We start from the raw sequence: 51,314 nt of genomic DNA, 5'->3' as shown, positions 1-51,314 counted from the left end.
AAGCGAACCCGGTGAACTGAAACATCTCAGTAACCGGAGGAAAGGACATCAACCGAGACTCCCGTAGTAGTGGCGAGCGAACCGGGACCAGGCCAGTGCTCTTGTGAAATAAAGGCGAACAAGCTGGAAAGCTTGGCCATAGCGGGTGACAGCCCCGTAGCCGTCAAACAGCAAGAGACTCGAGTAGGGCGGGACACGTGAAATCCTGTCTGAACATGGGGGGACCACCCTCCAAGCCTAAGTACTCCTCTACGACCGATAGTGAACAAGTACCGTGAGGGAAAGGTGAAAAGCACCCCGACAAGGGGAGTGAAACAGATCCTGAAATCGGAAGCCTACAAGCAGTCGGAGCCCCCAAGCGGGGTGACGGCGTACCTTTTGTATAATGGGTCAGCGACTTCATGTGTCGAGCAAGCTTAAGCCGTTAGGTGTAGGCGCAGCGAAAGCGAGTCTGAATAGGGCGCTAAGTTCGACGTATGACGACCCGAAACCAGGTGATCTATCCATGAGCAGGTTGAAGGTTAGGTAACACTAACTGGAGGACCGAACCGGTGAATGTTGAAAAATTCTCGGATGACTTGTGGATAGGGGTGAAAGGCCAATCAAACCTGGACATAGCTGGTTCTCCGCGAAATCTATTTAGGTAGAGCGTCCGACGAATACCCTGGGGGGTAGAGCACTGGATGGTTGCGGGCTGCGCGAGCGGTACCAATACTAACCAAACTCCGAATACCCAGGAGTACTATCGGGCAGACACACGGCGGGTGCTAACGTCCGTCGTGAAAAGGGAAACAACCCTAACCATCATCTAAGGCCCCCAAGTCATGGCTAAGTGGGAAACGATGTGGGATTGCTTTGACAATCAGGAGGTTGGCTTAGAAGCAGCCATCCTTTAAAGAAAGCGTAACAGCTCACTGATCAAGCGATCCTGCGCGGAAAATGTAACGGGGCTAAAGCCATGCGCCGAAGATATGGGTTTGCAGTTTACTGCAAGCGGTAGCGGAGCGTTCCGTAAGCCTGTGAAGGTCAACCGTGAGGTTGGCTGGAGGTATCGGAAGTGAGAATGCTGACATGAGTAACGATAAACAGTGTGAGAAACACTGTCGCCGAAAGACCAAGGGTTCCTGCGTAAAGCTAATCTGCGCAGGGTTAGTCGGCCCCTAAGGCGAGGCTGAAAAGCGTAGTCGATGGGAAGCAGGTAAATATTCCTGCACCAGCTGGAAGTGACGGATGGCATAACTTGTAAGGGCTTATTGGATTGTCCTTGCAGGGGCGTTGTCCCTGGAAATAACTCCAGCAGAGACCGTACCCGAAACCGACACAGGTGGTCAGGTAGAGCATACCAAGGCGCTTGAGAGAACTGTGCTGAAGGAACTCGGCAAATTGCACGCGTAACTTCGGAATAAGCGTGACTCACCCTGCGCAAGCAGGAATGAGTGGCACAAGCCAGGGGGTAGCGACTGTTTAGCAAAAACACAGGGCTCTGCGAAGCAGCAATGCGACGTATAGGGTCTGACGCCTGCCCGGTGCCTGAAGGTTAAAGGGAGGAGTGAAAGCTCCGAACTGAAGCCCAGGTAAACGGCGGCCGTAACTATAACGGTCCTAAGGTAGCGAAATTCCTTGTCGGGTAAGTTCCGACCTGCACGAATGGCGTAACGACTTCCCCACTGTCTCCAGCACAGGCTCAGTGAAATTGAATTCCCCGTGAAGATGCGGGGTTCCCGCGGTCAGACGGAAAGACCCTATGAACCTTTACTATAGCTTCGCCTTGGCGTTAGCGACCGTATGTGTAGGATAGGTGGGAGGCTATGAAACCGGGGCGCCAGCTCTGGTGGAGCCATCCTTGAAATACCACCCTTACTGTCGTTGACGTCTAACCGAGGGCCGTTATCCGGTCCCGGGACATGGCGTGGTGGGTAGTTTGACTGGGGCGGTCGCCTCCCAAAGTGTAACGGAGGCGCGCGATGGTGAGCTCAGAGCGGTCGGAAATCGCTCGTCGAGTGCAATGGCATAAGCTCGCCTGACTGCGAGACTGACAAGTCGAGCAGAGACGAAAGTCGGCCATAGTGATCCGGTGGTCCCGCGTGGAAGGGCCATCGCTCAACGGATAAAAGGTACTCTAGGGATAACAGGCTGATTTTGCCCAAGAGTCCATATCGACGGCAAAGTTTGGCACCTCGATGTCGGCTCATCACATCCTGGGGCTGGAGCAGGTCCCAAGGGTATGGCTGTTCGCCATTTAAAGTGGTACGTGAGCTGGGTTCAGAACGTCGTGAGACAGTTTGGTCCCTATCTGCCGTGGGTGTTCGAAGCTTGAGAGGATCTGTCCCTAGTACGAGAGGACCGGGATGGACATACCTCTGGTGGACCTGTCATGGCGCCAGCCGTGCAGCAGGGTAGCTAAGTATGGAATAGATAACCGCTGAAAGCATCTAAGCGGGAAACTAACCTCAAAACAAGGCTTCGCTGAGGATCGTGGAAGACTACCACGTTGATAGGCCAGGTGTGGAAGTGCGGCGACGCATGAAGCTTACTGGTACTAATAATCCGATCGGCTTGATCGTTTCTCAGCAAAACTCATTCGGTTCTACTTGCCGATAATAAAACGCGACGATGTCTTCTTCTTCTTATGTGTCTGGTTGACCCCGTGGCTATGTCGGAGGTTCCACACCCGATCCCATTCCGAACTCGGTCGTTAAGCCCTCCAGAGCCAATGGTACTTCGTCTCAAGGCGCGGGAGAGTAGGTCGCCGCGGGGTCTACCAGATACATAAGAACTCGAACCCATTCTTCCTTCGCACACCGCCTTGCCGCGGGATGGAGCAGCCCGGTAGCTCGTCAGGCTCATAACCTGAAGGTCGCAGGTTCAAATCCTGCTCCCGCACCCACTACAATAGTACAATCGTCGTCCTGGCCTACCAGGGCGGCGATTTGTCCTTTGACGGTCAGCCCATACTGGCCCCGCTCCGGCAGGGGCGTGACCACGACCGTCTCGATCAGCCGGCGCACCAGGTCTCGAGCTTCGGCCGCCGACTCGCTGTCGCTGCGGTGAAGCGCCTGGGCGAGGTCGCCCACGACGCGGCGATAGTGTTCGGCGATCCCCGGATGCAGGGCCACGGGCGAGGGGGCTTCCTCAGCAGCCAGTTCCGCCTCCAGCGCTGTACGCTGGGCCTCGAGCGCGGCCAGTTTGTCCTTGATCGCCGCGCCGCTCAGGGCGCCGTCGGCCACCTGGTCGATCAGTCGCTCCGACCGGCGGATGGCTTCGGCCAGATCGCCTTCCAGCTTGCCGCGCCGGCTTCGGACCTCCCGATTGCGCTTTTGCATTTCCAGGCGCGCTTCCTCCATGGCGGAGGCGACGATGTCCGGCGCCAGCAGGCGATCCCGAAGGGCCGCCAGGACCCGGTCGGCGATGTCGGCGCCTTTGACGCCGCGCCCGTTGTCGCAGGCCGCTGCACCGCGCTCGCGTCGCCAGGAGCAGACGAAGCGTTGCTCTGAGCCGCTGCGGATCATCGGACCGCCGCAACAGCCGCAGGTCAGCTTGCCGCTGAGCAGATGTCTCGGGCGCACCGACGCCAGCGCCGATGTCTTCTGCGGACCCAGCCGGTTCTCTTCATAGCGGGCGCGGACCCTGAGCCACAGCTCCTCAGGAACGATCCGCAGATCGGGCACCTCCTGGCGGACAATGCTGGCCGGGTCGCCTTTACGCGCATTGCGCGCGCCGGTGCTGCGATCCTTCAGCCAAGTCTGCCGTCCGAACACCAGAACGCCGCGATAGAGCTCGTTGTGGATGACGCCGTTCCCGCGATCGGCGTTGCCGTTGATGGTGGAGGCGTTCCAGGCCTTGCCTCGAGGGCTGGGGACGCCCCGCGCGTTCAGGTTCGCCGCTATGGCGCGCGGGGATGCGCCCGCGGCGTACTTACGAAAGATCTCCACAACGACCTCGGCCTCGGTTGGGGCGATATCGCGAAGACCCCGGATCGGTTCGCCGGCAGCGTCGAACTCGCGGCGGATGGCGTAACCGTAGACCCGTCCGCCGGTGTGGCGGCCATCGCGTACCACGCCTTCCAGGCCGCGCCGGGTCTTTCGGCGGATCTCCTGGAGGAAGAGGGCATTCATCGTGCCCTTGAGGCCGACGTGCAGTTCATCGACGGCTCCCTCCGAGATCGTGTGGATGGCGACGCCGTGGAAGCGCAGGTCTTCAAAGATAGCGGCGATGTCGGCCTGAGACCGCGACAGCCGGTCCAGGGCTTCGCAGATCACCACGTTGAACGCGCCGCCCATGGCGGCGCGTTCCATGGCCAGAAAGCCGGGGCGGTTGGCGATCGATGCGCCGGATATGCCGGCGTCCTCGAAGGCGCCGACAATCTCGATGCCCTGACGGGCGGCGAAGGCGCGGCAGGCGAAGAACTGATCCTCGATCGAGGTCTGCTTCTGCAGGTCGCTGGAGAAGCGGGCGTAAAGGGCCGCCCGCATCAGGGGCCGGGTTGCGGTTGAAGGGGCGGCGTTGGCCATTACGCGGCCTCGAGCTCGGGTGCGGACGGGCTGGTCTCATCGCCCTGGTGTTCGGTCATAGCCTTGCGCTGCATCGCCTTGAGCCGAGGGATGTCCGAAGCTCCGCTTTCGCAGACCTGCATCCCGTCGACGCGGTCGTCCGCCAGCGTGATGACTGAGACGTCAAGGACGCGCAGGGCTTCGAAGATGTCGAGGATGTCCGCCTGGGATCGAGACAGGCGATCCAGTCCCTCGCAGATGACGACGTCGAACACGCCGATTTTGGCGGCCTGCATCAGGTCAAGGAAACCAGGACGATCGACGCTGGAAACGCCGGATGCTCCTGCATCTTCGAAGGCGGCGACGACGTCGATGCCTTCGCGCTCGGCGAAGGTGCGGCACGCCATGAACGGGTCATGGATCCCGGCGGATTGTTGGGGAACGCTGGCGCTGCGGGTGTAGAGGGCGGCACGCATGAGAGGTCTGGCTCCGGTAGGAAAAAAAGAACAAGGGCAGGGTCGCTGATCGGGCGCCGCACGCGCTAGGGCGACGGCGCAGATCAGCGAAAAGGCGGCCAGCCACGATGGCTCGGGCTGAGGGTGACAGGGCGGCGTCCAGGCGATGGCCTGAACGTGGGGAAAGGGAGCGCCCCGCCGACTGCCGACGAGGCTTCGCCTGCACAGCGAGGCGTCAAGGGTCAGGTTCCGGCAGCGCCGAGGGCGCGCAGGTCTGAGAGCCCAGCGCCACGCGCATCAAGGCGCGGGCGAGCTCGGCCAGGAGGCCTTCTGCTAGGGCAATCCGCACCTCCGGCCGCGCGGAGGCGCCCAGAGCAAGTGTCTGGGCTTGCACGAAGATGACGGCAGCCGCACGCATCGATGCCTGAGCATCGTGTGTGCCTGTGCCTGACGGATCCGGCGAGCCGGTCGCAGGGCTAGATCCCGTCGTCATTGCGGGAGCTGGGGTCTGCTCCTGCACGAGGCGGGTAGAGGTGGTCGAAGCTCCAGACGGAGCGGTCTTATCAATATTCATGTTCCTGCATCCTTTGGGTAATTGGGATGCAGGGATCGGTCTGACAGCGCGTCTAGGCTGGTCGCAGATCGGTAAACCGGGCGTTAACGCCGCTGTAGGTGAAAACACTCCTTGGGGATCGACGGATCCACACGATGCGCCGCAGGCCGGGGCGGCGACGGATTGCGCCCTGACATTGCGTTGTTCGTGCTCGATATTGGGGGCGCGCATCAGCCGACCTTCCCCTGGGAAGGGGGCGAGCAGGTTTGCAGGTCGATCACCACACGCGCCAGGGCGCGGGCGAGTTCGGCCAGCAGGCTTTCGGCCAAGGCTGCGCGCACCTCCGGCGGCGCGGAGGCGCCCAGAGCGATCGTCTGGACCTGGTCAAAGATGACGGCGGCGGGCGGTGCCTGACGGATCCGGCGAGCCGGTCGCAGGGCTTGATACCGCCAGCGTTGCAGGGGCTGGGGTCTGCTCCTGCGCGAGGCGGGTAGGGGTGGTCGAAGCTCCAGACGGAGCAGTCTTATCAATACTCATTTTCCTGCATCCTTTGGGTAAGGGGATGCAGGGATCGGTCTTACTGCCCGCCTAGGCTGGTCGCGGCTGGGTTAATGAGTGGTTGGTGCTGTTTTACGTGGAAACCCTCGTCAGGCGCCGAAAAAATCACGCGGCGCACAACCCAGGCCGCGGGCCAGGGCGAAGATGGCTTTCACGCCGACATTGCGCTCACCGCGTTCGATGCCGCCGATGTAGTTCCGGTGCAGGCCTGAGCGGTGGGCCAGTTCTTCCTGGCTGAGGTCGCGCGCCAGCCGCAGCTGCCGGACAGCCTGGCCGAAGGCGAGAAGGTCAGGATCACTTTCCACCCCCTCGACTTGCGGCCGAGCTTTGCTCTCATCTACACACTATCAGTGTGATTTTGAGTTCCGAGGCAAAGACCATGACGAATACGGCCGGCAATCTGTTGGACAGCGTGATCGGTGAGGATACCCATCTGGCTGATGCCGACCTGCAGACGTTGCTGCAACTCGCCTCTCTGGACGCCATGCGCCGGGCTGTAGCGCTGGGTCTGGGTGTCGAAGGCGCCCAGGTCCTGCAGGTGCTCCTCATGCTCTGGCAGCAGCGTCCGGTCAGCCGACGGTCTCAGGCGCCCTACATCGTCGCGACCCTGGATGCTCATCTCGAAGACCTGACAGGTCTCGATACGGTGCGCGTTCATGAGGGGCTGCGTCAGCTCATCGGCTTCGTCAGGGTGGACGATCTGAATCTCTACCTGAGCGGGGATGTCGAGCTGAGTCTCGAGCCGCTTCTCAGTGGAGGCGATGGCGACCTCGGTGCGCGTTTGGACAGGTTTTGGCGTGTGTCCCACGTCCGTCGTCGGTTGGAGGCCATGGTGGAAGCCGACGAGGCGATCGACACCTATCTCTCACAGGCTGAAGCAAGGGTTCCGCTGGCTGGACGCGAATGGTTGGCCATGCTGCAGGCGCGATGGCGCAGGTTCGAAGAGAACCGGCGCTTTAAGGCGCCGTTCAATGCCCATGAGGTTGTCGATCATCTGTCGGCGTTCGAACTCGAGGTCGCCGAACTGGAGGCGATCCATGACGGCCTGACTGGACTGCTGGGTCGAACGTGCGAATATCCGGTCCTGTTCGCCGAACGTCACCCGGTCTCGACCGGGTCTCGTCTTCAGGCAATGCGTGCTCGTCCACACGTCACGATGCGGCCTGTGATCAAGGGGCGTGATAGGTTGGTGGTCATCAAGTGACGGCCACACGTCTCGAGACCGCGAGCGGTGTCGTCTGGATGCTGCTCTCGATAGGCATGGAGGTTCTGCATGGCTGACCTGGGTATTCGCGAGTTTGATCCCGCCGAGGTGCTCACGAGCGCTGAGCGCATCGTCGCCTACATTCAGGTCGTCGCCGATGACACGGACAATGACGCTGGAGAAATCATTCGGGCGTTTCGCGTCGCGGTGCGAGCGCGCGGGGCGTCGATCGTCGCGGCCGACGCTGGCCTGTCCGAGCTGGCCCTTCACGAGGCCCTGGCGGATGGCGCCGATCCGTCGTTCGCAACTGTTCTGAACATCGCCCGTGCGGTCGGTGTGCGGGTGAGTTTCCAGTCCACGAACTGAGCATTCCGGAGATGATCATGATCCCATCGAGCCTGCTGGAGACCAGAGAGTTCGACGTCGCGAACTACATCGAGACGCCAGCCGATGTCGCGGCCTATCTCAAGCTCGCTGTGGCGGAGGGGGAGGGGCCTGAGGAATTGGCAAGCACCTTGGGCGACATCCTCCGATCGAAGGGCGGCCAGCGCCTCCCTCTGGAGGCCTTCGTCGGCCTCCTGCATGGGGCCGGTTTGGAGATGCGCGTAAGCCCGGTCTGAATGGTCGTCGACGCCCAAGATTCCATCTCGGGGCGAGGGCCGAATTTCTGCGCCGAAACGCAGGATGGGGCTCTGTGGAAGGGCGTCTCGCCAGGGGCGTCAGGCTTGGTTTATGCCCTCATGGCCTAGAGGTTCGTGCTGCCTTTCGGCAGGTCCGTGACCCCGTGGATTTTCGCAGCGATCGCCCTGAAGGGGACGCGTTCAGAAACCTCCCGCGGGAGGTGCACACATTACGCACACCTGCGGTTCGTGTAATGGTCTGAAATTATTGGATAAATTAATTACGAATGGGTAGGCACGTCGACGGTGTCACAGGGGGCGAAATCGCCGTTTATGCCATGGAACCAGCATCTTAGGGTGTGCACGTCGACGTGCACACCTCCCGAGTCCCGGATTTGTATGGCGACGAAACTGCCCAGGATCGCCGGCTATGTTCAGCCGAAGACAAAAGCTCGACTTCGCGAGATGTCGCGCACAACCGGCAGGCCGATTGGGCAGATTCTCGACGTGGCTATCGAGAACCTATCTGTCGATCGAAAAGACTGGGTAGCCCAGCAGGCCGGCTACCAGACCATGCTGACTGTGGCGCTCCTTACGGCGCTGGCCAGAAAGCAGTTGGGCAATGATCAGTTCGCGCAGGTCCGTGACCTTGCAGCCCAGGCCGCTCTTCACGTGTTCGGCCCTCTCGGGGAGCGGCCGTTCGATATCCCAGTCGGTCTTCCTGATGATGAGAGACTGGCGACCATATCCATGGCCTTCCTGGCCGATGATGATCGGTGAGCGAGCGCGTCATTGGCGGGGTCTCGAGCGAGGATCCCCCACTGCACCGACCGACGGATCAAGTCATGGACCTGTGTTGAGCTGAAGTTAGGGCCCGTGAACTCGTCGGGCGATAAAGGCGCAGGGATCTCTGAGGCAGCTGGAAGGAAAGCCGGGCGCCAATGGGCCCGTCCAAGCGACGCTTATGGATGCTGTGACACGTCTATCCCAGAGCGAGGACCCAGAAGGTCTTTATCGGCGTGGTTGGCCCCCGAAGGGGCGGGGGACATAGCCCAACGGCCGAAACCGTATTCAACCTATGAAGCGACACGGGCGGCGGTTCAAGAGGAGACGTGCTCCGCGAGGTGATCAAGGAAGCGACCAGATGTTGGAAAGCCGCTTTTGACTCTAAGGCGACCTTGGGGAAGGCCGTTATTGGCGAGGGATAAACGCGCGAACACGGGCCCGGAAGATGTCCGAAATAGCCCGCCATCCGTGCCGCGCATGTCGAGTAGTTATGCAACCGTTGGTAAGTGACCAATTGCTGCTAAGGTCGCCGTGTCTAGGGGAGGCGATTCTGATCCGACCGCTTACACGCACCACGGCGGGGACACCGTACTATCGGCCAGAGGCGGTAGAGGCCGAGATTAGGGCCCTGCTGTCGCTCGACATAGATGAGCGCATGGCGCGGCTGTGCCCGACCGCGCCCTCGCACGCGACGCCTGTGAGTCCCGAAGTTCTTGTCTACTTTATGCGCGAAGAGCGGCGCGCCAACCATGAGAGCCGCTTCAACCGTCTCTACACGGCGGTGATGAAGCACTATCTGTCGTTCTTCCGATCCCCTGACCGCCAAGGCGAAGGGGTGATCCGCACGGACGGGGCTCTGGAAGACCTCCGGCGGCACGCCGTCGATCGTTTTGTCGAGAAAATCCACAAGGACCGCGCCGAGGGCGATGACCGGCTCGATATTTACGAAATCCGGTTCGGGCTCGCGGCCGCCAAGGACAGGTCTTCGGCTCGCAAGGCCGTGTACCGTCTGGTGGACCGCGAGGAGGCTCTTAACCCTCTCGAGGATGGCCGAGAGGCGTCCGCGGAGGTCGAGGCGGCCGCCGCGCGGCTGTCTGAACTGAGTGATGCGACCAAAAATGACGTATCGGATGACCTGAAACGGGTTCTGGTGGCGATTGACACTCTGCCTGAAAAATATCGCAGAGTAGCGACCATGACGTTGAACAACATTCCTATCGAGGCGAAGGACGCCAACACGCCGTCGATCAGCGGCCTTTTAGGCTGCACGCCGAAGACCGCGCGGGCGCGACGAGACCGAGCCGTCGAACTCATTCAACTCGCCTTGGGTCTCGGAGACTCGACATGACCCGACCCGCACTTAGCGAAGACCAGGTCATCGAGGCCTTCCTGCTCGAGGACGCCACGGACAGCCGGACACTATCCCTCTATCTGGAACGCTATCCGGACCACGCCGAGGCCCTGCTCGATCTCGCCCACGACATTGCGTTCACCGAGGTTAGCCGACACGCACTGCCGTCGTCGGACGAAGACGACCTCATCGCTATGGGCTGGGCCACGATCCAGTCGGCCGAGCGCACGGCGGTGACGGCGGCCGACTGGACGGGCGCCATGATGGGCAAAGTCCAGGCCGCAGTGGGCGCGCCCATGCCCGTCGTCATGAATCTGCGTGACCGACGGTTCAAAAGGGACTCCCTGCCGCCCCATCTGCTCGACGTCCTTTCGCAATGTCTGGAGCGCACGAAGGAGGCGGTGGCCGAGTACCTTGAGCAGCCGGCCGGTCTGGCCAAGGCGGCCGCGTACAAGGCTAGTCAGGCGCCGCAGGTCGCCGCCGAAAAACTCGATTACGCCGACTTTCTGCGCGATCTGGGCCTGCCGGAGGAAGAACGGCGTCGCCTGCTCGACGGGCCAGCCTAGATGGATGCGATCGAGCTCGCCCGCCAGAAGGCGGCGAGCGTTCACCAACAGGGCGTCGAGAAGGGGGACGATCCGACTGCGCCCTACGCCTTCGTCGTGGCGCAGGCGGAAAGGCACGGCCTCACCGTGTGCCCCGTGCCGGACTCGATGCTGGACGGCGCCCTCGCCCGTCTGGATGCGGACGCCAGCTGCATCATTCACACCCGTTCAGGGTCCGAGTTCGAGCAGGCCATCTACGTGGCGCACGAACTCGGCCACGCCCTCCTCGGCGACGCCGCGCCGGCCGGCGCCTGCGAGATCGACCCCTTCCGTCCGGCCGAGGCCGCCCCGGTCGGCGAGGAGCGCGTGATCGACTACGGCCGGCGTCAGCGACGCGAGGTCCAGATGGACTTGTTCGCGCGGGAGCTCATCCTGCCTCGGCCGGTCGTCCGCAGGCTGCACATCGACGAGGGCAGGACCGCCACAGAGATCGCCGGGATGTTCGCGGCGCCCTTCGCGGTGGCGGCTCAGCAGCTCCTCGACGCCCTCCTGTTGCCGCCGATCCAACCCGAGCCCGAAGGGCCGGCCCGCTCGCCGGCGAAGCCCGATGCGTCCCAGATCGCCGCGGCCGGGCATCGGGGCGGCCCGGCCCTGGTGGAGGCCGGACCCGGGACCGGTAAGACGCAGACCCTCGTGAAGCGGATCGTGGACCTGCTGAACGAGGGGGCGGATCCCAGAGGGTTTCTGGTCCTGACCTTCTCGAACAAGGCCGCGGGCGAGCTCGCGGACCGGATCGCCGCCCGGGACCCCGAGGCTGCGGCGGCCATGTGGATCGGAACCTTCCACGCCTTCGGACGAGATCTGGTTCAACGGCATTTCGGAAGGCTGGGTTTCGACCGGGAGCCCCGGTTGATGGATCGCGTCGAGGCCATCGAACTGCTTGAGCCGGAATCCGCCCGACTGGGCCTGCGGCACTATAAGGACATCCGCAATCCCGCCTCCAAGCTCTCCGACATCCTAGCCGCGATCTCGCGGGCGCAGGACGAACTCGTCGACCCGGCCGAGTATCTCGCCCTCGCCCAGGCGATGGAAGGCGCCGCCGGCGAGGACGCCACGGCGCGAATCGCCGCCGAGAAGGCCGTCGAGGTCGCCCGGGTCTATGCGCGCTATCAGCAGATCAAGCGCGACAGACGGGCGATCGATTTCGGCGACCTCATCACCTTGCCCGTGGCGCTGTTGCGCGAGGACCCCGAGGCTGAGATCGGACTGCGGGCGCTCTATCGCCACATCCTCGTTGACGAATATCAGGACGTGAACCACGCGAGCGTCGAACTGCTGAAGCGGCTCAATCCGACGGGGCGCAATCTGTGGGTCGTCGGCGACGTGCGCCAGTCGATCTACCGTTTCCGCGGAGCCTCGCCGTTCAACGTCGACCGCTTCGGGTCAGCCGACTTCGGCGCGGGGACGCGCCTGCCCTTGGCGGTGAACTATCGGTCGAGCGAGGAGATCGTTCAGGCCTTCTCGACCTTCGCGACGGGCATGTCGGCCGGCGCAGGACGGCCGGCGGCTCTGAAGGCTGAGCGCGGTCCCTCGGGTCATCCGGTGGAGCATCGCCGGTTTCTGGACAATGACGGTGAGGCCGCGGCCTTGGCGGATGCGATCGGCGAACTGAAGGCGGCGGGCTTCGCGTTGCGGGATCAGGCCATCCTGTGCTCGGGAAACGACCGCCTCGCCCGCCTCGGATCCGAGCTGGAGCGGCGCGGAGTTCCGGTCCTCTACCTCGGAAGCCTGTTTGAACGACCCGAAATCCAGGATCTGCTGTCTTGGCTGACCCTGCTCACCGATCCGCGGGCCATGGGTCTGGTCCGGGAGACGCCGCTGTCCGCCGGCTTGTCGCTGGCGGACGTCCAAGCCGCCATGACGGCCCTGCGAACCCGGAACCGGGATCCATTGGATTGGACGGACGCCCTGGCGGTGGTGTCGCCCGAGGGGCGCGCCGCGCTGGAGCGTCTTCGCGCGGCTCTGAACGGGTTCAGCGCCGAGGACCATCCTTGGACGGTCCTGGCGTCTGTGCTGCTTGACCGCACCCGTGTGGTCGCCGACATCGCGTCATCGGTCGCGCCCGAAGCGAAGGCGCGGGGCGTGGCGATCTGGCAGTTCCTGAACTTCGTCCGCGTCCAGCCGGGCGGCGGGGCTCGAGGTCCAGTGCGGCGTCTGCTGGACCGCATTCGGCGGCTCGTGGCTTTGGCGGACGATCGGGATCTGCGGCAACTGCCTGCGGCGGCCCAGGTCATCGACGCCGTGCGGCTGATGACGATGCACGGCAGCAAGGGGCTGGAGTTTTCCGTCGTCCACCTGCCGGGCCTGAACCACGAGGCGCTGCCCCGATCGTTCCGCACCAAGCCCTGCCCGCCGCCTGACGGCCTGATCGGGCGCCTCGACACGCCGGCCGGTCCCTTGCTCCGGTCCGCCCACGACGACGAACAGGAATGTCTCTTCTATGTGGCCCTGTCCCGGGCCCGTGACCGCCTTTTCATCTACTCGGCCCGCCAGAACAAGGCGTCGGCGGGTCGGAAGGCGGCCGAGCGCGCGGTGTCGGCCTTCGTGGGCCGGGCGACCCGGAGTCCTGAGCGCTGGCTCACGGATCCGGCCGCGCCAGATCGGCGGCCGGAAGACCTGCCCGTCGCCGTCGTCTCCAGCGAGCGGCCCGCCTTCGCCTTGCACGAGCTTGCGCTTTACGAAAAATGCCCTCGCCAGTTCCTCTACAGCGTCCTTCTGGCGATCGGTGGAAACGGCGGGACGCGACCGGCCTTCCTGACCATGCACGATGTGGTCCGGGACGTGCTCTCCAACGTGATCCGGGATGGCGGTCCGGGCCGGGCCGACAGGCTTCTGGACGCCGCGCTGGAGGCCAGCGGTCTCGCCGGGGACGACTACGGGTCCGACTTCCGGCAGATCGCGGCCGAACTGGTCGAGGCCTTCGTCGAGAGCCGCCAGGGTCGCTCCGGTCGGTCTGGCGAACGTCTGGTCGCGGCGCTCGACCGGGCCGACATCCATGTCCAGCCCGACGAGGTCCTGGACGGTGCTGGGGGTCCGGTATTCCGCCGGGTGCGGACGGGGCATTATTCAAAAACCAGCGCGACCGCGAAGGCGGAAGCCGTCTTCCCCTTGGTGATCGACGCCGTGTCGCCGGGCGCGGCGATGGAAGTCGTCTATCTGGGCGATGGCCGCGTCGAGACGGTGAGCGGCCTTGCGCCCAAGGACGTCGGCAAGCGCCGCGACGCGATCAACGCTTTCGTGGCGGACATCCTGGACGGCCGTTTTCCGACCAGAGAATCCGCCTTCACCTGCCCGAACTGCCCCGCATTCTTCGTTTGCGGCCCGATCGCCGCGGGGGCGCTGAAAATCTGACGACGGAATTACCCGTTCCCCCAATTGGCGGCGGTTTGAACTTCAGAGCCGGGCACTTTCGCCCTCGGCCATGGAGTAAAAGACCAGTGACCTCCCCCAACGACAGCCGGCCCGCCGGCGCCCATGTGATCCAGTTCGCCGACGGCGACCTGAACTTCCGCCCGATCAGCCTGTCGGACCCCGTCCCGACCGGCCGCCAGATCCTCAACACCGCCGTCGGGCGCACGGCGGAATCCTACAGCCTGTTTGTGATCCTGTCGGACGGCGAGTTCGAGGATATCCGGCTGGACGAGACCATCGACGTCCGCCCGCGCGGCGAGGAGCGGTTCATCGGCTTCGAAACCGACCGGGACTACAAGTTCGTCATCGAGTCCAGCGAGATGCGCTGGGGCAAGCCGCTCATCAGCGGCCGCATCCTGTACGGCCTCGCCGAAGCCGATCCCGAGACGACGGACCTGTACCTGCAGGCCCGCGGCGCCGAGAACCGCCGCATTCGGCCCAACGACGTCGTCAAGCTGGACGAACCCGGCATCGAGCGCTTTTTCCTGGCGCCCCGCGAGACGCCCGGCTTCGGCATCGTGGTCCTGTACAATGGCGCGCCCGCTCCGCAGCGGGTGCGTCCCGAAGTGACGCTGCAGGCGGTGCTGGAGCGCGCCCTGGCCGATTTCGGCCACCCGGCCGGCGGCCCGGTTCTGTTCAGCGAGGGCGGGGCTGAGCTGGGGCTCGGTCAGACGGTCGCCCAGGCCGGTCTGTCCGACGGCGCGCGTCTGATCCTGCGTCCCCGCGTCGTCCAAGGGGGCTGAGATGAAGCTGCAGATTCCGTCGGCGGTCCTCGCGCAGACGTTCCACCACCTCCGGTCCTGCGGCGGCGGCCGCCGGGAATGCCAGGCATTGTGGGTGGGCCCTTGGGCCCACCCCTCGCTCGTCAGCGAGGTCCGGCATCCCCGCCACACCGCCAGCGCGGTCGGCTTCCAGGTCGATCACGACTGGCTGACCGACTTCTGGCTGGACCTGGCTGACAGCGGCTCCGGCGTGCGCGTGCAGGTCCACACCCATCCGGGCACCGCCTACCATTCGGCGACGGACGACGCTTTCCCGCTGATCCACACGCCGGGCTTCCTGAGCCTGGTCATCCCGCAGTTCGCCCAAGGGCCGGCGGATTTCACCGATGCCTTTCTCGCTCGGATCGAGCCTGACGGCCGTTTCCACGAGGTGAGGATCGCCGACATTCTGGAGATCGTCTGATGCTGGCCCAGGCTCTTAGCCGCACCACCCTGTTGATGCGCGCCGAACTTCGGGACGATGTCCCGGAGTCCGCTCTGGTCGACGCCTTGTCGGATTTGTCGGTGGTCATCTCGGCCGACGCCCGTCTGGTAGGGACGGCGCCGGGACGCACGGCGGTGGTCACGGCCGCCCTGCTGATGGCCCGGTCCGGCCACCGGGTCTGGATCGACTGCCCGGATGCGGCGATGCCGGAGCCCCAGCCGCCCCTGGCAGGAGATCGACTCCACGACGCCCTTCGTGACGTGGGAGTGGACCTCCTGCCGGACCGCACGATCGAGATCGGCATCCCTCCGGCGACGGCCGATCTCGTCGTCGCCTTCGGCGACCGGGGGCCCGCGGCGGCGGGGCGTGTTCTTTACATCGGCGCGTCTGACTGGTCCGCCAGCCTGTCCACGGCTGCGCCGCAGGCGTGGACGGCCACCGATCAGCCGTTCGGCGCGATGGCAGCGGGGGCCCTGGCCGCCAGCGAGGCCTTCAAGGTCTCGATGCGCCGCCTGTCGACATTCGCGCGGAGCCCTCAGGCCTACGACCGGATGTTCGGCCCGGCGACGGACGTCGTTCTCGACCTCGCGCCCGGCGGGGCAAGGCCCGAACCGGCGCTCGGCGCGTTCGACTTAGTGAGCGGCGGGGCGATCGCAAACGCGGCCCTGTTCGCCTTGCTGAGGACGCCGGACATTCGCGGACGTTGCCGCGTGATCGACGATGACGAGTCCGCTCTCAGCAACCTGAACCGCAACGCACTGCTGCTGCGGTCAGGCCTGGGCACGGCCAAGGTGACGGACCTGTCCCGTCACGGCTGCGACCTGCAGATCGAGCCGCTTGTCGAGCGCTATCGCGACGGCCAGGCCCTTGCCGCCGTTGTCCTGTTGGGCGTCGACGACATTCCCTCGCGCTGGTCGGCGCAACGGCGGCGGCCCGACTGGATGGGCGTCGGCGCCACGGTCGGTTTCGCCGTCCAGGTGTCTTCGCACGACGCGACGACCCCTTGCGTCGGCTGTCTTCATCCGCAGGCCGGCATGACCGATGGTCCGATCCCGACGGTGGCGTTCGTCTCCTTCTGGGCCGGGCTGCTCCTCGCCTTACGGCTTCTGTTTCGTGAACGCGATCGCCACCTGTCCGGGGATCAAACCTGGTTCAGCCCGCTGCGTCCCGAGGGTTGGGAATATGCCCGGCTCGGCCTGTCGGCCCATCCCGGCTGCCCGGTCGGCTGCGAGGCGTCGGGTCGAACGGAACATCAGGCCCGGCCCGCGGCCTGATGACCCGGCTCGGCCTCTGCTCGTGGTTGCCTGCCGCTGCTGGACCGCCGGCTGGTCTATGGCGAATCGGAAAGGCGGCCGTCCAGCGTGCATGGGACATCCAGCGCGCGGCGCGCGTGAACGCCGGGCCGGTGGCGCGCGAGCTGCGGGGCGGCTCCCATCGCCAGCGCCCCGGTCGGGCTTCAGGTTCGTTGCGAGCTCCCGAGCCTCAGCGCGCGTTGCGGTAGGTGCGGCCTGCGACCACGTCTCGCACCTGCCGAGGGCTGGCGGCCGCGACCCGTCTCGCGATCTCGGAGGCTGTCGCGAGCGCTTCCAGTCCCCGGATGGCGTTGAGCTGGTCCAGGGTGAGGCGCGGGGCGCGGCGGCGCGGCGGCGGCGCACAGCTGGCGTCGGCGCTCAATGAGGAGGCACCCGGCGTCCGGCGGCGGCCCGCCCGGCCTCCAGCGCTCATGTTGAGAAGGCGCGCGTCCTGCCGGTGGCCTTCCAGCAGCCATGTTTCGGTATTGTAGAGGCGCTCGATGTCGTCGGTTACGGCCATGACCTTATGATGGACGTAGGATACGCGGTCGGCGGCAGTCTCGTCGCGATACCGCTGATGGAACCGGAGTCGGCTCCCGCTGCCGATGGCGCGGCGATGCTCCGCCCACCGGGTCTGCCAACGCCGGGTCGTGACTCCGACATAGAACCAGCCGTCGTCGGGGTAGGACGCGGCGTGGCCGAAGATGTGCTGATAGAGGACGAAGGCCCCATCCGGCTTGGACGTGGGCCTAAGGAGATGGTGCGCCGGCGTTGAAAAGATCTGGGCTGGCCGGGTCACGCCGACGAAGGGCTGATCGAACGCGCCGACCCGCAAGGCGTCGAGCATGACCGGATCGGTCACCAGCTCGAACCGGATCTCGGGACAGAGCGCCAGCTCGCCCGGGGCCAAGGGGCGGCCGGACCGCATGGCGGTCGGGCCCAGCGCGCGATGCTCGGGTTCGATGATCCGGGGCGGGATCAGGATAGGAAGCGCGCCGCCCAGAAGGGCGACGTGCAAGACCGGAATCGGCTGGCCTAGACGGACCCGGATGAGGCCGTCAGGCGTCATGGCCGACCGTAGCCAGCTCACGCCGCGCGCCGTGCCGAGGAACCGATGCATCATGGCGTCGAAGGTCGCCCGATGTGGATGCATGTCGGGCGGCGTGAGATGTTCCCACCATGCGGGATCGACTGTGATCATGCGCGTCGCCCCTGCGCCTTCACGTCGCTTCGCTGTCCTTTTCCAGCCTCAGGATCGCGCCGACCACGGGCATATGGATGAACAGGGCGTCGCAGGCGTCCGACGAGGCCGCGGTCACCGCGTCGGCGTAAAGTCCCAACTGGGGGGCGTGTCTCAGCGCGTGTTCATCCCACCGATCGAACGCCCCTGGGAAGCTCTTGTGGTCCACGAGGGCGACGCCCGAAGCGTGCCGGACAAGCAGATCGATCCGCCCTTGCACGATCTGATCGCCGACGCGGGCGCGGATCGGGCTTTCGCTGAGGATCGCGCCGTCGGGCCAACGGTCCGCCAGCCAGGCGCGAAGACGGGTGGACGCCTCCACGGCATCTGTCGCGGACAGCCCGGCCACCGACCAGCGCCGCAGGATGGCGTCCGCATCAGCGAGACGCCGGGCGCCGTCCCGCGTCGGATCGTCGTAAGCCAGGATGGCGTGCAGCGCTTCGCCTAAGGCCGCCATGTCGCTCACCCCGTCGATCCCGAGCCTTGGTCCGAGATCCACCCGTTCGACCACGCGCCAGCCGCCGCCGGTCGCGCCGCTGGGCTTGACGAAGAGAGGAGACGCAGGCGGCGCCGCAGCCACGCGCGCGGTCACGTGAGGCGCCTGGGGATACCGGGGCGCTGCGCCCTCGTCCGCCGCCAGCACACGCACATCGGCTAGGAAGGTCGCGTCGCCGACGCCGATCAGATTGTCGTCTACGGCCGGCGGTGTGACGTGGGGCGGCGCGTCGGCTGCGTCCAGCACCGCCAGCCACGCAGGGCGTTTCGGCGGCGCGGCGAAGATCAGGTAGTCCCTGGCTCGCGTGACGCCGACGTAGAGCAGGCGGGTGTCTTCCTGCACGGCCCGTCGCCAGGCGGCCTGGCCGAACGCGGACTCGGCCACCGCCGCCTCCAGGGCGCTGCCCCCGCCCGCGGAATCATAAGGCCATGGCCAGAACCGGATCCAGCGATTGGCCAGCGGGTCCCGCCAATCCATGTCGCCATCAACTTCCGCCGCGGGCTCGAACAGGCGAGCCTTGGGCTCCCAGCCGAGTCCGACGAGAACCGTCATCGGCCACTCGAGCCCCTTGGCGCCGTGATAGGTCATCACCTGGACGGCTTCGGCCGCGAGGCTTGGCGGGCGCTTGGGATCGGCGCCGTCGAGCGCCAGGATCAGGCCGGGAAGCGTCGCGGGCGCGCCGGACGAGACGCACTCGGTCTCATAGGTTCGGGCGAACCCCCGCAGGGCTTCGAGGTCGTCGAACCGGATCGCGGTGTCGCCCCAACGCTCGATGCGCGCCATAACCTCCGGAAGGGCGGTCACCGCGTCGACCAGTTCCGCAGGCGTGAGGGCGAGGATGTCCGTACGCAGCACGGCGAGCGCCTCGGCGACCGGCACGAGGTCGGACAGGGCGGATTCGGCGTCAGCCTCCGCCGCGGCGCCGAGCCAGGCGTCCGATTCCGGATCGTCCGAAAAGAACCGGGCCAGCTCCGCCAGGGCGAGACGATCAGAGGCGTCGGCCACCCATCGGCAGGCCGCGAGAACCAGTTCGACATGGGGCGTTCGCGCGAGCCCCCCACGCTCCACCGCCACCGGCAGGCCGGCCTGGCTGAGCGCCCGCGCGTAGCGGGCCACGTCGGTGTTGGTGCGGCAGAGCACGGCGATGTCGCCGATCGAGAGCGGGCGGTGCTCACCCGACCGGTCCTCCACCAACCATTCACCGCCGTCATCGAGGCAGGCCACGACCTGCGCGGCGAGCGCCTGAGCCTGCTCATCGACCTTGCCGGTCAGGGTCCACCAGCCCAAAGCGGCCCGGTCAAAACCGGTCTCGGAGCGGTTTGTCCTGGCGAAGGCGTGATTGGCCGCCGGCAATCCCATGCGGTCGAAGGCCGGCGTGAACAGGGCGTTCGACAGGTCGATGATGCCCTGACGGCTGCGCCAGGAGGTGGCCAGCACGTCCGCCGACTCTCCCTGCGAGGCGGCGCCGGCGAACGCGGCCTGCGTCAGATCCGTGTCGGCGCCTCGGAAGCCGTAGATGGCCTGTTTGGGATCGCCAACCCAGGTGCTTTCCTCGACCAGACCCGCGAGCGCTGTGAACACCGCCAGCTGAAGCGGGCTGGAATCCTGGAACTCGTCGACGAACACCCGGCTGATCCGCTCTCTCAGCCGGGCGGCCATCGCCGGATCACGCAGAACCTCGAGCGCCAGCGCCTCCTGATCGGTGAAGTCCAGCAGGCCCCGCTGGGCCTTCCAGTCCTGGTAGGCGGTGAGCGCTTCCGCCGCGCAGTCGAAGGTGGCGCGGATGAAGGCTTCGATGTCCACGCGAAGACGGGGATGATCCGCATGCCGTCCAGCCGCGGCGGCCAGAGCCGTCATGGCCGAAGCGAAGGCGGGTCCGTCCTTGGTGGGCGCGCATTCCGCCTTGGCCAGCCTGGCCCAGGTAGGCCACGACAGGCTCTCGCCGCGGGCGAGACGCTGATGCGCCGCCCGGACGACCTCCATCGGCCTTTTCGCCTTCGCGCTCAGCTCGGAGGGTCGCGCCGCCATGACGGCCGAGAGGGCGTCGCTCAGGGCTGTGTCGAGCGCATCGCCGTCCGACGCCGCAGCCGGCGGAAGCGATCGACAGGAAGCGATCGAGCGGTCGGCCGAGACGCGGACGCCGTCCGCGTCCAGACCGTTGGCGCGCGCCAGATCGACGATCCGGCGAACCGTCCGGCGCCAGTCCGGTCCTTCTCCGCCCGTCGGCGGTCGCGGGTCATTGTAGCCGAAGCGATCGGCCAGGTCGTTGAGGACCGCTGCATGGGCGGCGATGGCGCGATCCGCCGCCATCGAGAAGATCAGGGACTCGTTCTCGGCGCCGATGACGGCGGTGGAGGGAGACCGTCCGAGATCGAGCGCGAACTCCGAAACGATCTCGCCGCAGACGGCGTTGACCGTCCCAAACCGGGCGCCGAGCAGCCGGGCGGCCGCGTCCGTCCGCCCGTCGCCGAACAGACGCGCCCGCGCTCGCTCGACGAGTTCATCCGCCGCTTTGATGGTGAAGGTCGTGGCGACGATCTCCTCGGGCGGCCGGATGGCCACCTCGGCGGCGATGTCGCCGACGATGCGCGTGGTCTTTCCCGCGCCGGCGGAGGCCGTGACGGCGGTGAGTCGGGCCATCACAGCGCCTCCACATTGATGCGGCACAGGCCGGTGAGGTCGCAGTAGCGGCAAGGCTCCGCCGGTGCCGCGAAACCGAGGTCGTCGGGCCGGTCCGCCGCGGAACCCTGCAGGCCGGCGGCGACCAGAACACCATCGCGGGCGAGCGCCGTCCAGGCCGCCCAATCCTGCGACACGATCCGCAGGGTGTCGTCGTCGGGACGAACAGCCTCGACCGGGTCGCCGGTCAGGAAGGATCCCGCGCTGGCGACGACACGCCGCTGCCGCAGCAGGAAATAGCCGCCCGGTGCCACAACGCCGTCGGCCCGGGCGAGAGCGTGATAGACGGCGAGCTGCACCGCGACGCCATCTGCGACCATCGAGACGTAGCGGCGGTCGGACCGTGTCCACTTCAGGTCGAGCACGGCGACCTCGGCGCCGCGGCGGACCATCAGATCGATGCGTCCGGTGAGCGGCAGATCGCCAAAACGGCCCTCGCGCGGCAACTCCGCGCCCACCACCTCGAGTCCTCGCTCGTGCAGCAGTCGCACCAGCGCCTCCATCGCCGCGGGCACCTGTTCCCGCGCGGCGGCGAGCTCGCCGGCGTGTTCGGGCCGCGCCAATGGCGCGGCCATGGCGGGCAGGAGTTCGTCGAACAGGGCCAGGGCGCTGGCGCGAACCTCGGCCCAGGGCGGCGGCGGACCGGCAGGCAGCAGCCGGCGTGCGATCTCGTGGGCCAGAGCCCCGAACAATTGGCTCGTCTCCGGCAATTGAGCATGGCGACCGCGACGCAGGCCGAGGACGTCCTGGGCGAACCATCCCATCTGGCAGTTGAACAGCCGGTCCAGGGAGGTTGCGCTTTCTACGCGGCTGTCGAGCGCGGCCGACAAATCGGCGGCGACCGTCCATCGCGGCGCGCCTGCGGGCGGATCGACCGTATCGACGGGGGTGCGGGAGATGGACCGCCGCGCCAGATCCGCCACGGGCTCCGCCAACAGACGTTCGGCCCGGAAGAACACGCTGTCCGCCGCGTCCTGCAGAAGTGGGCGAAGCTGGTGGGCGAGCGGGTGCGCGGTCGTGGGCTCGCCGCCCGCGAGGGCCGGCCGCACCAGCAACATCTGCTCAGCCGCGTTCATCACGACGCGGGCGTAGCCGGCGCCGATCCGCGCCGAGGCGGCCGCAGGCGTTTCCAGGGTCACGCCGGCAGTCGCGAGCGCGGCCCGCTCCGCCCGGTCCCATCGCTCGGGCGCGACCCTCTCGCCCGGTCCGGCGAAACCCCACCAGATCACCCGAGGCGCGGATCTCCACAGCGCTCCGGGCGCCCGAACGGCGCGCAGGGCGCCGGCCTCGGCGATGTGGGCGGGGTTGGAAACGCCGTCCGCCAGGACCTGACCGATCATACGCTCCAGAAGCAGGGCGGGGATGACCGGCGACTCCAGGCGCGTGGCGGCGTCGACGAGGGCTCCCGCCGCCGAGGCGACGCCGAGCAACAAGGGGTCTTGTCCGCCGCCGTCGATCCGGATGGCCCAGGCGGCCACGCGCCCTGCGATCTCGCGCACGGCGTCAAGCGGCATACCGACGGCCCGGTCGTGCTGGCCGACCTGTGTCCAGGCGCGCCACTGCGCTAGTGTCAGGCCGGTCTTCCCCTCGGGGTCTTCCTCCGCCGCATTCAGCTCGAGAAGCCGCGATTCGAGACCCGCCCAGGTCTCGAGCCAGGCGGCGCCGCCCGTGCCGGGGTGTTCCGCCAGGGTCCTCGCGAGGCGGCGGGCGGCCCAACGTGAGATGGGCGGACGCGGAAGCATCATCAGGTCGAGGAGGGCGCGGGCGTCGAAGGGCTGCCATGCCGTCGCGAACGCCAAGGGCAGGACCTGCAAGGCGCCCCGCCAGGGCGAGGCTCCGGACAGACCGAGCGCCGGAAGACCCCGGGCCTTGAGCGCCCGGTCCAGCAGAGCGGTGTCGCCGTCGGGCGCAAGGATCACGGCGTCGGCGGGCCCCGACGCCAGCCAGTCCGCCACGGTCTCGGCGGCCATGACGGCGGTGTCTGACTGGATCACGACAAGCGAGCCGTCGCCGGTGAGCGCGTCCCGTCCACCCCCTGCCAAGGCGTCCTGAACGCGGCGCAGGTCCGATCCCGCGGCGGCGAGCGTCGGGGCGGAGGGCGGAATGATCTCCACCCCGGCCGCCTCCAACGCATCGAGCAGACGCGCGATGGCCGGAGGCGCCAGATCGCGAGGCTCGATCAGAGCGAGCGAGGCGATGCGCAGGCCGGGGCGGTCGGCGATGCTGAGGGCGGCGAGCGCGAGCCGGTCCGCCAGGCCGGGCGGCAACGGCGCGCCGGCATGACCGGCGTCGGCCAGGTCGTCGATCCGGGCCGCGCCGACGCGCTGACCCGTCCAGCCCCCGTCCACGAGGGCGTCGCGCCAGTCCAGCAGGGTCTCGGCGGTGGACCAGGGGTCCTTGTCGAAGGACTGGGCCCAGAAGCGGCCGGAGCCGGCGGCCCGCACCTTGCTGAGCCAGGCGGCGACGCGCGAGGGGTGGGAGATGATCGGTCCCCCGAGGCCGAGCTGAGATTCGATCAGGCCGACCAGGCCGTGCGGCCCGACGACGGCGTCATCCAGATCGCCTGCGGCTTCCGCCGTTTCCGGCCAGATGCGACCGTCAGCCCCGAGCCCGAACACCAGTTTCATGTTTTTGCTCCCCTCTAACCACTTTAGTGAGGCGCGCGTCTTTTCGCTACCATCGCGTGTGTCCGCTCACGTCAGTGAAGTTAGCACCGCATCGCAAAGCGGACCGACTTCTGCGCAACGAATATCGCGTTTATGGCATGGTCCCTATGACCGCTGTTGGCGCGTTTCTGACCTCAGCCGACCATGGCGAAATTAGTCCGGAGAATCGTCCATGGCGGAGCGCCTACGCTCGGGACACCCAAGGCGCGCTAATTTCCACATCGGGCCGAGGCTTAAACGCCGCCTGTTTTTCGCCTAGAGAACGATGTGCGTTTACATGTGCGCTACATTGTCATACAAGGAGGCATGGCTTCTCTCAACACACCATTGAGCGTCAGGCTCTCCGATGAGGACACCAGCTTTCTCACGAAGCTGGAAGTGGATGGCGCGGTTACGGCCAGCGACAAAATTCGGGGCCTGATTCGGCAGGCGCGGCAGAGGGCCGAGCCGGTCGATTCCTTCCCGGTGGCCCTGGTCATCAGTCATGAGCAACTTGCGGCGGCGGTGCGCGCTGTGCGGATCATCGAACAGGACCTGAATCGTCACTCCGACGTAGCCATGGGTCTGATGACCGCCGCCGAGGAATTTCTGGCCTTGGCCCTGACCGCGCCCCGCCCCGGTTCGGCGGGCGCGGCGGACGACCTGGTGCGGCATGAAGCCCGGCTGGTCGATTGCGGTGCCCGGATGACCGAGCAGTTGTTGCGCTGGGCCGTGACGCCCACGGCCCCGGCCTACGACCCTGCTGTCATCTCGCGTCGGCTAGCCGATCTGGCGGATTTGATGCGACTTGTCTCTGCGGCTCCGGCCGCGCGCTAACGGAAGGATCAGGATCATGGCGGATACATTGGGCGCGCGCGTCGGCCGCATCGTCTCGGGCAGCGCCCATGCGCTGATCGACGCGATCGAAGGCGCAATGCCGGACGCAGTCGTACAGCAGACCCTGCGCGAGATTGACAAGGCGGTGGACGATGTCCGCACCGAACTGGGCCGAACCATCGCCAGCAAACATCTGGCCAACAAGCGGTTGACCGAGCAGAGCAGCCGCCACGAAGAACTGGCCGGTCAGATTGAGCTGGCGCTGCGTGAAGGTCGTGAAGACCTAGCCCGTGCGGCGGTCGAACACCAACTGGACGTCGAGGCCCAGGTCCCCGTTCTGGAAGCGACCGTGGCCGAGGCGGGCAAGCGCGAAGTCGAGTTGGAAGGCTATGTCGCCGCGCTCATGGCCAAGCGCCGCGAGATGGAAGAGGCCTTCCAGTCCATGCTGCTGGCGCGAGCGCGCGGCGCCGACGAAGCTGGGGCTGCAACGGGCGGCGTCGGTTCGGACGACCAGCCGAGCGTGGCCCGCCGTGTCGAGAACGCCACGGGTGCCTTTGATCGCCTGATGGCGCGCGAGGGCGCGCCGGCTCTGGGTGGGGTCGAGCGCGAACAGGGCGCCAAGCTGGCGGAACTGGACGGTCTGGCGCGTCGCAACCGGGTCGAGGAACGCTTGGCCGCCATCAAGGCGCGCGCTGGCGACAAGGGCTGACGCCGCCGATGTGGGTCTTCCTTCTCTCGCCGGACAATGTGCCGTTTGTTGCGGCCCTGGTGCTGATGCTGCTGATCGGCGTGGTTGAGGCCCTGGGCCTGGGCGGCGGGCTGGCGGTGGGCGAAGGGGTCGAGGGGCTGGACGGCGACGTCAATGTCGAGACGCCGTCGCTGCTGTCCTGGATCAACGTCGGGCGGTTGCCGCTGCTGATGCTGGTCGTCGTCTTCCTGTTCGCCTTCGGCATGACGGGGCTGTTCGGCCAGAGGTTGGTCGCGGCGGTCATCGGCCAGCCGGGGCCGTGGTTCCTGGCGGCGCCGCTGGCCTTTGCGGTCGCCCTGCCGGTGACGCGCGTCTTTGGTCGGGGTGTGGCCCGGATCATGCCCCGCGACGAGACCTCGGCTGTATCGCGCGACAGTCTGGTCGGCCGTGTGGCGGTGATCGTCACGGGCGAGGCAGCGCAGGCCAGCGCCGCCCAGGCCCGCGTTCGCGACGAGCACGGCCAGGTTCACTACGTCATGGTCGAGCCCGACAACGCAGCGGACGTCTTCACGCAGGGCAGCAGCGTGCTGCTGGTTCGGCATGCGGGCGCCAAATACTTCGCCATTCACAATACCAGCGTGTCGCTGCGCGACGCGGCGGTCTGACGACTTTTACAGATTAGGGGCTGTTTAAATGAACTCGATCATCGAGATCGCCATCATTTCGGGCGTGGGGCTTGTCGCCCTGTTGATCCTGGGGCTGATCTTCGCGCGTCTGTACAAGCGTGCCTCCAAGGAGACGGCCTTTGTCCGCACCGGCTTTGGCGGCGAGAAGGTCGTCATGAACGGCGGCGCCCTGGTCCTGCCGGTCCTGCACGAGACGATTTCGGTCAATATGAACACCCTGCGTCTCGCGGTTCAGCGCTCGAACGAGCAGGCGCTGATCACCAAGGACCGGATGCGCGTCGACGTGCTGGCCGAGTTCTATGTGCGGGTTCAGCCGAGCGCTGACGCCATCGCCTCGGCGGCCCAGACCCTGGGCTTGCGCACCATGAACCCGGTGGAGCTGAAGGAGCTGGTCGAAGGCAAGTTCGTCGATGCTCTGCGTTCGGTCGCGGCCGAACTGACCATGACCGAACTGCACGAGCAGCGGACGCACTTCGTTCAGAAGGTGCAGCAGGTGTCGTCGGAAGACCTGCTGAAGAATGGTCTTGAACTCGAAACCGTCTCGCTGACGGGACTCGATCAGACGGCGATGGAGCATTTCAACCCGCTGAACGCCTTTGACGCCGAGGGTCTGACGCGGCTGACGCAGGAGATCGAGCTGCGCAAGAAGCTGCGCAACGACATCGAACAGGACACCCAGGTCCAGATCCGCACCAAGAACCTGGAGGCCCAGCGCCGCACGCTCGAAATTTCGCGCGACGAGGAATACGCCCAACTGGAGCAGGAGCGCGAGATCGCAAACCGCCGGGCCGAGCAGTCTGCCGACGTGGCGCGTCAGGAAGCCGAGAAGGCGCGCGAGGCCGAAGGTGCCAAGATTACCTCGCAGCAGCAGATCGATCAGGCCCGCATCGAGGCCGAACGTCTGGTCGCCCAGCAGCGCATCGCCATGGAGCAGGAAGTCGCCGAGCGCGAAATCTCCAAGGCCCGCGCCGTCGAGACCCAGGACATCGAGAAGGCCAAGGCCATCGAACTGTCCGAACAGGACCGCGACATCGCCGTCGCCGAGAAGTCTCGCGCTCAGTCTGAAGCCAAAGCGGAAGCTGACAAGGCTCTGGCCCTGGCCGTTCAGGCCGAGGAACAGGTCAAGACCGTGCGCGACCGCGAAGCCGCCGACCGTCAGAAGATCATCGAACTGATCGAGGCGTCCAAGGAAGCTGAACGCGACGCCATCGCCATCCGCGTCGCCGCCGAGGCCGAGAAGGTCGCCGCCGCCGACCAGGCCGAAGCCCTGCGCGAACAGGCGCGCGGTCAGGCCGACAAGACCACCATCGAAGCCGAGGCTCAGGCCCAGGCCGTGCGCGTCGCGGCTGAAGCGTCGCGCGTCCACTATGAGGTCGAGGCCGCCGGTCAGAAGGCCCTGAACGCAGCGGCCAACCTGCTGTCGCCCGAGCAGGTCGCCATGCAGATCCGCCTCAAGCTGATCGAGAACCTGGACCGGATCATCGCCGAGTCCGTCAAGCCGATGGAGAACATCGACTCTATCAAGATCGTTCAGGTCGAGGGCCTGAACGGCGGCGCCGCCTCGGCGGGCGCGGGCTCACAGGACGGCAACCTGTCGGATCAGGTTGTCAGCAGCGCCCTGCGCTATCGCGCCCAGGCGCCCCTGGTGGATCAACTGATGGCGGAAGTGGGCCTGTCGGGCGCCGATCTGAACGGGCTCACAGGGGCGTTGCGCACACCCGCTCCTCAAGCCCAGTCACCTTCGCAACCGGTAACGAACGCGAGCGGTGACGCCCCTCAGGCGGACTGACCCACGCCCAAGCGACGATCGATTAATCTTCGATCGTCGCTCCTCTCTTCAAATACCAATCCACCCTTGGCTATCAGCTCCTGATATCGAGGCCGAAGCTGCCCTGGTACAGGGTGACCCTTGTCATCTTGTGCAGGCACCAGCTTAGGCAGGACCTCCGGCATACGCGCGGTACGTCGTGTTTGTGGCGAGGTACGGATGTCCGCTGCTGGCGGATTTCGTTGAAAAAGGCGGCCTTCGGCAATTGGCATGAGGGCGCAGCGCTGATTCACTCTGGTCGTTGAGACGGGAGGTGCAGCGATGATGGGCGAGCGGCGGGTCGATCAGTCGGCCCTGTTCTACGCGTTCTCGCTGGAGCGGCATGTGCCGGCGGATCACATGCTGCGGGCGATTGATCGTTTCGTGGAACTGGACGGGCTGCGGGCGCATCTGGCGCCCTTCTATAGCGCCATCGGTCGGCCTTCGGTCGATCCAGAACTGCTGATCCGCATGCTGCTGGTCGGCTACTGCTTCGGCATCCGCTCGGAGCGGCGGCTGTGTGAGGAGGTCCACCTGAACCTGGCCTATCGCTGGTTCTGCCGGCTGGGCCTGGACGGCGACGTGCCGGACCACTCGACCTTTTCGAAGAACCGCCATGGGCGTTTCCGCGACAGCGATCTGTTGCGGGAGCTTTTCGAGACGGTGCTACGGCGCTGCATGGCCGAGGGTCTGGTCGGCGGCGAAGGCTTCGCGGTCGACGCCAGCCTGATCAAGGCCGACGCCAACCGACAGCGCTGCGTGCCCGGCGACCAAGGCTTGCCGCCCGAGGCCGCCAGCCGCGCCATCGACGAGTATCTGGCCGTGCTGGACGACGCGGCCTTCGGCGGCGCGACCCCGGTGACGCCCAAGTTCATCTCACCGGCCGATCCGGCCTCGCGCTGGACCGGCGCCAACAAGGGCCTGGCCTTCTTCGCCTACGCGACCAACTATCTGATCGATCTGGATCACGCGATCATCGTCGATGTCGAGCCGTCCACGGCGGTGCGCCAGGCCGAGGTGACGGCGGCCCGCACCATGATCGAGCGTGCGCGCGAGCATCATGATCTGTGGCCCGCCCGGCTGGCGGCGGACACCGCCTATGGCTCGGCCGAGATGCTGGACTGGCTGGTCCACGACCAGGGCATCGAGCCGCACATCCCCGTCATCGATAAGGCCCAGCGGATCGACGGGACCTTCTCGCGCAGCGACTTCGCCTATGACCACGCTCAGGACCTCTACCGCTGCCCGGCGGGCAAGACGCTGGTCCACGGTCGGCGCGTCTTCTCGACGCCCCGGACCCAAGCGCCGCCTGATGACACCCTGCGCTATCGCGCCAGTACGGCCGACTGCCGGGCCTGCGCCCTCAAGCCCCGGTGCTGCCCCAACACGCCGATGCGCAAGGTCACGCGCTCCATCCACGAAGGCGCCCGGGACTTCGCCCGCGACATCGCCAGGACCGACGCCTACGTCGTCTCCCGGCGCGAACGGAAGAAGGTCGAGATGCTGTTCGCCCACCTCAAGCGCATTCTCAAGCTGGATCGACTGCGCCTGAGAGGCCCCAACGGCGCCAAAGACGAGTTCCTCCTCGCCGCCACCGCCCAGAACCTGCGCAAACTCGCCAAACTGATCCCGCCGCCGACGCCGGCGACCGCGTGAGGCGGGAGCAAGCCGCAGCGTCCGTTACTGGCGGCGATCTCAGCAGCCGCCTTTTTCAACGAAATCGGCGCTCAGTGGAAATCCCGCGATCCCGGCAGGATGCGTACGTCGCGTGGATGCCGGTGCGGTGGATGGCGTGGCGATTGTCGCCGTCGCCGATCAGGCGGATGAGCCCCCCGAAGAACCGATGGAGTGAAGGCGCTCGCCGACGATGTCCCGCGCCGGTATGTTCAAGCCTTCTTGCTTGAGAAGAAGATAGCGCGCGCCACACGCAATAATCTCATCTCAGCCAGGACATGCCCTCAACGTCTCCATGGGGAGGTGTTGCGTACGACCTTGCCCCAATATCTTTGCTTGAAAAACGCCGATTATGAGAAATTCGGCAACGGGTTTCGGCAGGTTCGGCTGCATGCCGAATTGGCTGGCTCGGACGGAGTATCGAGGGATATGCCCTGCCAGACGACGGTTGAGCAGGTTCGCCCCTCGCCGACGCATGGGACGAGTGAATGCGAGCATGGCGGCTCGTGCCAATGCTATTGGCGCTTCTCTGCCGATGCTTGCAGCCGACCTTGGCTCAATGGCCTCCCGTGCTAGTCCATCGGCGTTTTCCCGCTCTTATCACCATGCCGAGACAGACATTTGACGAGCATCGACGCAGCACAGTATTTCGACGATCCTTCAACGCTCCTCCCTCTCTTGTGACGTCACCAAGCAGATATCTATCTAAGGTGGATCCGTGCAGTATGAAAACGTCGAATTCCCATTCGTTTCGGGATGAGAGACGTTCAGGCTAAGGTTCAGCCGACCTCCGCCGAACATTCTCTCGGCTGTTGTTTTCAAGGGCCGTTCGGCATCCTTACTGCTCTCTGCCGGATCTCCAGAGCGCAGTAAGCAGAGGCTCAAACAGGTAGGCGAGAGCAGTCCGTTTGCGTGTGAGGATCACGACTTCGACCGGCATTCCCGAGCGGATGCTTTCAGCCGCATCGCCAAGTCGGCGTAATTCTCCGGCTGGCACGACCACCTCGGTTCGATAGTAACGTCGCCCTGTTGCTTCCTCTGTGAAGCTGTCAGCCGAAAGCCGGGATACGCGGCCACGCACGATCGGTGGGTTGCGCTCACGCAGACCGGGAAACTTCACTTCGGTTTTCAGCCCGACAAGAAGGTTGTCTATGTCCGCTGGATCGACCTCGGCGACGATCACTTGGGACGCTTGGTCCGGAACGATTTCCATTATCGTCTGACCGGGCTGGATCACACCGCCTTTAGTAAAGACCGTTAGGCCGACCACTTGGCCGGCGACGGGGCTTCGCACCTCGGTCCGGCCAATCTGAGCTTGCAGTTCATGCAGCCGCGGCTGCAACTCATTGAGCTGGATTTCGGTTTGTCGCAGTTGTTCGGCGACATCCTCGTTGAGCGTAGTGGAAACGCCCAGCATCTGCAGCCTGGTCTGGCCGATCTGCTCCTCGGTACCAGCGACCTGGGCCCGCATCGCTCCTAGAGAACCTCGCAGGTTTGCGGCGGTGCGCTCCAACGCCCGCACCCGGGTTTGAGGGGCGTAGCCCTGGGCCGCGAGCGAGCGGATGCCTTCTAACTCCTCCACAATCAAAGCCTGCTCTTCGACATTGGCCTCGATCTGGCGTTCGTATCCTTCCTTCTGGTCCTCGAGTTGGCTGATGCGTTGGGTGAGGACGCCAACTTCGGTGCTCCGCCCAGCGCCGCGCGCGGAGAACTGAAGGCGCTGCAACCTCATGGCCTCGTCCGCGATCCGACGGTCTTCGGCGGACATGTGAAGGAATTCCGGCGGGATTGGCAGGTCGGAAAGGCGATCTCTTTCGGCGATGAGACGGGAGCGTATGGCCAACAGGGCGAAGACCTGACCTGCGGCGCCTCTCTCGCTGGCTCGTAGTTCGCCAGCGCTCAGGGAAAGAAGAACTTGGCCAGCCTGCACCCGATCGCCTTCCGCCACGTCGAGCGTGCTGACGACACCACCTTCCTTATGTTGCACCGCTTGGCGATTGCCGGTCACCGCCACCTGTCCTGTGGCAAAGGCGCCGGCATCAAGCGGTGCGAAAGCCGCCCATCCGAGAAAGAAAATGAAAAATATGAACAAGGCGACGCCGCCGATGACTGCATCGCGGCGTGGCGAATCCGTTTCCGCCTCTGAATTTCCATCCAGGACGTCGGGAGTTTGAATATTGATCATTGCGTCAGCCCTCCCGCTGCGACAAGCGGACGTCCCGCAGGGGCGCCACGCATGCGCGCAAGGATGTCCTCTCGGGGGCCCTCCATCTGGATGACTCCGTCACGCATCACCACGAGCCGGTCGACCCGTGCCAGGACGCCAGCGCGATGCGCCACGATCACGACCGCGGCGCCGCGCCGGCACGCCTCGGTCACGGCAACCATCAAGGCCGCTTCTCCATCCTGGTCGAGGTTGGAATTGGGCTCATCCAGAATGAGGAGTGCCGGCGAGCCATAGAGCGCGCGCGCCAAAGCGATACGCTGAGCCTGTCCGGCTGAAACGCCCGACCCATAAGGCCCAAGGATAGTATCGTACCCTTGGGGAAAGCTCTGGATCAGGTCGTGGGCGCCGGCGGCTTTGGCGGCGGCTACGGCGGCGCGATCTACTTCGGATGAAATCGTGCCAGCTTCCCTTGAGAACCGCGAGATATTGTCCTTGATCGAACCTGCGAAGAGACTCGGCGCCTGAGGCAGATAGCCAATGTGTCGCGCTCGCTCGTCATCATCCCGGGCGTTGTATTCAGCCCCGTCGAGGCGGATCACGCCGAGTGTCGGCGTCAGCGCCCCCGCGATGACGCGCGCCAGGGTCGTTTTGCCTGATCCGCTCGCACCGATCACGCCGAGCGTCTGACCTGGCTCGATAGTCAGGTTCACGCTCTTGAGCTGGGCGCCTTCGCTACCTGCTAGCCGGACGGAGACGTTCTCGAGACGCACCTTCCCGGCCGGATCCGGAAGCGTTGTGCGGACCACGTCATGATCGGCAGACTGGACGAAGAGCTCCGTCAGGGCCTTCCAGCTGGCGCGCGCCTGGACAAGGCTGGGCCAGACTCCAACGAGAAGTTCGACCGGCGCCACGGCCCGACTCAGGAGAACTGAAGAGGCGATGATCGAGCCGGGCGATATCTGACCACGGACGACCAGGAAGGCCGCTGTGCCAAGGGCGGCCGATTGAAGCAGTAAGCGGACGAACTTGATGGCGCCGGAATATTTCCCGCCGGTTAGCTGGGCGTCAGCCTGCTGGCGGGTTGCGGATTGGCGCTGCTGCAATTGCCGGGCGACGCTTGCGTCGCGCATGCCGAGTGCGCGCACGACCTCGGCCTGCTCCGCTACGGCGGCCTGGGCCGCATAGGCGGCATTGTTGGATTGCATGGATTTGGCGAGCTGCGGGCGGCTGTCGCGTTCGTTGAGCCAGGCTAGAACAATCAGCAAGACGCCCCCGATCAGGGTCAGGATGCCGAGCGCAGGGTGCAGAAGGAAGCAACAGGCAAGATAGAGCGGGGTCCAGGGAGCGTCGAATAGAGCGAGCGCTCCCTGTCCAGCTACGGCGGCGCGGACATTGTCGAACTCGCGCATCGCCTGGGTGTTCGGCCCGCGCGATTGGATGTCGATCACCCTCGTAAGTATCGGTCCGGACAACAGTCGATCAAGGCGCAGGCCGGCTCGTATGAGCATGCGGCCTCGCAACCAATCGAGCAGGGCCAGGGTCCCGAGCGCCAGCACCGCCGCAGCGCTGACAAGCGCCAGAGTCATCAGCCCGCCGGTAGGAACAACCCGATCATAGACCTGCATCATGTAGATCGTAGGTGTCAGGTAGAGGATGTTGACGGCGGCGCTGAACCCCCCCGCCCAGAGGAAATGCGTGCGGCACGAGCGCAAGGCTTCAGCAAGAGGTTTGGCACCGGGTTGATCCGGAAGCAGACGATTTAACAAAAGGTCGGGCCCGCATCTGAAGGTGCGCGCCGCATATCGGCGGCGTTCGTGGCGACGATAGTCCGGCTAAGCTACAGTCACAACTAGAGGTGCGCGACTCCATTTGTCGTGCGACTGACTGAGGTCGGCCGATTTCAAGCCACATTGAGGCAGTCGAACTCTCTGACTGCGGAGGAGAGAGGTAACTGTCATGATTTTTAAGGAAATAATGCTCGAGGAAGAGTCGCGCTCGCGCGTAGTGCGCCGATAAAAGAGAAATCATCGTTTTACAACTTTGCGTTCTCGTGGTTGCCTGAGAGGCGCGTGAGTATCAAGGGGCGGGCGATCTGGATGATGCGGGTTCCTGTTGGCGTGATGCCATAGGATTCCGAGGTGCGCGATGAACGTCTTTCGAACCGTCGGATTGATAGGCGTCGCCAGCGTCCGTCTTGCGAGAGTGCGCGTCGTGCTCAACCAACGAACCTGTGTTTGAGTGAGGGACGTGATGATAGTTAGTGATGTTGAAATCATCGCGAAATGGGTTGAGGGGAGTGGTGCGCACAGCGTCCATAATGGAGCCCTCGATGCATCGCCTTTGGCGTCTGCGTGCGTGGCTAACAGCGACCTTGGTCGTCATTTGTCAGCGACCGAATTCACCGAGCGAAGAATATGAAACTATCTCAGGCGGTCGCCATCGCATGTCTTTCGGTCTCTGGCAGCGCGGGATGCGGAGAGGCGGAGGAAACGCGTTCGCCGCAGTTCTGGCCGATTTCGGACGCCGTTCGCGGGGCTACCGAGGATGAAGTTACCCGCCTCCTGATTGACGGCAACCTTCGGGAACTCGAGGGCGCGGTGGATGCACGGCGACCAGTCTTTTATCCGACGGGGCGGTATGTCCAAGTCGGCTATGCAACAGTCGAGGGGCATTACACTGTGGACGGCAATGTATTTTGCATGTCGGTCGAAAAAGATGATCCCGATGCATATTGTCGGGCCATCAACATCACTAAAACGGGACCTATCGTCGTTGATGTAGCGAGCGCGTTGGCTAAATAATTACCCAGATCTACTTAGGATGGTGCGATGTCTCTGCAAACCGTGTTGAATGCCGTGCGTTTCTATGGGCCGGGCAGCACTTGGGCGCTTCACTCAGGCGCGCCAATCTCCGAGTTCGACAACCTCGAAGATGTCGATGCGATCTGGGACGCGATCACCACCCTCTACAACGGCTCGTCTATAGCGCGATCAATGCTAGAAAGTTGGGTCCAGGGCGGGGGACTTCTTAGGTTTGGGGAAAGTGCTGACAAGCCGGGGCAGATGAGCCCCCACTCCGCAGATCGGTACATCGCCCTCAATCTCGATCTGATCGCAACGGTGAGGGGGATCAACAAAAATGGGGACGTGTTCGCAGACGACCTCAGCTTGGTGATTATGCACGAGATTGTCCACATGGTCGGATGGGGCAACACCCTGTGGTTAGATCCAAGTCACAACAATAATCCGCTGGATGACAATACTCCAGGTCTTTTCGGCCCAGAAGCCCACGACTTCGACTATATGGGACAAACGGTCCGAGTTACCAACGCTGTCGCTGTTCAGCTAGGGATGGCAGATAAGCAGCGAGTTTCCTACCACGCAGCGACCCTCGGCAGCGATACCCGTATCGAGTCTGTCGGCTACTCCTACACTTCCGGCGAGACGATCGACATCGCGATCGTGGGAACGTCATCGCCTGACGAAATAGATACCAGCAACCGTCATGGCGAGAATGCCTCACGCGATCTTCTGATCGGTGGTGAAGGAGCCGATACGATCAAGGCGGGCGACCTCGACGATTTTCTGTACGGCGGGGACGGCGACGACCAACTGTCCGGAGGGAAAGGCGCAGACTTTCTCTTCGGTGATGAGGGTACTGACGTAGCTCGCTACGACGATTCAGAAGAAGGCGTGACCGTCAACCTCGTGACAGGGGAAGGGAAGTTCGGTGATGCCCAAGGCGACCTTCTTTACAGCATTGAACGTGTCTACGGTTCACAGCATCAAGATAAGTTCATTGGCAGTACAGGTGACAATGCTTTTTGGGGGCAGGACGGAGACGACATTTTCATCGGTGGAAGCGGTACCGATACATTCTACGGCGGCGATGGGGAAGACTTTGCCTACTACTCCTATCTCAGCGGCACGAATTTTCTGGGCCTTTCCTTCTTCAACACCCCCTCGCCAGGGTTTGTGATCTCCAACAGCAGCACGAACGATACTGATTTTCTTTTTGATGTCGAAGGCGTGGAACTCTCCGAGGGTGCGGACACGCTAGTCCTAGCCGGTGCCGTTCTCGGGACCGGAGAAAGCCTTACCATCGATGCAAAGAACGATGGCGTGGGACCAAAGGATACGCTCGATCTGAGGAGCTTGGGCGATGGCGTAGACCTACTAAATGGTCTCCTCGTCGGCTCTGAAATTCGGTTCAAGAACTTCGAGATCATCAGGCTTGGGGATGGGGACGACGACGTCATCCATGACGTGAAAAACGCAGAGATCCATCTCGGCGGCGGAGACGACCTCCTTCATTCCGCGGCAGCCGGCTCGACCGTCTACGGTGGTACAGGCGCCGACTTCATCACGGGCGGCAGCGGTAACCAGACGCTCGTTGGCGGTGACGATGGCGAGGTCGATACTCTTACGGGGGGCGATGGTGCGGACCTCTTTATCGTCGGCCACGGAGATATCATTACTGACGCCACCAAGATCGACAGACTTGCGACGTCTAAGGACACCTATATTTCAGGCAGGGCTACGCGTGACGAAGGGAGCGACGGCCCCTATGAGGGGGCTGGCGGAAGAACCTTCGAATTGCAGGGCGACACCCTGATCATTACCTCAGGCACCCGCAAATTCACGGTACAAAACTTCGAGGATGGCGACCTCGGCATCACGTTGCGCGAGCGTAAAAAGCCGGAGGGCCCGCCGCCGACCGGTCCAGGTGGAGGATCTCCTCTTGATGAGGCGGGCCGCTATGGGGACCCTCTTGTGCTCGATCTGGATGGGGACGGGATAGAACTCATCGCGTTGGAGAACTCGGGGGCCTATTTCGATGTTGACCGCGCGGGCATGGCCGAGTGGACGGCTTGGGTCTCCAGTGATGACGGCATTCTTGCTCTTGATCGCAATGGCAATGGGCGCGTTGATGGAGCCAACGAGTTGTTTGGCTATAACCAGACTGTCCCGGCCGAAGGGTTAGAGAGTATTGAGGGGCAGAGCGGATTCGCCGAACTCGCTCTTCATGACGACAATGGAGACGGCCGTATTGATGCTTCAGATGCTGTATATTCTGAACTTCGCGTCTGGCGTGATTTCAATGGTGACGGCCAAAGCTCCGAGGGCGAGTTTTTCGGGCTCGCTGAGATTGGAATAGCCAATATTTCGGTCACTGGAGAGGGGGTAGACGAGGTCCTCGCTGGAAACCGTATTACAGATCGAGGCACATTTACCTGGACGAGCGGCGAAGTCGGCACCGTAGCCGATGTCTGGTTCCGGTATGATCCATCCGCGACCCGTCCACTGGAAGAGGTGGCGGTGCCTGAAGATATTCAGATTTTGCCCAATCTGTCTGGGTCAGGTCGGGTACTTGATCTGCATTCGTCTTCCGCACTGAATCCAAAGCTGGCGGCTTTGCTGGCGGAACTCGCCTCCCTGCCGCCTGAGCGTTTGGGAGAGGTGATGCCGCGTGTTCAGGCCATTGCATTTGAATGGCTCGGCGCCGCCGACGTGAAAGTGGACAGTCGAGGGCAGTACGTCGACGCTCGCATCCTAAAGGCCCTAGAAAACTATTATGGCCAAGACTTCCTTCAGGGGGGCAATCGCACTAGCCCTGCCCCTATGGCCGGGGGGCTGCTGGCCGACGCATGGGCCGGCATGATGAAGGAAATGGGGCTGAAGCTCCTCGCCCAGACGTCGACGGGGCAGGCCCTGTTGCCGGACCTACTCTTGCTGGCGGGGACCTCGCTGTCAGTATCCCCGGAGTCTAACCTGGCTTCCTGGATATCGTCCCTCGAAGCGAAGGCGCCGCAGGCTGAAGGTGAAAAATACGCCTACTGGCTAACGGCTGCGCAGTTTCTTGACCATCTGAAACCAGCGCTTGGAATCGATCCCGCGACGCTTTCCGTCGCGCTGGACGGCGCCTTCGGGCGCCAAGAGCTTGGCGTCCTCTACTCGACCCTCTTTAGCTACGATGGGGCCGAAATTCGAGAACTCCTTCTGATTGGAGGCGCGGGGAGCGATACTCTGGTGGGCCGCCAGTCCAACCCAAGCTCTAATGGCGTTGATGTTCTTTTTGGTGGCGCAGGAAACGATCTCCTGGAAGGCAAGGCGGGCCGAGATGTCTACTTGTTTACGCGTTCTAGCGGTTCGGACGTCGTGGTTGATCGTGGGTCCGGTGCTACCGAAACTAACAACAATTTTGTCCAACCTAACACTGAGGCCAGCATATTTGTCTTCCTCGATGACGTAAGGGCTGGGGATCTTGCTTTTTCAAAGGTAGGAAGCAGCGATCTTCGCGTCCGAGTGATCGATCCGAACGGTTCGGGTAGCAATATCATCTTGAGAGACTATTTCCTCAATCCCCAGTCTGGGCTTGCAGAAATTCGTTTCTCTGACGGGTCATTGATGACGGCCAAAGATATTATCGGACGCCTCACGCCGACGACGGGTCGTGACTTCCTGATTGCTAACGATAGTCCCGCCGGCATCGATGGTCTTGGCGGAAACGATGAGATCTGGGGGGATGGCGCCGGCCACGCCTATCAGTTTGGCGTCGGGTCAGGTCAGGATCGCATTCAGGATACTGGCGGTATGGACACCGTCATATTCAAGTCCGGTGTGACACCGGATGCCCTGCGGCTTAGTCGTGAAGGGGCAGATTTGATTGTTCGCCTCACGGGGACAAGCGACAAGCTCAGCATCAAAAATTTCTTCAACGATGGACGTATTGAGACGTTCAAATTCGCCGATGGGGTCGTTTTGGATTCTGCCGGGATTGACGCGCTGTTGCGGCGTGCATCGGCTGGCGATGACGCTTTGTCGGGAACAGAGCTTGACGATATTTTGGATGGCGGCGCCGGAAATGATCGCCTCATGGGCGAAGAGGGCGACGATACTTATGTGTTTGCCAGGGGGTACGGGAAAGACGTTGTCGTAGAGAGTTCCGGTGTTGACGTTGTTCGGTTTGGGGAAGGTGTCAGCGTTGACGATCTTCATGTGAGTGTCGGCGGTTGGAGCGGGCAAGACCTAATTATACAAATCAAGGGCACATCAGATACGCTGACCGTCCATGGTCATTTCTCTAGCGTTAATGCCCGCGTCGAAAAATTCGTATTCTCTGACGGGACGGAGCTCGGAGCGCTGCAGTTCGAGGGTCTAATTGTTCCAGCTGGAGGAACACCCGGGGATGATATTCTGTACGGGACGAACGGAAACGACAGGTTGGATGGCGGCGCCGGCGCGGACGTTCTTGAAGGCGGAGCTGGCGACGACGTCTATGTTTTCGGTATAGGCTCAGGGAAGGACATTGTTAGCGACCTGGGCGGCCAGGATACGATTGAGTTTGGCGCAGGGGTGTCCCTTGCCGATGTTGAGTGGATAGCGGACGGCAGTCCCTCGCTGCGGGTGAGGTTGAGCGCGACGGGAGATGAACTGCAGATCTACGAAGCGTTTACAGCTGAGCGAAATTTTCAATATTCAAGTCGTGTGGAAAGCTACAAATTTGCTGATGGATTGGTATTAACTCAGGATCAAATTCTCAATTCATTGTTGGTTGGCACATCTGGTGATGATGTTCGATATGGCGTTGGGTTTGTCCGACGGGAATTTGATCTTGGGAGCGGCAACGACAAGTTCTACGCTGCGCGGGATAACATCTATGGGTTTGGTGTTGGATCAGGAAATGACGTCTTAGTCGGAGCCGAGACCGTTCAGTTCAAGGGGGCGATTTCCAAATCCGATCTTTCCTACGTCCGTGACGGATCTGATCTAGTAATTTCTATAGCCAATACGTCAGATTCGCTAACATTTGAGGGGTATTTCAACCACTGGTCCGGCGCTTCGCCCCTCGTGCTGAAGTTCGCCGATGGATCGTCCGTTGATGACAGGTTCGTTGTTTCCGCTGTTCTTGAACAGGCTGGAACAGATGGTGCGGATTTTATCTCTTCAATAGGTTATGGACATAATGATCTGCGCGGCGGTCTAGGTAACGACGTCCTCGTTGCCGCGCGAGGAGAGTCGGTGGCCGTCCAGTTCGCTAGTGGCGATGGCCATGACACTGTGCGCGATTTCTATGGCGATGGGCGGACCATTGAGTTCGGTCAAGGCGTTATGGCTGCGGCGACTAGTGTTATGGTTGAAGGTCGGAATATCGTCTTCGTTCATGGGGCTGATCGTATAGTCCTGGAAGACTTCTTTGGATCGATTTCTAATTCTTGGGGTCAAAGGCCGTATTATAGATCCTTTGACGGTGTCAGTTTTGCAGAGGGCGGGACGTGGACTTGGGACTATATTTCCCAGAAACTTCGCGTAGCGCCTGAGACTGGCGGAATCGTTGTTGGGGGTGGGGGCGCCGACGTGCTTTCTGGCGCCTCGGGCGACGACGTTGTCTTTGGCGGCGCTGGCTCGGACACGCTGTCTGGTGGTGGTGGGCGCGACGTATTGTCAGGTGGGAGTGGAAGCGACACCTATTTGTTTGGCCGCGGCGATGGTGTCGTTGTCGTTGAAGAAGATTGGACGAGAGACGCGGATACGATCCGCTTCGGTGACGGGCTCGGTATTGCTGATTTCAGCATGGAACTGGTTTGGGCCCGAAAGGTACGGTTCGCGCTGAATGGCTCCGAGGATGTCCTTGAGGTGGAGGATATTTCTCAAGTCGAGAACTTTGTGTTCGGTGATCGTTCGTATTCATCGTCCGAAATTGCGAGCCTGATTTTAGCGTCTCAGTTGACGTCAGGGGACGATATCGTTGATTTACCTAACGTCGATGTCGTCGTAAATTCTAGTTCCGGTAACGATGAGTTCCGTGGCGGCTCCCTAGTTGTGGCGCGCTTTGAGGGTGAATTCGGCGATGATATGATATCCTCTTCTGGGGGTGATTATCATATTTATCTTGATGATCTTAACCCATCACATGTAGCGGTGCGTCAGGAGCTGTCGAGCGACGGTACCGTAAGTCTGATTATTTCTAGTAATTTCGGATCGCTGACACTTGCGAACTGGGGTGATAGTTCTGATTGGGGTTATTCTTATGAGGCGGATAGGGTACAGGTAACTTTTGCTGACGGCATTGTTTGGGGCAAGGATGATCTCAACGCGCGAGCGATGGAATCTGGAGGTACGTCCGGCAATGACTTCCTGGGAGGCGATGCGTTTGACAACAGCTTTGATCCCGGGGCCGGTGATGACCTTATTTATGGTCAAGGCGGGAATGACACAGTCGTCTTTGGTCGAGGGTACGGGGTAGATAAATTTGTAGAGGGGAACGGCATTCAGTCGCTTGTTGTTTCCATCCAGGATGGTCTGGAGCTCGATGATCTGCTGTTCCGGCGGCAATTTGTTGAGGGCGAGGATAAGGTAATTTATCAAGTCATGATCAAAGGGACGCGGGACAGGATCGATATTGATCTTGGTGCCTTCGATCTGAAATTCGATATCGGGGGCGTTGTTTACACGGCCATTTCGCTTTCTGATCGTTTTCTCGAGAGTTCGTCTGGGAACGATGTCATTGTCGGTGCCGGCTACAACGATGAGAACCTGGTCGGCGGCCTCGGCGACGATGTGCTTGCTGGGGAGTTTGGCGAGGATAATTACGTCTTCGGTGCCGACTTCGGGAACGATGTGGTCATCGAGCGGGGGGGCAGAGCGGGGATTGATCTCGCTCCTGAGTTCGAAATGGATACCGTCCGCTTTGAGCACCATCTCCGTTCGGATGTCACATTCCTGCGGGTCAATCATGGGGACGATCTGCTAGTCACAACAAGCGACGGCAGCAGTGTCCTTGTTCGTGGATTCTACGTATCGCTCACCGAGGACGGCGAGCCTCCGCTATATGGCGTAGACAGGTTTGTGTTTGCCGACGGGGCTGTGCTGCTGAGGGAGGCCCTTAGCGATGTTGTCCGAGACACCAGCGGTGATGATGAGGTTGGTACTGATGACGGCGGCGGCGTCCTGGAGGGCGGAGTTGGAGACGACCTGCTTTCCGGTGGGGCGGGCAATGATGTCTATCGTGTCAACCTTGGTGATGGGAATGACGTCATTTCCGATGCAGGAGGCTTCGACGTTGTTGAGTTCGGCGCACGGATTTTGCCGAACAACGTCATCTTAGAGAGAGGCCCGGACGACCCAGAAGATATCATCGTGCAGGTGGAGGGAGAGGGCGGGCTTGTCCTTACCATTCGCCGGCAGTTTGCTGGCGATGGCATTGAGGAGCTTCGCTTCGCTGACGGAACCGTCTGGACCTGGGAACAGATGGAAGACAGGATCCTTGAGGACGAGGCGGAGCGCGATGCTGCCGACGAACCTATGACGGGTTCAGAAGCTGACGACTGGCTCATGGGGGATGAAGGCGATCAAGTCTTTGTTGAATCCGGCGGTCATGACTGGCTGGATGGTCGAGCTGGCTCGGATCTCATTATTCTTGCAGGCGGGTCGGCGGACTATGAGTTTCGTCGTATGGCGGATGGCGGCGTAGTCATTCGGAACCTTGTCACGTCAGGCACAATGACCGTGTCTGATATTGAGAAGGTTCAATTTTCGGGCGCCAGCGATGTCTACAATCTTCACGACCTCGTTGCCGACTACGGCTCGAACCTGTCGGACGCCTGGTTGGAAGGCACTGCCAGGAATGATTTCCTCTACGGCCTTGCTGGCAACGACAGCCTTGGTGGGGGCGCTGGGGATGACTTCATCGATGGAGGGGAGGGGACAGATGTCGCCGTCTACTCGGGAAGTTCCGGTGACTATACCGCCACTCGTAATTCTGATGGCTCCGTAACCGTTGCATCGGTCAGCGGATCGGAAGGGGTCGACACGCTGGTCAACGTAGAGGCGCTCTACTTTAATGGCGAACAGAGGCTCGTCAGTCTCTCTGAGCTTGTTGGGCTATTTGGAACCGAGGCTGACGACGCCAGCCTCGTGGGGGGCGGCGGCAATGATCGAATTTACGGCCTTGCGGGCGATGATGTCATGGTTGGCCGCGCTGGAAATGATGTTCTTGATGGCGGGGCAGGATTTGATCAGGCGAACTACGCCGGGAACATCGAGAATTTTGTGTTCGCGCGTCGGTCAGACGGTGCGGTGATCGTGACGGACAGTACTGGCGCCGAAGGTGTCGATACGCTCTTCAGCGTTGAAGCTGCCTATTTTTCGGGCAGCCAGGCGTGGCGTAACATGTCCTCCCTCGTTGCTGCGTATGGAACCGAGGGGGCTGACGCTTGGCTTACAGGCACTGGCGGGGCTGACTCGATCTTCGGCTTGGCGGGCAATGACACTTTGGTTAGCAGCGCTGGCGATGACCTTCTGGATGGCGGACTGGGTACAGATCAGGCGAACTATCAGGGCAATCTCAGCGATTTTACCTTCGTTCGACGTTCAGACGGGGCTGTGATCGTCACAGATACGACCGGTGTTGAGGGAACCGATACGCTGGTTGACATGGAGGCCGTGTACTTCTCGGGAAGCCAGCAATGGCGCGCTCTGTCATCGCTGGTGGGCGATTACGGGACCGGCGGGGCCGATGCATGGATCGGGGGGACATCCAACTCGGACCATCTCTACGGGTTGGGGGGAGATGATACGCTGATTGGCAGAGGTGGTGATGATTTCCTCTATGGCGGCGAGGGCTATGATCAAGCCAACTATTATGGCCTGTCCTCGAATTTCAGTTTCTCGCTGAACGAAGATGGTTCAATCCGGATTTCTGATTTGGCGGGTGGCGAGGGGGTAGATACCCTGATGGGTGTGGAGGCTCTGTATTTTGTCGAAGACGAAATCTGGATGACGGTTGAGGATGCGCTGGCGCTTTCAAATCCTAGCGGCAGCGTTGCCAATATGATGTTCGGGAATCCAGAGGCGGTATCCGCAATGGATGGTTTCCAAGTGCCGACTTCAATTGATCGTCTAGAAGCGCCGTGGAGTGATTATTTGTTAGCCTAGGGTGATTTTGTAAGAATGATCGTTTGAATTAGGCTACCGCTCGTCAGCTCTGAGGCTGGCGAGCGGACTCGTACGAAGCAGATTTATTTTCTGTGCCGTTAATCTATGAGCTCGACGCCTAAGTCCGTATGTCCTTTCACTCGTCCGGTCTGGCGCTGGGTGCTGCAGCCTTCAGCAGCGTCGAGGAGAAAGGGATGGGCACGGTCTTTGTCGGACTCGATGTTCACAAGTTGAGCATCAGCTTCACGACCACGGAGGACGGCCCGCGATGTGACGCCTAGGTGTGGCGAATGTAATGTCTCAGTTGTGCGTCGCGACTAGGCGGGAATATCCATCGTGCCGATGATGCTATGGTGAGCGGTGCGGGCTCCCGCACCCAAACATCAAAAGCCCCGCTGCCACTCGCCGCGGGGCTTTTTGTCGTCTGCCGCTCCACCCAGCGCCTGCTGCGCCGCCAGGCTGCCGTGAACCTCCAGCTGGAACTTGCCCAGGCGTTCCAACGGGATCAAGTCCACACTGTCGATCAACTGGTGCAGTTCGGCGCGTAGATCTTCGCCAGTGTCGCCCTCCAGGGCTTGCTGCAGGTCGCTCGCCAGCCGCCAATAGGCCCCGGCTGGTCGTGGCCGGCGCAGTGCAGGCTCGAGGCGTGCGGCTGGCAGGACTCGTATCCGTGGCTGTGGCCGGGCAGGCCGTATTCGCTGCGCTGTTCCGTATAGGCGGCGCTCAGATAGCCGCCTTCCTGCCTTTCGACCTGATCAGGGGCCAGGGCTTCAGCGCCGCGATGGCGGGGGCGGCCATGATCATGGGCTCTTCTCGGGACTGGCAGAATGAGCGATGCGACGAGGCGTCGCCAATAGTGAAGCGTCATTGATTTTTGAATGTAAATACGAGTAAAATCATATACTTAGTTACAATCTGAGCGTAGCTATAAGCTTCCCTCGCGGCTAATGGACGCCTTCATTCGACCTGTCGGGGGCGATGTGCGTCAGCAAGGCGGGGCAAGCGAAAGCCTGTCCGCAAGCCGGGTTCCCATGGGGCCCGCGTGAACCTGCAGGACGTCTGAGTGCTCCCGGACCTTCGTCGAAAGGGAGGCTCGAGACGTGTTGAAACTGCTGAACTCATTCAAGCGCGTGGCGCTGCGCATGGCGCAGATCATGGCGCCCCTGGCGATCGTCGGCGCGGCGGGCGTCGCGGCGGCGGCCGACCTGCAGGTCTCGGACTACACCTGGTCGCCTGACCCGGTGGCGAACGGGGCGCAGACGAGCTTCACCATTCGTGTGACCAACAACGGTCCGGGTTCGGTCAATGACGCCGTGGTGACCGTCGCGGTTCCCTCGCACTTTTCAGTTCAGCCGGGCGCCTTCCCTGCCTATTGCACCCTGTCAGGAGCGGCGGGCAGCCAGGCGCTGACGTGCGCCCTGCCGGCCCTGACGGCCGGCGACTTCAGCTTCGGCTACACCGCCGACGCCGTGGCGACGGGATCGCGCAACACGACGGCGACGATTTCCAGTCCGACCAATGTCGACAGCAACCCGGCCAATAACGCTCTGCAGGTCGCTCCTGCTGTTCAGGCCGGCGCCGACTTGTCGGTGATCAAGGATGACGGGGAGCCAGACAACTCCATCCCCGGCGGCGGGCTCCTGACCTATACGCTGAACGTCATGAACGCCGGTCCCGACGCGACCGGCGCCATTCGTCTGACCGACAATCTGCCTGCGGCGAGCGATTTCCAATTCGCCTCGGCCAGCGGCAGCCAGTGGAGCTGCGCCCATTCCGGCGGGGTGGTGGTTTGTAACTATAATGGGCCGAGCGTGGTCGGCGCCTTGCCGCCGGTCACGGTGGCGGGGCGGGTTCTCGCCAGCGGCGGCACCATCACCAACAACGCCTTTGTCGGCCTGACCAGTCCGATGGTTCTCGATCCGGACCCGGATAACAACACCGCTGCGCCCGTGGTGACGACGATCGAGCCGGGGGCGGATCTGGCGGCGCAGAAATCCATGCCGCCGACCATCATCCAGGGCGACAGCGCCAACATCACCCTGACCATTCTCAACACTGGACCTTTGACCGTGTCCGGTGCGCTCATTGTTGATGAGATCGCGCCCGAGTTCACGATCGGCGTCCTGCCGGCCGGGTGTTCGGCCGTGGGCCAGACGGTCACGTGCGCCGCGGGCAGCCTGTCTGTCGGACAGAGCCAGAATTTTGTCATTCCCGTAACGGCTATCGCCGCGACCAGCGGGTCTGTCGTCAATACGGCCAAGGTCACGCCGCCGGCCGGCGTCACGGACCCCACGCCGAGCAATGACACGGCCAGCGCCAGCTATCGCATCGCCGTGCCGAGCTCGGACCTGAGCATCGGCAAGACCAAGGCGCCGAACCCCGTCGCCGCCGGCGAGGTCATGACCAGCACCATTACGGTCCGCAACAACGGACCGTCCATCCTCAACTATGATGCCGCTCATCCGCTGCGGATCGTGGACACGGTGACGACGGATGAGACCTATGTCTCCGCAGGCGCGCCCTGGAGCTGTTCGCAGTCCGGGCTGCAGATCACCTGTGAGCTGTCCGGGCCAGGTTCGCTGGTGGTCGGCGCGAGCGCCGTGCTGTCGCTGAAGACCCTGGCTGGAACCGGCATTGACCTGGACCTGACCAATCGCGCCTGCACGGGCGTGACCGGGGGTTCGGCGGCCACGCCTGCCGACATCAACGCCGGCAACGACTGCGCCACGGCCGGCACGCGCTCGACGCCGAACGCCGCTGACCTGGAGATCGTCAAGGAAGTCAGCCTCAACGTCGCCGGACCCTGGGTGCAGACGCCGGCCCTGCCGGTCGCTGTCGGCGACGGCGCCTTCTATGTCCGCTTTACGGTTCGCAACCTGAGCGGCGACCCAGCCCGCACTGTGGTCGTGACCGACGACCTGCCCAACTTCATCAACGGCGGCGGCTTCGTCACCGGTTTCGGCGTGGAGTCCGCCACGCAGGGCGCGCCCGCCTATACGGCGTCGAACGGCCGCATCAGCTGGACTGTGACCGACCTGGCCGCGGGCGATAGCGAAACCGCCGTGGTTCGCATCAGCCGGCCGGTTGAGAGCGGCCTGTTCAACAACGTCGCCCGCGTCGCCTCGCCTGACACGACCGAGATCAATCTGGCGAACAACCAGTCGACGGCCAGCTATGACATCGCGCCGATCACCGACATCACGCTGAACGCCAAGTCCATCGCGCCGAACCCGGCGCAGGTCGGGGTGGTCGCAACCTACAACATCAGCGTACGCGGCCTGGGACCGAACCCGGCCGCCGGCGTGGTGGTGACGGACGTCATTGATCCGGCCCGGTTTGAACTGGTCGGTGCGCCGACGACGACCAAGAGCGGCGCGTCCTGCGTCAAGACCGACACGACCGGCGAGATCGTCTGCAACATGGGGACGATCAACCGCGGTCAGACCTATCAGATCAGCCAGCAGGTGAGGGCGCGATTCCCGTTCGGCGGGGCCACGTCGGGCTTCCCGATCAGCCACGTCAACACAGCCTCGGTGACGACGACGACGACCGAGTCGAACGCCGGCAACAACAGCGTGGTTCTGACGCACGACGTGTCAGCGCCCGTCATGGATCTGGCGATCACCAAGCAGGAGCCCAGCGCCGCCTTCGACCCGATGCCGTTTGGTTCGGAGCTGGTCTATGATCTGCGCGCGTCCAACTTCGGCCCGTCGCGCGCCGGCAATATCGTCATTACCGACATTCCCGCTCCGCCCGCCGGCTATACGATGAGCCTTTCGCGGTTCGAGGTGAACCCGGTCGGCGCCAACAGCGGCCTGACCCTCTACACGCCCCCGGCTCCGACCTGCGTGACGGTCGGCGCCAATATCGAATGCCGTTTGCACGGGAGCGATCCCGCCCTGAACTATCTGGACGACCGTCGTCAGGTGATCTTCCGTCTGTATATGGCGGTGACGGGGCCGGCGCCGACTGGATCGATGACCTTCTCCAACGGCGCCGAGATCGTGTCGCTGGAACAGGACAACACCACGGTCAGTCAGGCTGACAGCCAGCTGGCCAACAATACGGCGGTCCAGACGACCACCGTCTTGCCGGCGACGGACCTGGAGGTGGTCAGCAAGACCCGCGTCACCCCTTCGCCGGTGCAGATCAACCAGCCTGTCGAGTACCGGATCGTGGTGCGCAACAACGGCGTCTCGCCGACGACCCAGGTGCGCGTCACCGACCAACTGCCGACCGGCTGGGCCCGTGTGGGCGGTGAGACCTTCACCGTGAGCGGCGGCGCCTCCGTCTCGGCGATGAACTGCTCGGGAACCGGCGCCATCCTGTGCGTGCTGGACGGCGTCTTCCCCGGCAACGGCGATGCTGTGACCCTGACCCTGTTCGCCAAAGCGGCCTACCCGTACGCTGGCGCGCTGAACGCCGACCTGACCAATACGGCCAGCATCGCGCCTGGACGTGACGGTGACGGCGTCGAGATCAGCCGTGACACGAACCCGGCCAACAACTCGAAGACCGAGACGACCCGCGTCGCCCAGTCGTCGATCGCCGGCACGGTCTATCGCGACGACAATCTGAACGATGTGATCGACAGCGGCGAAGGCATGGCCGGTGTTCGCCTCACCCTGACCGGAACGGACGCGTTCGGGAATGCGATCACGGCTCGAACCACGGATACGGTCGCGGGCGGCGCCTTCGTCTTCGATCGTCTGCCTGCCGGCGTCTATCAGGTCGTCGAGACCCAGCCTGCCAGCGTGTTCGATCGCAATGAAACCGCAGGCACGGCCGGCGGCGACGTGAACAACGCCGCCTATGGCAGCGCGGCTGCAGCCAACACCATCTCGAACATCAACCTGCCGGCTGTCACGGCGGCGACCGGCTATCTGTTCCAGGAGATCGGCGCGGCGCGGGTGTCGGGTTACATCTATCGTGACCTGAACAACAACGGCGCGCGCGAAACGGGCGAGACGGGTTTTGCGCCTGCCGACTTCGCCTCGACGCCACACGTCCGCCTGACGGGCGCGGACTATGCCGGCGGCGCGCTGAACCTGACCGCTGCGGTCGACGCCAGCGGCCGCTATGTCTTCAATACGATCCCGCCTTCGGGCGCGGTGGAGTATACAGTCACCCAGCTGGTTCAGCCGAACGGCGCGTCCGACGGTCTGGACGCCAACGGCGCCGGCGCTGTCGTCGCCGGTTCGCGCGGTCGTCCGGCGCCGGAAGGCTTCGGCATCGGCCTGGTCGCCCCGGCTGCTGACCTGACCGAGCGCAATTTCGGCGAGCTGCCGACCTCGACGCTGGGCGGGATGGTCTTCCTGGATCCGAACGCCGATGCGACGCGCGCGCCGACGGAAACGACCGGCCTGGCCGGGGCGATCGTTCGCCTGACCGGGACCAACGACCTGGGCCAGGTGGTGGATTGCGCCGTCACCACCACGGCGACGGGCCTCTACAGCTTCCCGAAAGCAGCCGACGCCTCGCCGGTCTGTCAGGTGCTGCGTCCCGGCGACTATCAACTGGCGATCACGCCCGCGCCCGGTCTGACCCACACGGGCGCCTATGTCGGTGCGCTGGGCGGAGCGTCGAACGGGGTGACGGGGCCGAATGCGGCGTCGCCCGGCCTGACGGCCGTCAGCATCAGCGATATCATCGTCGCCGCTGGTTCGACCGCCTCCAACTATGACTTCGGCGGCACGGGCCAGGGCCTCAGCGGCTATGTCTACGTCGACCGCAACGCCAGCGGCGTTCGCGATGCAGGCGAGGCAGGCATTCCCGGCGTGACCATGGCCCTGTCGGGCGTCACCGCCAACGGCCAGAACATCTGTGACCTGGCGAACTGCACGGCTGTCACTGACGCGACGGGAGGCTTCATCTTCCTGGGCGTGCCCGGATCGGACGCAGCGGGCTACACCCTGACTGAACAGGCCCAGAACACGGCGCCACTGTCGAACTTCTTCGACGGTCAGGAAGGAGTCGGCAGCGTCGGCGGCCTGGCCGGCAACGACGTCATCAGCGGGATCGTCCTGCCGACCGGCGCCCTGGGCGCCAACTACGCCTTCGGCGAGTTGCCGGGTTCGCTGGCGGGCGGCGTCTTCATCGACGCCAACGACGACGGCGTGCGTCAGGCGACCGAGACCGCCGTGGCGGGTGTGATTGTCACCTTGTCGGGCGTGACGGCCGACGGCCAGGACATCTGCGCCTGGCGCGCGGCTCTCGATCCGGCCCAGACCTGCACTGTGACCACGGGCGTGGACGGCTCCTATCGGTTCGACGACCTGCCGAAGGGGACCTACGCCCTGACGGAAAGCCAGCCGACCCAGTTCGCCGACGGCCGTGAAGGCGTGGGCAGCATCGGCGGCGTGGCGCCTAACACAGTGTTTGACGCCTCGCAGGCGGCCAACGCCATCACCGGGATCAATCTGGGCGCCGGTCAGAAGGGCGTGGACTATGTCTTCGGCGAACGCGCCGTGGTTATCACGGGTACGGTTTACAAGGACCCGCAGCGCGACGGCGTGAATGGCGGCGGCGAACCGCCGGTTCCCGGCGTGACGATCGAACTGGTCAGGGGCGGCGTGGTCATCGCAACGACCACGACGGGTCCTGACGGCTCCTATAGCTTCGTCGACCTGCCCGGCGGCGACTATACGATCCGCGAGATCCAGCCGGACGGCTACGGCTCCTCGACGCCCAATGAGGTGACGGTCAACCTGACGCCGGGCGTGGCCCAGGTCGTGGACTTCGGCGAGACGGTCAGCAGCATGGCGGGTCACGTCTTCGTCGACGCCAGCAACGACGGCGTGCGCCAGTCCGGCGAGGCCGGGATCGAAAGCGTGCTCGTCACCCTGACGGGCGTGGACGCGGCCGGAAACCCGGTCACGCGCACCGCGACGACGGATGCGACGGGCGAGTGGTTCATCGACGATCTTCTGTCGGGCGACTATCAACTGGTCGAAACCCAGCCCGAAGGCTACGCCGACGGTCTGGACAGCGCTGGCTCGGTCGGCGGAACGGTCGAGGCGAACGCTGACCGTATCCACGGCATTGCCCTGCCGGCTGGAGTGGATGCGATCGACTACGCCTTCGGCGAGCGCGGTCAGGGTCTGGGCGGCAAGGTCTATGTGGACGTGAACCTGGACGGCTCGAACGGGCCGGAGGATCGTCCCCTGGCCAATGTGGTGGTCGAACTGCGCAAGCCCTCGGGCGAGCCGGTGGCCACGACCACGACCGGTCCGGACGGCTCCTACAGCTTCGGCGACATCCGCGGCGGCGACTATGTCGTCGTGGAGATCCAGCCGGAGGGTTACGGCGAAGGACCGGAAAACCCGACCAACCGCGTGCCGGTGACGATCCGTCCCGACCAGACGCCTCCGACCGTCAATTTTGGCGAACGGACGGGCTCGCTGGCTGGCCTGACCTACAACGACACCAACAACAACGGCGTCCATGACGCGAACGAGCCGGTCATCGGCGGCGTCGCCCTGACGCTGACGGGTGCGGACGCGCGCGGCGAAACCGTCACCCGCACGGTCGTTTCGGGTCCGGATGGAAGCTATCGCTTCACCGACCTGCCGGGCGGGACCTATGAGGTCATGGAAACCCAGCCGGACGGCTACGACGACGGTCTCGACACCCCTGGCACGTCTGGCGGCGCGTCGGACGGCGGCGACTCCATCTCCGGCATCGTTCTGGCTCCTGCAGCCGAGGCGACCGGCTACCTGTTCGGCGAGCGTGGCGCGGACGCCGCCATCTCGGGCTCGGTGTGGATGGATGCGGATCACGACCGTGCACGCGGCGCGGGCGAGACCCCGCAGGGAGACTGGACGGTTGAACTGTTCCTGAATGACGTCCTGATGGACACCGTCCGGACCGGCGCCGACGGCGGCTACGCCTTCACCGGCGTGGCGCCCGGCTCGGGCTATGCGGTTCGC

The 51,314-nt window shown here is 63.8% G+C and carries 28 protein-coding genes, 1 tRNA gene and 2 rRNA genes (2 of these 31 running past the window's edge); 21 read left to right on the top strand and 10 right to left on the bottom strand.

Translation table 11 applies throughout. The features are described from left to right. The 3 genes from IFE19_RS15540 to IFE19_RS15530 all read left to right on the top strand — a co-directional run. Positions 1-2,564: ribosomal RNA gene (locus IFE19_RS15540) — 23S ribosomal RNA — on the top strand (it extends 222 nt beyond the left edge of the window). Positions 2,565-2,643: 79 nt separating this feature from the next. Further along, positions 2,644-2,758 (top strand): 5S ribosomal RNA (gene rrf / locus IFE19_RS15535). A gap of 52 nt (positions 2,759-2,810) precedes the next feature. Beyond that, a tRNA-Met gene (locus IFE19_RS15530) sits at positions 2,811-2,887 on the top strand. Here IFE19_RS15530 and IFE19_RS18155 read toward each other — a convergent pair. From IFE19_RS18155 to IFE19_RS15505, 4 genes are all read right to left on the bottom strand, one after another. Then, the gene (locus tag IFE19_RS18155) at positions 2,844-4,472 is read right to left on the bottom strand and encodes a recombinase family protein (protein WP_225910522.1); all 1,629 of its coding nucleotides are present in this window, start codon (positions 4,470-4,472) and stop codon (positions 2,844-2,846) included. The two genes, IFE19_RS15530 and IFE19_RS18155, sit on opposite strands and share 44 nt — an antisense overlap. A gap of 38 nt (positions 4,473-4,510) precedes the next feature. Next, positions 4,511-4,966: a recombinase family protein gene (locus IFE19_RS15515; protein WP_207823857.1), complete on the bottom strand. Its 456-nt coding sequence runs from the start codon at positions 4,964-4,966 to the stop codon at positions 4,511-4,513. 762 nt (positions 4,967-5,728) lie between these two features. Further along, a complete protein-coding gene (locus IFE19_RS15510; RefSeq protein ID WP_207823855.1) occupies positions 5,729-6,028 on the bottom strand; it encodes a hypothetical protein in 300 nt (99 codons plus the stop codon). A gap of 117 nt (positions 6,029-6,145) precedes the next feature. Further along, positions 6,146-6,361 (bottom strand): helix-turn-helix domain-containing protein, encoded by a 216-nt coding sequence (locus IFE19_RS15505; protein ID WP_207823852.1) that lies wholly within the window; start codon positions 6,359-6,361, stop codon positions 6,146-6,148. A gap of 74 nt (positions 6,362-6,435) precedes the next feature. On the opposite strand from IFE19_RS15505, the gene IFE19_RS15500 reads away from it, so the two are divergent. From IFE19_RS15500 to IFE19_RS15455, 10 genes are all read left to right on the top strand, one after another. Beyond that, entirely contained in the window at positions 6,436-7,260 is an 825-nt protein-coding gene (locus IFE19_RS15500; protein ID WP_207823850.1) for a hypothetical protein, read from the top strand. A gap of 69 nt (positions 7,261-7,329) precedes the next feature. Continuing rightward, positions 7,330-7,626 carry an addiction module antidote protein gene (locus tag IFE19_RS15495; RefSeq protein ID WP_207823849.1) on the top strand — a complete coding sequence of 99 codons (297 nt, stop codon included), beginning with the start codon at positions 7,330-7,332 and terminating at the stop codon, positions 7,624-7,626. A gap of 17 nt (positions 7,627-7,643) precedes the next feature. Next, a complete protein-coding gene (locus IFE19_RS15490; RefSeq protein WP_207823847.1) occupies positions 7,644-7,880 on the top strand; it encodes a helix-turn-helix domain-containing transcriptional regulator in 237 nt (78 codons plus the stop codon). A 399-nt stretch (positions 7,881-8,279) separates the two neighbouring features. Continuing rightward, a complete protein-coding gene (locus IFE19_RS15485; protein ID WP_207823845.1) occupies positions 8,280-8,660 on the top strand; it encodes a hypothetical protein in 381 nt (126 codons plus the stop codon). A 661-nt stretch (positions 8,661-9,321) separates the two neighbouring features. Beyond that, entirely contained in the window at positions 9,322-10,014 is a 693-nt protein-coding gene (locus IFE19_RS15480) for a hypothetical protein (RefSeq protein ID WP_207823843.1), read from the top strand. Then, complete coding sequence (locus tag IFE19_RS15475; RefSeq protein ID WP_207823841.1) at positions 10,011-10,583, top strand: hypothetical protein; 573 nt, start codon at positions 10,011-10,013, stop codon at positions 10,581-10,583. The genes IFE19_RS15480 and IFE19_RS15475 overlap by 4 nt, the downstream gene beginning before the upstream one ends. Then, positions 10,584-13,973, top strand: coding sequence for a UvrD-helicase domain-containing protein (locus tag IFE19_RS15470; protein WP_207823839.1), 3,390 nt, complete (start codon positions 10,584-10,586; stop codon positions 13,971-13,973). An 86-nt stretch (positions 13,974-14,059) separates the two neighbouring features. Beyond that, the gene (locus tag IFE19_RS15465) at positions 14,060-14,776 is read left to right on the top strand and encodes a multiubiquitin domain-containing protein (protein ID WP_207823837.1); all 717 of its coding nucleotides are present in this window, start codon (positions 14,060-14,062) and stop codon (positions 14,774-14,776) included. A gap of 1 nt (position 14,777) precedes the next feature. Then, on the top strand, positions 14,778-15,218 hold the full coding sequence (locus tag IFE19_RS15460) for a Mov34/MPN/PAD-1 family protein (RefSeq protein ID WP_207823835.1): 441 nt from the start codon (positions 14,778-14,780) through the stop codon (positions 15,216-15,218). Continuing rightward, entirely contained in the window at positions 15,218-16,513 is a 1,296-nt protein-coding gene (locus IFE19_RS15455; protein WP_207823833.1) for a ThiF family adenylyltransferase, read from the top strand. Before IFE19_RS15460 ends, IFE19_RS15455 begins: the two co-directional genes overlap by 1 nt. 208 nt (positions 16,514-16,721) lie before the next feature. Here IFE19_RS15455 and IFE19_RS15450 read toward each other — a convergent pair whose 3' ends face one another. From IFE19_RS15450 to IFE19_RS15440, 3 genes are read right to left on the bottom strand one after another with little or no spacing between them, the layout of a single operon-like run. Next, positions 16,722-17,732, bottom strand: a complete 1,011-nt coding sequence (locus IFE19_RS15450) for a GIY-YIG nuclease family protein (RefSeq protein ID WP_225910308.1) — start codon at positions 17,730-17,732, stop codon at positions 16,722-16,724. 19 nt (positions 17,733-17,751) lie between these two features. Beyond that, complete coding sequence (locus IFE19_RS15445; RefSeq protein ID WP_207823830.1) at positions 17,752-20,907, bottom strand: UvrD-helicase domain-containing protein; 3,156 nt, start codon at positions 20,905-20,907, stop codon at positions 17,752-17,754. Continuing rightward, on the bottom strand, positions 20,907-23,573 hold the full coding sequence (locus tag IFE19_RS15440) for a PD-(D/E)XK nuclease family protein (protein ID WP_207823828.1): 2,667 nt from the start codon (positions 23,571-23,573) through the stop codon (positions 20,907-20,909). Before IFE19_RS15440 ends, IFE19_RS15445 begins: the two co-directional genes overlap by 1 nt. A gap of 345 nt (positions 23,574-23,918) precedes the next feature. Here IFE19_RS15440 and IFE19_RS15435 point away from each other — a divergent pair, with 345 nt between their 5' ends. The 5 genes from IFE19_RS15435 to IFE19_RS15415 all read left to right on the top strand — a co-directional run bounded on the left by IFE19_RS15435 (position 23,919) and on the right by IFE19_RS15415 (position 29,265). Further along, entirely contained in the window at positions 23,919-24,428 is a 510-nt protein-coding gene (locus tag IFE19_RS15435) for a hypothetical protein (protein ID WP_207823820.1), read from the top strand. Positions 24,429-24,444: 16 nt separating this feature from the next. Beyond that, positions 24,445-25,137, top strand: coding sequence for a PspA/IM30 family protein (locus IFE19_RS15430; RefSeq protein ID WP_207823818.1), 693 nt, complete (start codon positions 24,445-24,447; stop codon positions 25,135-25,137). 8 nt (positions 25,138-25,145) lie between these two features. After that, a complete protein-coding gene (locus IFE19_RS15425) occupies positions 25,146-25,781 on the top strand; it encodes a YqiJ family protein (protein WP_207823816.1) in 636 nt (211 codons plus the stop codon). Between the two features lie 28 nt (positions 25,782-25,809). Further along, positions 25,810-27,591 (top strand): flotillin family protein, encoded by a 1,782-nt coding sequence (locus IFE19_RS15420; protein ID WP_225910307.1) that lies wholly within the window; start codon positions 25,810-25,812, stop codon positions 27,589-27,591. A 300-nt stretch (positions 27,592-27,891) separates the two neighbouring features. Then, complete coding sequence (locus IFE19_RS15415; RefSeq protein WP_207823814.1) at positions 27,892-29,265, top strand: transposase; 1,374 nt, start codon at positions 27,892-27,894, stop codon at positions 29,263-29,265. A gap of 856 nt (positions 29,266-30,121) precedes the next feature. Here IFE19_RS15415 and IFE19_RS15410 read toward each other — a convergent pair. Further along, positions 30,122-31,468, bottom strand: a complete 1,347-nt coding sequence (locus IFE19_RS15410; protein WP_207823811.1) for an HlyD family type I secretion periplasmic adaptor subunit — start codon at positions 31,466-31,468, stop codon at positions 30,122-30,124. Continuing rightward, on the bottom strand, positions 31,465-33,216 hold the full coding sequence (locus IFE19_RS15405; protein ID WP_207823809.1) for a type I secretion system permease/ATPase: 1,752 nt from the start codon (positions 33,214-33,216) through the stop codon (positions 31,465-31,467). The genes IFE19_RS15410 and IFE19_RS15405 overlap by 4 nt, the downstream gene beginning before the upstream one ends. A gap of 648 nt (positions 33,217-33,864) precedes the next feature. On the opposite strand from IFE19_RS15405, the gene IFE19_RS15400 reads away from it, so the two are divergent. Both IFE19_RS15400 and IFE19_RS15395 read left to right on the top strand, forming a co-directional pair. Beyond that, positions 33,865-34,251 (top strand): hypothetical protein, encoded by a 387-nt coding sequence (locus IFE19_RS15400; protein WP_207823807.1) that lies wholly within the window; start codon positions 33,865-33,867, stop codon positions 34,249-34,251. A 27-nt stretch (positions 34,252-34,278) separates the two neighbouring features. Next, positions 34,279-43,386, top strand: a complete 9,108-nt coding sequence (locus tag IFE19_RS15395) for a calcium-binding protein (RefSeq protein ID WP_207823805.1) — start codon at positions 34,279-34,281, stop codon at positions 43,384-43,386. Positions 43,387-43,909: 523 nt separating this feature from the next. Here the strand turns inward: IFE19_RS15395 and IFE19_RS15390 are convergent. Next, the gene (locus IFE19_RS15390) at positions 43,910-44,254 is read right to left on the bottom strand and encodes a hypothetical protein (RefSeq protein WP_207823803.1); all 345 of its coding nucleotides are present in this window, start codon (positions 44,252-44,254) and stop codon (positions 43,910-43,912) included. 232 nt (positions 44,255-44,486) lie between these two features. Between IFE19_RS15390 and IFE19_RS15385 the strand changes: the two genes are divergently transcribed. Further along, positions 44,487-51,314: the 5' portion of an SdrD B-like domain-containing protein gene (locus tag IFE19_RS15385; RefSeq protein ID WP_207823801.1), read on the top strand. Its footprint extends 1,626 nt past the window's final position; the window shows 6,828 of its 8,454 coding nt (coding positions 1-6,828); its start codon is at positions 44,487-44,489; its stop codon lies off the right edge, out of view.

This window comes from Brevundimonas pondensis (assembly GCF_017487345.1).
Lineage (GTDB): Bacteria > Pseudomonadota > Alphaproteobacteria > Caulobacterales > Caulobacteraceae > Brevundimonas > Brevundimonas pondensis.
This window is presented reverse-complemented; position numbering and strand designations above follow the sequence as displayed.

Bases quoted from the DNA above. Each gene is read 5' to 3' on its own strand.
- IFE19_RS18155 (WP_225910522.1), bottom strand. From the start codon at position 4,472: ATGCGGGCGGCCCTTTACGCCCGCTTCTCCAGCGACCTGCAGAAGCAG.
- IFE19_RS15515 (WP_207823857.1), bottom strand. From the start codon at position 4,966: ATGCGTGCCGCCCTCTACACCCGCAGCGCCAGCGTTCCCCAACAATCC.
- IFE19_RS15500 (WP_207823850.1), top strand. From the start codon at position 6,436: ATGACGAATACGGCCGGCAATCTGTTGGACAGCGTGATCGGTGAGGAT.
- IFE19_RS15495 (WP_207823849.1), top strand. From the start codon at position 7,330: ATGGCTGACCTGGGTATTCGCGAGTTTGATCCCGCCGAGGTGCTCACG.
- IFE19_RS15490 (WP_207823847.1), top strand. From the start codon at position 7,644: ATGATCCCATCGAGCCTGCTGGAGACCAGAGAGTTCGACGTCGCGAAC.
- IFE19_RS15485 (WP_207823845.1), top strand. From the start codon at position 8,280: ATGGCGACGAAACTGCCCAGGATCGCCGGCTATGTTCAGCCGAAGACA.
- IFE19_RS15480 (WP_207823843.1), top strand. From the start codon at position 9,322: ATGGCGCGGCTGTGCCCGACCGCGCCCTCGCACGCGACGCCTGTGAGT.
- IFE19_RS15475 (WP_207823841.1), top strand. From the start codon at position 10,011: ATGACCCGACCCGCACTTAGCGAAGACCAGGTCATCGAGGCCTTCCTG.
- IFE19_RS15470 (WP_207823839.1), top strand. From the start codon at position 10,584: ATGGATGCGATCGAGCTCGCCCGCCAGAAGGCGGCGAGCGTTCACCAA.
- IFE19_RS15460 (WP_207823835.1), top strand. From the start codon at position 14,778: ATGAAGCTGCAGATTCCGTCGGCGGTCCTCGCGCAGACGTTCCACCAC.
- IFE19_RS15455 (WP_207823833.1), top strand. From the start codon at position 15,218: ATGCTGGCCCAGGCTCTTAGCCGCACCACCCTGTTGATGCGCGCCGAA.
- IFE19_RS15450 (WP_225910308.1), bottom strand. From the start codon at position 17,732: ATGATCACAGTCGATCCCGCATGGTGGGAACATCTCACGCCGCCCGAC.
- IFE19_RS15445 (WP_207823830.1), bottom strand. From the start codon at position 20,907: ATGGCCCGACTCACCGCCGTCACGGCCTCCGCCGGCGCGGGAAAGACC.
- IFE19_RS15440 (WP_207823828.1), bottom strand. From the start codon at position 23,573: ATGAAACTGGTGTTCGGGCTCGGGGCTGACGGTCGCATCTGGCCGGAA.
- IFE19_RS15435 (WP_207823820.1), top strand. From the start codon at position 23,919: ATGGCTTCTCTCAACACACCATTGAGCGTCAGGCTCTCCGATGAGGAC.
- IFE19_RS15430 (WP_207823818.1), top strand. From the start codon at position 24,445: ATGGCGGATACATTGGGCGCGCGCGTCGGCCGCATCGTCTCGGGCAGC.
- IFE19_RS15425 (WP_207823816.1), top strand. From the start codon at position 25,146: ATGTGGGTCTTCCTTCTCTCGCCGGACAATGTGCCGTTTGTTGCGGCC.
- IFE19_RS15420 (WP_225910307.1), top strand. From the start codon at position 25,810: ATGAACTCGATCATCGAGATCGCCATCATTTCGGGCGTGGGGCTTGTC.
- IFE19_RS15415 (WP_207823814.1), top strand. From the start codon at position 27,892: ATGATGGGCGAGCGGCGGGTCGATCAGTCGGCCCTGTTCTACGCGTTC.
- IFE19_RS15410 (WP_207823811.1), bottom strand. From the start codon at position 31,468: ATGATCAATATTCAAACTCCCGACGTCCTGGATGGAAATTCAGAGGCG.
- IFE19_RS15400 (WP_207823807.1), top strand. From the start codon at position 33,865: ATGAAACTATCTCAGGCGGTCGCCATCGCATGTCTTTCGGTCTCTGGC.
- IFE19_RS15395 (WP_207823805.1), top strand. From the start codon at position 34,279: ATGTCTCTGCAAACCGTGTTGAATGCCGTGCGTTTCTATGGGCCGGGC.
- IFE19_RS15390 (WP_207823803.1), bottom strand. From the start codon at position 44,254: ATGACGCTTCACTATTGGCGACGCCTCGTCGCATCGCTCATTCTGCCA.